This is a genomic window from Acinetobacter sp. 22301, assembly GCF_052045285.1.
Lineage (GTDB): Bacteria > Pseudomonadota > Gammaproteobacteria > Pseudomonadales > Moraxellaceae > Acinetobacter > Acinetobacter pittii.
On record NZ_JBQEOR010000006.1, the window covers coordinates 173,015 to 228,416 of the forward strand.

Sequence of the window (55,402 nt, forward strand, 5' to 3'; positions counted from 1 at the left end):
GGTATGACCTGCGTATTGAAGCGATGTTGATGCAAGCACAAATGCAGACCAGTCCTCTACGTGGGATGGTCGGTGCACGTGTTGGCCTGATTCCTCATCAGCTTTATATCGCACATGAAGTTGGTAAACGTTTTGCTCCTCGTGTTTTACTTGCCGATGAAGTTGGTTTAGGTAAAACAATTGAAGCTGGTTTAATTATCCACCAACAGCTTAAAACTGGTCGTTCAGAACGTATTCTGATTTTAGTCCCTGATTCTCTTCAGTATCAGTGGATGATTGAAATGCGTCGCCGTTTTAACTTGCAATTCTCTCTGTTTGATTTAACGCGTACCGCATCTATTAAAGAACATGATCCAGAGCTTAACCCGTTCTTGACTGAGCAATGCATTATTGCCAGCGTTGACTTAATGGTTGACCATGATGATTTGCGTGAGCAAGCCATAGAAGCTGGTTTTGATTTGCTCGTAGTCGATGAAGCACATCATTTGATGTGGAGCGAAGAAGAAGGCGGTAATGATCGTTACGATTTAATTGAAGAGCTCGCTGAAAATACAGCAGGGGTACTATTACTCACTGCAACACCTGAACAATTAGGTGTAGAAAGTCATTTCGCACGTTTACGTTTACTTGATCCACAGCGTTTTAGTAGTTTAGAGCGCTTCTTAGATGAAGAGACTCAATATCAGCAGACTGCAAAAATTGCTGAAGTGCTCATGTCGGATCAAGCTCTAACACCAGAGCATTTATCTGCTTTAGAAGGTTTGTTAGGTCACAGCATTGAAGATCAGCCTGACCAACGCTTTAGAGCAATTCACGAATTATTAGACCGTCACGGTACTGGACGTATTTTATTCCGTAATACACGTGAAGCCATTCAGGGCTTCCCAGGTCGTGATTGTCAACCAGCACCATTACCAGCACCAGAAGATTGGTCAAAAGATGGCAAACTGCGTGAGCAGATGTGGCCTGAAGAAGCACAAATTGATGGTTCATGGATGCAAAATGATCCGCGTGTGCCATGGTTAATGGAAATTTTACGCAAAGATCTTAAGCATAAAAAAGTGCTTTTAATTGCGCGTAGTGGACCAGTAGTTGAATCTTTAGAAAATGTGTTGCGTTTGCATGCAGGCATTCGTACGGCAATGTTCCATGAAGGCATGAGCTTACTTGAGCGTGACCAAGCTGCTGCTTATTTTGCTGAAGAAAGCTATGGCGCTCAGATTCTATTGTGTTCGGAAATTGGTTCGGAAGGCCGTAATTTCCAATTCGCCAGTGATCTAATTTTATTTGATCTACCAGCTAACCCAGATGTTTTAGAGCAACGTATTGGACGTCTAGACCGTATTGGTCAAGAAAACCGTATCCAAATTCATGTGCCATACCTTGTGGGAACAGCTCAAGAGCGTATGTTCCGTTGGTATAACGAAGCACTAAATATTTTCAGCAATATTTCTCCGACAGCGCAAACGCTGCAAGAGAATTTTATTGTTGAATTAAAAGATTGTTTACTTGCAGACCAAGGTCAAACATTTGAAGATTTGCTTGAAGAGGTGAATGTTCAACGTCAAGCCTTAGAAGCTGAACTTCAAGCTGGCCGAGATCGTTTACTTGAATATAATTCATGTCGTCCTATTGTGGCACAAGAAATTGTTCAAGCTCTTGAAGACTATGACGACAATACTACGCTACCAATGTTTGTGAAGCGTTTCATGTCATCAACCAATATCGATTTTGATGAGCAAAGTAATGGTACGGTGATTATTAAACCGACCGACCAAATGCAAGTGCAAGGTTTGGCATTAGACGAAGAAGGTATGACAGCAACTTTCTATCGCGATCAAGCTCAACTTCGTGAAGATGCTCAATATTTAACTTTAGAGCATCCATTCATTGAAAGTGTTATGGAAATGATCCGTACACAATCATTTGGTAGTACCAATGTTGCTGTACTCAAATCTAATGCTTTAAAGCAGGGTTCAGTATTAATTGAAGTCTGGTTTAAAGTGGATGTTGTTGCACCTAAATCTTTGAACTTGCCATCAAGCTTACCTAAGCAGCTTATCCGTGTATTGTTAAGTGAAAATGGACAGGATTTATCTGAAAAGATTGATCCAACAATTTTAAAACCTTATTTGCACCATTTAGATGGCAATAGCTGCCGCCAAGTAGTTAAAGCTCGCCGTGATATCATTGAGCAGCGCTATAAACAAGCGTTAGAAATTGCGAAAGTTGATTTACCGCAGCTTCAGCAGCAAGCAAAAGAACACTATGGTAATAAATGGCAATATGAAATTGACCGTTTAACTTATTTAAAACAGTTCAACCCAAGTATTCGTCAAGATGAAATTGAACGCTTACAAAAGTTGCAAAAAGAAGGCTTGAGCTTGCTTGATGGTTTAACTGTTACACCAGAAGCAATTCAGGTGTTAGTTGTGGTTAAGCCGTAACTCACTCAAAATGAAAAAAGCGCCGAGAGGGCGCTTTTTTTATATATTGATTTTGAGTTAGATGAGACCGGCATCTTTTAACTCTAGCTTTAAATAAGCATAAAAAATTGGAGCAGCGATTAAACCGCCTAAGCCAAAAATTGACTCAAATACTAGCATTGCTAATAAAATCTCCCATGCATTTGCATTGATTTTATGCCCAATAATTTTAGCATTAATAAAATATTCAAGTTTATGGACCAGAACAAGATAAAGTAATGCTGCTCCTGCTAGTCCTAGAGAAATTGTAAGAGCTGCAATAAACGTTAAAGTGTTTGAAAGTAGATTCCCTAAAATTGGAATGAGACCAAACATAAAGGTCAAAATAGTTAAAGTTTTGGCAAAAGGAAGGTGAACTCCCCAAAGTGGCAACAAAATAAAGGCGAATAAAATAAAGAGCAGGGTGTTAATGGCTGAAATTTTTATTTGGGCAAAAACAACATTTTTAAATGAAATTGATAATTTTTGAATACGCTGAATAAGCAGTGACTTAAAAACAGGCTGAGGCGTACGGCGATGAAAACCATGTATTGCTACCAAAATACCAATAATTAATCCCATGACCATGGTCACGAAGTTATGCAAAATATCGGAACTGGTGTTTTTTAAGGTGGTGACGTTATCTTTCATAAATGCAAAGATTTCGTCTTTTAGATCTGTCACGCTATCAGGAATATAACCTGGCAGATATTTTGTGATCTCTGCTTGCAAATGAAGTAAGGTTTGATCAACCTTGCTATTAATACTATGTAATCCGACACCTTTTAGATCGTATACAACGAAACTAATCAGACTGGTAATGAAAAAACCAATAAGTGAGATGGTGACGATACTGAGTAAAATACTAATAAAAATACGGGCTCTTTGGCCATCAATATAACGTTCTACAACCGAACTTAAACTAATAATAATTTCATAAATGAGAAAGCCTGCAAAAAAACTTGCTAATAGATGTAATGGGATAACCGAAAGCAAAAAGATGCCCATAAGAATGTAGCTTGCAATCAGACTTTGACGATTATTCAAATTTTGCATGTGGATCCCTGAGATCGTTGGGAATATAGGAGAAAGAGCAAACGGAAAGATTATTTATACTCTGGCAAGCTATTCGCTTCAATCAGTGAATTATATTTTTATTGGAAAATAGAGGAGTTAGATTTAAAAATGGCCTGTTCATCAACAAGCCATTTATTAGATCATTTTAGCGAATTTTTGCTTCATCTAAATGACGTGCACCTTCTAAAATCATCCGAATCATAATCATGGTTTGTTCAGCAACTTCTGCACGTTGATTGATCGGTAAATCAATCACTTTGGCACCCATGTGAAACACAAGTTGAGTAATAGCTTTTGCAACAAGGTCTGGGTGATACAGGTGATTGTTATTTAAGCGTTCAAGACGAATTAAATCTTCTTGTAGCTCTTGCTGAAAAAAGTTGAGCTGGCGGTCTACGGCAGCCTTATAAGAAGCAGAACCTGTAAAACTTTCACGTAGTAATAAACTTAAATTACCTTCATCGGCATCGAGTTGTTGAAGGAAAATATCGACAGAACTACGAATAATACTTTCTTGTAAAGAAGCACGTAGGCGAGCCTGACGGATAATTTTACGTAAAACGATACCTGCGCGGTCAATTAGAGAAATTGCTAATTCATCGATATCTTTAAAATGTCGATAGAAACTATTTGGGGCAATTCCTGCTTCACGAGCTACTTCACGTAAACTCAATGAAGCAATACTTTTTTGCGGACCAATGAGGTTTAAAGCGGCCTGAAAAAGTTCTTCTTTAGTAATTGTCGCTTTTCTTCCAACAGAACGCGTAGCTGTTTTAATTTCAATGACATCTTGTTGTTGAGGTGTGTCATTCAGGTTCTGAGAAAGTGAAGATTGGGTCATGCTGTTCAATATATTTGTAAACTCTCAGGATTATAGCCTTAGAAGCTGAACTTGTGAAATTGTAATTAAAAGTACGGGTGTATATACAAATATATATACATGTGTATAATAATTAAAAAAGAGCGACAGAGCCTTCAGTTATGCAAGCAATCGAAAAGAGAAATTCTCTATTCAATTCATTGACACAAGCCATCTTTGATAAAGAAATGGCTAATTTCTGGCTACAAAAAGTTAATCCTTTATGGTCTGTAAAACATGGCCTTGTTCAAATTGTAAAAAAAGAATTTGTCGCTCACGACATGGTGAGCCTGACGCTAAAATGTAACCGCTTAGTGAAAATGGGCGTTGCAGGCCAGCATCATCCTGTAATTGTAGAAATTGCTGGTCGTCGCTATGAACGTACTTATAGTTTGACGCAAATAGATGCGCAGCACTTACGTTTAACCGTAAAAAAAGTTGCAGATGGTATTGTTAGTAACTGGTTTATTTCTGAAAGCCAAATCGGTGATGTTTTTGAGCTTGGTCAACCTTATGGTGACATGCAACAAAACATCAAAACACCGAATTTAATTATGTTGGCTGCGGGTAGTGGTATTACCCCAATCTTGAGCCTAATTACTGCGATTAAACAAAGCCAGCAGTTAGATAAAGTTCAGGTACAACTTTTATATTGGGTAAAACAACGTTCAGATGCGGCTTTTGTTGAATACTTTGAAAAAGTTGCACAGGAATATCCGAACTTTAATTATCAGGTTTTCTATACACAAGAAACCCCAAATGATGAGCGTTTAAATGCAGAGCATTTAGCATTAGTTGATGATGTAGAAAACAGCACAATTTATGCGTGTGGACCTTCTGGTTTTGTGGCGACTGTTGAGCAACTTTTTGAAAAAGCTCCAGCCGTTTTAACAGAAGCATTTAGCTTAACAAATGAAAGCTCTGCTGATGATATTGGTTATGTGAATGTCACATTAACCCAGTCTAATAAGGTTATTGCAATTCCTAAAGGCCAGTCAATTCTGGTTAGCCTTGAACATGAAGGTCTTAAACCAACTCATGGTTGCCGTATGGGAATTTGTAATAAATGTGTTTGTAATAAATCACAAGGTTCAACACGTAATTTACTTAACGGTAGCGAAAACACTGAACCAAGCCAATTACTCAAAATTTGTGTGAACTCAGCACAATCCGATCTAGTTATTGATCTTTAAGAGAGAACTCTTATGAATATGCCAGTGAAAGTCGAATATTTTAAAAATCCTAAAAATCGAGATTTGACTCCAGCAGAACTTGATGCATTTGCAAAAGAGCTCGATCAGATCAAGCAAGAGGTATTGGATGATTTGGGTGAGAAAGATGCTAAATATATCCGCCGTGTTTATGCTGCGATTCGTTATAGTAGCTTTTTAGGTCGTGCATGTTTGTTTGCAGGTTGGTTCCCACCAGCGTGGATTTTAGGAACAGGCCTATTAGGCTTCTCTAAAATTATGGAAAACATGGAACTCGGTCATAACGTGATGCACGGTCAATATGACTGGATGAACGATCCTAAATTTAATGGTCAAACTTACGAGTGGGATACTGTCGGTACTTCTGATAACTGGCGCCAAACTCATAACTATAAACATCACACCTATACCAACATTAAAGGTATTGATGATGACATCGGTTACGGTTTACTTCGTTTATTCCCAGAGCAACGCTGGAAGCCGGGTTTCTTACTTCAACCTGTTTATAGCATCCCATTTTGTTTACTGTTCCAATGGGGCGTAGCTATTCAGAATCTTGAAATTGGACGTGTCCTTTATAAACGTAAGAGCATGGCAAAATTCTTGGAAGAGTTAAAACCTGTTAATAAAAAGATTGGAAAACAACTTTTTAAAGACTATGTTTTCTTCCCTTTAATTGCAGGGCCAGCAGCTTTACCTGTATTGACAGGAAACTTGGTTGCGAATGGTCTTCGTAATATCTGGACGTTTACGATTATTTTCTGTGGTCACTTCACAAAAGATGCGGAAGTATTTCCAAAGTCTGTTTTACAAGAAGAAAGCCGTGGTCACTGGTATATGCGCCAGATTCGTGGTTCTTCTAACTTGAAAGGTTCAGAAGCATTACATATTTTAAGCGGACATTTGAGCCATCAGATTGAGCACCATTTATTCCCTGATATCCCAGCGCGTCGTTATCGCCAAATGGCTCCAAAAGTTGAAGCTGTATGTAAAAAATATGGTCTAAATTATAACAACGCAAGTCTGGCTAAACAGTTTGGACAGGTGGTAGGCCGTATCTTTAAATATGCTTTACCTTTTAAAAAATAAGTCAAAAAAAAGCCCTGATGAGTTCAGGGCTTTTTTTAGAGAAACAAATTATTTAAACTGAATTGAACCGTTTGCATTTACAGTAATTTTAGACTCACCAGCTGCCATGTCTTGAGCTGGTGCAGCTTCGGCCATAGCAAATTTAGCCATGCTGGCACGCATTACAGGTTGTGGGAAATAGTTATTTGTGTTCAGGTTTAGAGTGACCAAAGTATATTGGTTTTTATTCCAAGCTTGGGTCAACATTTGAGCACGTTGTTGGAAGTTTTTAGATGCTTCTACCATTAACTCATTTTCAACTTTTTTACGTTGCTCATCAGAAACCGTAAAGTTAATTGATTGAGTTTGGAAGTTTTGCTGTAATTCGTTTACTAACTGGCTAGCAGCTTTAAAGTCTTTACTTTCAAGACGGATTTCAGCGCGGCCACGCCATTCTTTTAACTTATTACTATCGTTATCGTAAATTGGATAAGTGCTTTGAGCACCAGTTTCCACTTTTACTTGTGGATATTTACGAGAAACATTAAGTGCCTGATTCATCAATTGATTAATTTGATTTGAAAGCTCGGCTGGTTGTTTGTTACTTTTTTCAATATATAAAGTTGCATGCATTTCATCATTAGAAACTTGGCGAGAAGCTTCCGCTTGTACATTTACAATATTGTAGTTCAAAGCATTATCATCCTGAGCAAAAACTAAAGGGCTAAGGAGAGAACCTAAAAGAAGGGTAGAGACGGCTAAAGTACGCATAAATTTTTCCTTTAAAAATTAATATAAATTTAATTTTTTTCATTAGGAAATGTTAAACATAACTTATGCATAACTTTTGCAGATTTTGTGGCGTATTTGTAATATTCAGATCAGTTTTTTTTAAATTTTGGTAAATATAAAGTCTTTAAAAATTAAAAGCTTAAAATTAAAGTGTTTCAATGTAACTTAAAAAATCAAAGTAATATAAAAAAAGAATATTTTCTTTAGGTTGTCACATAGTATGATGATAATTCATCATAACTATTGGGATGATACATTTTTTCAATAAGATTAGATGAGTAAAGTACATAAAAGACGTTTTTTTTCTTGTAAAATTAGGTATCATCGCGCTCCTAGTTACAAGATATAAAATAAGTGTCTTTACTAGTTCTATAAAGCACCGAGTCAAAGGACCAATCGTCACCAGACTTATTTCTTTCTACCCCTATCAGAGATGGTAATCCGATATGAGCGTTACTTCCGTTAACCCTGCCACTAATGCTACTAACGAATATTATTTGACTCGCCAAAGTCAAATGGAATCAAATGTTCGTAGCTATCCACGTAAATTACCGTTAGCGATAGCGAAAGCACAAGGATGCTGGGTTACTGATGTTGAAGGTACACAGTACCTTGATTGTTTAGCTGGGGCAGGTACATTGGCTTTAGGTCATAATCATCCTGCGGTGATTCAAAGTATTCAAGATACATTGGCAAGTGGTTTGCCATTGCATACTTTAGACTTAACCACACCTTTAAAAGATGCATTCACTGAAGCATTGTTAGCATATTTACCTGGTGGTAAAGAAGAATATTGCTTGCAGTTCTGTGGTCCTGCTGGTGCAGACGCAACTGAAGCAGCAATCAAACTTGCTAAGACTTACACTGGCCGTAGCTCAGTGATCAGTTTCTCAGGCGGTTATCATGGTATGACCCATGGTGCGCTTGCTATGACTGGTAACTTAAGTGCAAAAAATGCAGTTAACGGTTTAATGCCAGGCGTACAATTCATGCCATATCCGCATGAATACCGCTGCCCACTTGGTTTAGGTGGTGAAGCTGGTGTTGACGCTTTAACTTACTACTTTGAAAACTTTATTGAAGATGTAGAAAGCGGTGTAACAAAACCGGCTGCTGTTATTCTTGAAGCGATTCAAGGTGAAGGCGGCGTAGTTACAGCTCCAGTAAAATGGTTGCAAAAAATCCGTGAAGTGACTGAAAAGCACAACATCGTTTTAATTTTAGACGAAGTTCAAGCTGGCTTTGCACGTTCAGGCAAAATGTTTGCATTTGAACATGCAGGTATTGAACCTGATGTTGTTGTAATGTCTAAAGCAGTAGGTGGTGGTTTACCACTTGCAGTATTAGGTATTAAACGTAAATTTGATGCTTGGCAGCCTGCTGGTCACACGGGTACTTTCCGTGGTAACCAACTTGCTATGGGTACTGGTCTTGTCGTATTAAAAACGATTAGCGAACAAAATCTTGCTCAAAATGCGCAAGAGCGTGGTGACTTCTTACAAGCTGAATTTAAAAAATTAGCTCAAGAATTCCCATGTATCGGTAACGTACGTGGTCGCGGTTTAATGATCGGTGTTGAGATCGTTGACGAGCGTAAACCAGCTGATCGTATTGGTTCGCATCCTGCTGACTCACAATTAGCTGCTGCAATTCAAACTGCTTGTTTCAACAATAAATTATTGCTTGAAAAAGGTGGTCGTAACGGTACGGTAATTCGTTTACTTTGCCCGCTTATCATCACTCAAGACGAGTGTGTTGAAGTAGTTGCTCGCTTTAGGAAAGCAATTGCAGAAGCATTGGTTGCAGTACGAGGCGCATAAGTATGGTGGATTTTGCAGAACATCGTAAAGCGTTACTCTGCAATGATGCACAATCCATTGCTGACTATGAGTCAGCAATGGGCGAAGCGGTAAAAGCCGTTTCAGCATGGTTGCAAAATGAAAAGATGTACACTGGTGGTAGCATTAAAGAATTGCGTTCAGCAATTTCTTTCCAACCTTCAAAAGAAGGTATGGGTGTACAAGAATCTCTTCAACGTATGATTGAGCTTTTCTTGAATAAAAGCTTGAAAGTACACCATCCACATTCATTAGCACATTTACACTGCCCAACCATGGTGATGAGCCAGATCGCGGAAGTGTTAATCAATGCAACTAACCAGTCTATGGACTCATGGGATCAAAGCCCGGCGGGTTCATTAATGGAAGTTCAGCTCATTGATTGGTTGCGTCAAAAAGTAGGTTATGGTTCTGGTCAGGCAGGTGTTTTCACTTCTGGCGGTACTCAATCTAACTTGATGGGTGTGTTACTTGCTCGTGACTGGTGCATCTCGAAAAACTGGAAAGACGAAAATGGTAACCCATGGTCTGTACAGCGTGATGGTATTCCTGCCGATGCAATGAAAAACGTCAAAGTCATCTGTTCTGAAAATGCGCATTTCTCTGTGCAAAAGAACATGGCAATGATGGGTATGGGCTTCCAGTCAGTTGTGACTGTTCCTGTGAATGAAAATGCACAGATGGATGTAGATGCTCTCGAAAAAACGATGGCGCATCTTCAGTCTGAAGGTAAAGTTGTTGCTTGTGTCGTTGCGACAGCAGGTACAACCGATGCTGGTGCAATTGACCCATTGAAGAAAATCCGTGAAATTACCAATAAATATGGTTCATGGATGCATATCGATGCGGCATGGGGCGGTGCATTAATTCTGTCAAATGACTATCGTGCAATGCTTGATGGTATTGAGTTGTCTGACTCGATTACCCTCGATTTCCATAAGCATTATTTCCAAAGCATTAGCTGTGGCGCGTTCTTGTTGAAAGATGAAGCGAACTATCGTTTCATGCACTACGAAGCTGAATACTTGAACTCTGCTTATGACGAAGAGCATGGTGTACCAAACCTTGTGTCTAAGTCATTACAAACGACTCGTCGTTTTGATGCATTGAAATTGTGGATGACAATTGAATCACTAGGTGAAGACCTTTATGGTTCAATGATTGACCATGGTGTAAAACTTACTCGTGAAGTTGCAGATTACATCAAGGCAACTGATAGTTTAGAACTTTTAGTTGAGCCTCAGTTTGCTTCGGTATTATTCCGTGTTGTTCCACAAGGCTACCCAGCTGAGTTTATCGATAGCTTGAACCAAAACGTAGCGGACGAATTGTTTGCACGTGGTGAAGCAAATATCGGTGTAACAAAAGTTGGTAATGTACAGTCATTGAAAATGACAACATTAAGCCCTGTTGTGACATTCGAAAACGTTAAAAACCTTTTAGGTCAAGTATTGGCTGAAGCTGACCGCATTAAAGATGCAATTGCTTCTGGTAACTATGTACCACCAATTGACTAATTGAGTTGATAACAAAAAAGCTCGGTTTATTACCGGGCTTTTTTATGGCAGATTGTTTTTATTTGGATTGTGTATGAAGAAAAGAATACATGCACAAATCATGCATATTTTCAAAAAACAAAAATAATTATGCATGATTTATGGGGAGCAAATTTCTTATTGTATTGATATGTCCCCAATATTTTTGGTCACATTGATATATCAATATCGTACTTACTTTAAATAATCCCGGTTTAACTGAAAAAAGTAAGTGGCTGTAATTACAATTAAGACAAGGAAGAAGAAATGCAACAAGCGAATATGCTCAATGAATTTAAACTCATTATTGGCGGTCAACTTTGTTCAGGTGAACAAGGTGAACTAGAAATTCTTAACCCTGCTACTGGCTTAACTGCTGCACGTTGTGCAAAAGCTTCGGTTGCGCAGGTAAATCAAGCAGTGAGTGCAGCTAAACAAGCATCTAAAGCTTGGCAACAAGTTTCCCATGATGAGCGTAAGTCGATCTTAAATAAGATTGCAGATGGTATTGAAAAGCACGCTGAAATGCTCGCAGAGTTGGTTGTGCTTGAACAAGGTAAGCCACTCGCACTTGCTCAAATGGAAGTGCAGGGCGCAATTGGCTGGACGCGTTATGCGGCTGCGATGGATTTACCTGTAGAAATAATTGAAGACAGTGAAACCAAGCGTATTGAGCGCCATCGCCAACCGTTAGGTGTAGTGGCTTCAATTACACCATGGAACTGGCCTCTCATGATTGCGGTTTGGCATATCATGCCTGCATTGCGTGCGGGTAACGTTGTGATTAGCAAACCTTCTGAATACACGCCACTCTCAACTTTACGTTTATGTGAAATCATTCAGCAAGAAGTTCCTGCTGGCGTAATTTCAATTGTAGTTGGTGCTGGTGAGATTGGTGAAGCATTATCTTCTCATCCAGATGTACAAAAAGTTGTATTCACGGGATCAACTCGAACAGGTCAGCACATTATGGCTGGGGCAGCTCAGCAGCTAAAACACTTAACTTTAGAGTTGGGTGGTAATGATGCGGGTATTGTATTGCCAGATGCAAATATTGATGAAATTGCAGCTAAGATTTTTAACATGGCGTTCTTGAATGCAGGCCAAACATGCGCGGCGTTAAAACGTCTATACGTGCATGAAAGCCAATATGGGGCTTTATCTCAAAAGTTAGCTGATATTGCCAACGCCCAAGTGGTGGGTGACGGAATGGCATCTTCTACAACATTTGGTCCAGTACAAAACCAAATGCAATATAACAAAGTGAAAGCTCTTATTGATGAAGCGATTGCACAAGGTGCAAAAGCACTTTCAGGACAGCAACAATTACCAGAGCAGGGCTACTTTATTGCACCAACTATTTTGACTGAAGTTTCTGATTCTTGTCGTGTGGTGCAAGAAGAGCAGTTTGGTCCAGTGTTGCCTATTTTAAAATATACCGATATCAACGATGCAATTGCTCGTGCCAATGATAGTGAGTTTGGTTTAGGTGGCTCAATTTGGTCTTCTGATATTAAAGCAGCACAGACTTATGCTAGGCAGCTTCAATGCGGAACGGTTTGGATTAATACCCATGCTGAGGTTCTGCCTCATGCACCTTTTGGTGGCTGGAAAATGTCTGGCCTAGGTGCTGAATTTGGCTTGGAAGGTTTACTTGAAAATACGATTGGGCAAACGGTTCATATCAGTAAAGTCTAAATATTCATTTTAAGGCGGATCTAGTATCCGCCTTTTTATTTTCACTTTTATGTTTGAAAAGCTGAGTTAGTTTATTGAGAGTGATGATAGCTCATGCTTTTAGGTTTGATTAAAAAATGATTCTGTTCTTTAATTTTTTTAAGAACGATGTAAGACTTTATGTGTCCAATAAAATTATAAGAAAGCAACCTTTCGGTCACAAATTGGGAAAGCTGTTCTAAGTTTTCTGCAACCACTTTTAAAATAAAATCCGCATCGCCACTAATTGAAAATGCATCCTGAATGTTGTCTTCAGCTTCAATGAGCTCTTGAAAAGCCTGCTGTGATTTTGCCTCGTGTGTTCTTAGATTAATATGTATCATCGCTGTAACTTCGAGTCCTAGCGCCTGCTGCTGGATGCGTGCCGTGTAGCCTAGAATTATGCCTTTTTGCTCAAGTAGCTGCCTTCTTCTTGAACATTGCGAAGCAGATAAACCAATTAAATCTCCTATTTCCTGATTGGTGAGTCGTCCATTCTTTTGTAGTGCCTGAATGATTTGCCAGTCGAACTTATCCATTGCATAAAATCCTTTTATGATACACAAATCATGTATTTTTATTAAAATGCGTTTTCATTATGCACGAAATCTAAAAGATAGATGAAATATTATTTTTCTATGGAATAAAAATTGGTCTCAAAGGATATAGAGCAATGTTCATAGAAATCGGTGACTTTTTAAATCTTCGTTTAAAACAAATGGGTATCCAACATCTTTTTGGAGTACCTGGTGATTTTAACCTCTCATATCTAGAACAAGTTGAAGCAGACCCACAACTCGAATTTATTGGAAATTGTAATGAATTAAATGCTGCCTATGCAGCAGACGGTTATGCACGAATTAACGGTTTTTCTGCCTTGGCAACCACTTATGGTGTAGGTGACTTAAGTGCGATTAATGGTATTGCAGGTGCCTATGCAGAAAATGTACCTCTTATTCATATCTCAGGTATTCCGCCTTTACATGCGGTTCAAAAGGGCACACTAATACACCACACGCTTGTCGATGGTAACTACGACAATATTATGAACTGTATGAAAGAGTTCACAGTTGCCCAAACACGTTTAACTCCAGCAAATGCAGCTTTTGAAATTGACCGTGTATTACGCCAGTGTTTCCTTGAACGCCGTCCTGTACACATTCAACTACCCGGCGATATTACTCACGTTAAAATTGAAGTATCTGAGCGTCCGCTTGACTTAAGCTACCCAGCTATTGAACCTGAATTATTGCAGAGTGTGGTAAGCAAACTTTGTGACATTATTGCAAATGCTCAAAGCCCAGCACTTCTTATTGATAATGAAGCTTCAGTTTTTGGTGTAACTTCACTTTTAAATGATTTGTCTCAAAAATGCTCAATTCCATTTGCAGGGATGAATACTGCAAAAAATATTATGGATGAAGGCTCACCTCGTTACATTGGAACTTATGTGGGTGGGGCAAGCCAACCGCATGTGAAAAATATCATTGAACAATCCGACTGTTTAATTGGTGTTGGTGCACGCTTTACCGATGTAGGCTCAGCTGTATTTACTCATCAAATTGAGACCAAAAACTACATCGAAATTAAATCTTATGGCCTAAATATTTTTGGACAGGATTTTCCGGGTATTGAAATTGGACAGTTACTTGTTGAGCTAAATAAAAAAGTTGCGCCACGTAAATCGACAATACCTCTTCTCGAAAAACAACCGCCGAAAGTAATAGAAGCTCCAGCTCAACAAAAGCTTAGCCAAGATGTGCTTTGGAACTACATTTCAGGGTTCTTAAAAGAAGATGATGTGATTATTGGTGAAGTAGGGACATCAAACTCAGCTTTGTCAGGAATAAAGCTTCCTGCCACAGCTAAATATATTGCTCAGCCGCTTTGGGGTTCTATTGGTTACACCTTACCGGCTTTACTTGGTAGTTTGTTGGCTGCTCCTGAGCGTCGTCAAATTTTATTTATTGGTGATGGTTCATTCCAGCTTACGGTACAAGAGCTCTCTACGATTATCCGTCACGGTTTAAAACCAATCATTTTCTTGCTAAACAATGGTGGCTATACCATTGAGCGTCTAATTATGGGTGAAAACGCTGCCTATAACGACGTGCAAAACTGGAAATACACTGAAATTCCTGCGGTATTTAACGGTAAAAAAGGCCATACCACTTATGTGGTTGAGACAGCTGGCCAGCTCAAGAGCGTTTTAGACAACGTTCAGCAAAATGATCAGTTAACTTTCATTGAATTAAAACTACCAGCAATGGATGCGCCGGTAAGTTTGAAAAAATTTGCTTCTGTGATTGCTCGTTTTGACTACGGTGATCGCGGCTACGAAATTTTAAAGGAGCGTTCCCAACCGATTAAATGTAAGGATGCAATCTCTTTTTAAATAGAAGTCAGGACAAGTCTTCTCAAAAATTAAATGGACTCACATTACAGCAAACTTATATCCGAAGATCGGTTCCTGATCTTCGGATGTGGTGCTGGATAAAGGTGTACAGGAAGTGACACCAACATTGGAGATAATGTTATGGATGTAAACAATAAGCACGAGTTAAAACAAGGCTTATCCAATCGGCATATTCAACTCATCGCCCTTGGAGGGGCGATTGGTACAGGATTATTCTTAGGTCTTTCACAAACAATTAAATTGGCTGGCCCTTCAATTTTATTAGGATATGCAATTGCAGGAATTATTGCCTTTTTAATTATGCGCCATTTAGGTGAAATGGTTGTTGAAGAGCCGGTCAGTGGTTCTTTTAGTTATTTTGCGAACAAATATTGGGGCAAAATGGCGGGTTTTATGTCTGGCTGGAACTATTGGGTATTATATGTACTCGTCAGTATGGCTGAATTGAGTGCTATTGGGACATTTATACAGTTTTGGTGGCCTGAAATTCCGACATGGCTAACTGCTTTATTTTTCTTTATTTTAATTAACGGCATTAACTTGGTAAATGTTCGCTTTTTTGGGGAATCCGAGTTCTTATTTTCCTGCATTAAAATTGTTGCCATTTTAAGCATGATTGGTTTCGGTGCTTATCTTTTACTTTCAGGCTCAGCAGGTCCGCAAGCGGGTGTTGCAAATTTATGGCAACACGGTGGTTTCTTCCCGCATGGGATTCACGGTTTTGTCATGGCTTTAGCTGTCATTATGTTTGCATTTGGCGGCTTGGAATTAATTGGTATTGCAGCAGCTGAAACGAAGAAACCTGAAACGACTATTCCTAAAGCAGTAAATCAGATTGTTTACCGTATTTTAATTTTTTATATCGGTGCAATCGGTATTCTTTTATGTCTTTATCCATGGAACATGGTGGCAGAAGGCGGCAGTCCATTTGTCATGATTTTCCAGTCACTCAATAGTAACGGTGTTGCGAACGTCTTAAACTTTGTGGTCTTGATTGCTGCTATTTCAGTTTATAACAGCTGTATCTATTGTAATAGTCGTATGTTGCATGGTTTGGCAGAGCAGGGTAATGCTCCTGCAATTTTGAAAAAAGTAAACAGTCGCGGTATTCCAGTTCCAGCAGCAGTTGTTTCTGCATCTATTACAGCAATATGTGTGGTCGTGAATTATCTGATTCCTGGTCAAGCTTTTCAGCTCTTCATGATGCTTGTGGTGGCTGCACTTGTCATTAACTGGCTCATGATTTCAGTGACGCATTTAAAGTTTACTAAAGCAATGAAATTGCAAAGACGCCAAACTAAGTTCCAAAGCATTATGAGTCCTTGGAGTAATTATTTAACCATTAGCTTTGTATGCTTTATTCTTATTATTATGGCGATGACTCCAGATATGAGATTGGCAGTTATTTTAGGGCCAATCTGGCTTGTTGTTTTAGCTGTGATGTACTTCTTAAAATATCGTAAAAAAATGGTTGTTCTGCCAGAAGTACAATCGAATTGATCCTTTAAATTGACAATGATATTGCGGTTATCAGCCTTAGGGTCGGTAACCCTTTATCTTTTGTCATATTATTTTCATGTTACAAAGAAATTGTTTTTTTCTAGAAATTTTTAATAATAATTTTAATGACAGAAAATATTTAAATAATAAAATTAATAAATCACTAAATTACCGTTTTTTAATATATTTATAATACCTTTTGTTTTTATATTTTATAAAAAATAAAAATTTAATATTTTTAGTTAATGTCATAATATAGATTGATAGAGAGGGTTAAATAATCTCTGCATTTAAAATAACTAATTGATAGTACATAAAAAATATTAATGTGACAGTTAACAATATCGAAATCATTAAAGCGTCATCATACTGTAACTTAATTGTCATATTTTCTATTCACAATGCAGCTATCGAAGAGCGTACAAGCACTCAACAAAAAGTGACGTACAACCTATTGCATTAATGAGAGAGAACAGAATGCGCTTAAATCCACGTCAAATCGCAATTGCGTTAGCAGTAACTGGGGCAGCTGTAACAACGACTGCAAATGCAGCTCGTGATACGATTCAAATTGCTGGTTCTTCAACTGTATTACCGTTTGCCAGTGTTGTAGCTGAAGAGTTTGGTAATACTTTCCCTCAATTTAAAACTCCTGTAGTTGGTTCTGGCGGTTCTTCTGCTGGTTTGAAACAATTCTGTCAAGGTGTTGGCGATAACACGATCGACGTTGCTAACTCTTCTCGTAAAATTAAAAGCACTGAAATCGAAGCTTGTAACAAAGCTGGTGTAAAACAAATTCAAGAAATCAAAATCGGTTATGACGGTATTGTATTCGCGTCTAACTCACACAAAGCAGCTTATAAATTAAAACCTTACCATGTGTTTGCTGCTTTAGCTGCACAGTTGCCTTCAAAAGGTAAATTGGTTCCAAACCCATATACAAACTGGAATCAAATTGATAAAACACTTCCAAATGAACCGATTACGCTTGTAATCCCTGCATCTAACCACGGTACTCGTGAAGTTTTCCAAGAGAAAATGGTTGAAGCTGGTTGTGAAGCATATGAATACTTCAAGAGCTTAGATAAAGATGCTCAGAAGAAAGCATGTTCTACTTTCCGTAAAGATGGCCGTGTAATTGAAATCGCTGGCGACTATACAGAAACATTAGCGCGCTTAAAAACTTCTCCAAGTGCTGTAGGCGTGTTTGGTTTAAGTTTCTATGACATGAACCGTGACAAGTTACGTGTAGCAACAGTAAACAACGTTGTTCCATCTGAGAAGACAGTGTTGAATGGTACATACCCTGTATCTCGCCCATTGTACTTCTACGTGAAAGGTGAACACTTAAAATCAGTTAAAGGCTTACCGCAATATGTAGAATATTTCGTAAGCAAGAAAGCAACTGGTAAAGGTTCTAAAGCTGAACGTGATGGTTTAATCGCGATGTCTGATGCTGAACGTGCAAAAGTTTTGGCTGACTTTAAAGCAGGTAAAACTGTTAAATAAGTTAGTTTGAATGAAGGCTGGTGATCTTAAGAGTTCATCAGCCTTTTTGTCTAACTTGTTTTTCCAAATTATGACAATTGAGAAAACAGTGGAGAGTACATGAATCTGCTACTTATCGGTGTGTTGTTAGCCCTCGTGGCCATCGCATATCAAATTGGGCTGAGAAAGAGCCGTAACATAGCAGGTAAGGGAAGCAACTCGGCGACGTTACATTCTCGTCCTGGTTATTATGGCGCACTGGTTGGTCTTTGGTGCGGTATCCCTGCTTTTTTAATTTTGATCATTTGGAACTTGGTTGAACCAAGTATTTTAAATCATATTATTTTTAATAATATTCCGGCGTCTGTAAGTGCTTCTCTTGATGAAGCGGGTAGAAGTGTATTGGTTGATCGTGTTCAATCAATTGCTTCAGGTTTTGGGGTAAGTGATAAACCGGCAGCCTACGAATTAGCTGCTGCTCAACAGTTTGCAAAATTTCAAACCATTGGCTCTTTTGCCAAATTTGCTGTTGTAATTTGTGCTGCTTTATTGGGGTTGGTTTGGGCAAAGAAAAAAATCAGCCAACAATATCGTGCTCGTAACCAAGTTGAACGTGCCATTAATGTTGGTTTGATTTTATGTTCTGGTGTTGCGATTTTGACAACCATCGGTATCGTAATGTCGATGTTTGGCGAAGCAATGCACTTCTTCCGTTTTGTTAGTCCAATGGACTTTTTCTTTGGTACAGAATGGAATCCGGGCTTTAGTACTTCTGGTAATGCTGAAGGCAGTTATGGTTTATTACCATTGCTATGGGGTACGCTCATGGTCAGTGGTATCGCTCTACTCGTTGCTGTACCAGTTGGATTAATGATCGCAATTTATTTAGCTGAATATGCTTCACCATGGTTCCGCTCATGGGCAAAACCAACAATTGAAGTCTTAGCTGGTATTCCAACAATTGTTTATGGTGTATTTGCCATGATGATTATTGGACCATTCTTTAAAGCAGCGGGTGCATATGTTGGTTTAGAGATTAATGCGACGAGTGCTTTAACTGCTGGCTTTGTAATGGGGATTATGATTATCCCGTTTGTTTCATCTTTGTCTGATGACATTATTACTCAAGTCCCGCGTGCACTACGTGACGGTTCTTTAGGACTTGGTGCGACTAAGTCTGAAACAATCCGTCAAGTTGTATTACCGGCAGCTTTACCTGGTATTACAGGTGCTTTCTTATTGGCAGTCTCTCGCGCCGTTGGGGAAACCATGATTGTGGTTTTAGCAGCAGGGAACAGTCCACTTTTACACGCAAATCCATTTGAAGCTGTTTCGACAGTGACAGTAACTATTGTAAAACAGTTGACTGGAGATACAGACTTCTCAAGTCCACAAGCATTGGTTGCATTCGCGCTAGGTTTAACACTATTTGTTATTACCTTGGGATTAAATATTGTAGCACTGTACATTGTGCGTAAATACCGTGAGCAATACGAATGAGTACATCAAATACATCGTCTCCTATGGATCAGAACGTATTTGATCCGAAAACTGCTGCCGAAACACGTGAACGACGTAAACAGGTTATTGAAAAATCTTTGGCTAAACGTCATCGCAAAGAAAAAGCTTTCCGTTTTGCGGGTTTCTCGGCAGTCATTATTGGTCTTGCATTCGTTGCTCTCTTGTTCGGTAGTATTTTGGCAAAAGGTTTACCTGCTTTTTGGCAAACCAGTATGAACGTTCCAATTTACTTTGACCCTAAAGTGATTGATGCAGGGCCAGTACCTGTACGTACTCAAGGTGAAACACCTGCGCATTACCAAGAACGTTATGTCGATTGGCAAACTAAAATGGGTATGGTCGATTGGGATGGCATCATTGTAAATGGAATGATTGCTAAAGATCCTGCACTTGCATCACAACGTGACTACCTAAGCAGCTTGTATGCAAGCTCGGAAGCTTATCGTCTTCGTGATATGGTTTTTGCAGATCCATCACTCATTGGTAAAAAAGAAAACATTACCTTCTTAGGTGATGCGAACGTCGATGTTTGGTTAAAAGGTAATATTGATCGTTCATTACCAGATGATCAGCAACAACTCGATCCAGAAGTGCGTAAGCTTGCAGATGACTTAAAAGCAAAAGGCGTTCTTGAAAGTACATTTAACTTGAACTTATTTAAGAACCCTGACTCACGTAGTTCTCCAGCAATTAGTGGTCTTGCAGGTGCATTCATGGGTTCATTATTCATGATGCTCATCGTGATCATCATTGCGATCCCAATTGGTGTTGCCAGCGCAATCTATCTCGAAGAGTTTGCTCCAAAAAATGTTCTTACCGATATTATTGAAGTTAACATCAATAACCTTGCTGCTGTTCCTTCAATTGTATTTGGTCTACTTGGTGCTGCGATTTTCATTGGCTGGATGCATTTGCCTTTATCAGCTCCGTTGGTGGGTGGTTTGGTTTTAAGCTTAATGACACTGCCAACAGTGATTATTACCACGCGTGCTTCATTAAAAGCAGTGCCACCTTCTATTCGACAAGCGGCACTTGGTTTGGGAGCTTCTAAGTTCCAAACGATTTTCCATCACGTTTTACCGTTGGCATTACCAGGCATTATGACAGGTGCAATTATTGGTGTTGCACATGCGCTTGGTGAAACCGCACCTTTACTTTTAATTGGAATGAGTGCATTCGTTGCAAGTATTCCAGCAACTCCATTTGATCAAGCAACTGCTTTACCTGTACAGGTTTATTTATGGCAGGGTAATGAGTTGCGTAACTTCTTCGAAGGCCGTACTGCTGCTGCGATTATCGTACTACTTGCATTAATGATTGGTTTAAACAGTCTTGCAATTTGGTTACGTAAAAAGTTCGAAGTGCGTTGGTAATAGAGGATAAATCATGAATACTATTGATATTACGAATTCCTTAGAAAAGGATAAGTTAGTGAATACTGAACAATCTCAATTTACAGATAAATCGCTGAATCATGGCACTTCGTATGTTTCGCATTTTGAACCACATACTTCAAAAAAGCAGAACTCAAACGAAATCAAAATTAGTGCACAAGATGCCCATGTTTATTATGGTGATTTTGAAGCTATCAAGGGTATTGACCTAGATATTTACCAAAATGAAGTGATTGCATTTATTGGTCCTTCAGGTTGTGGTAAATCAACCTTTCTTCGTACGTTAAACCGTATGAACGATACGATTGATGGTTGCCGCGTAACAGGTAAAATTACCCTCGATAACCACAATATTTATGATCCAAATCTAGACGTTGTATTATTGCGTGCTCAGGTTGGTATGGTGTTCCAAAAGCCAAACCCATTCCCTAAATCTATTTTTGACAACGTGGCTTATGGGCCTAAACTTCACGGTTTAGCGCGTGATAAATATGACCTTGAAGAAATTGTTGAAAATAGCTTACGTAAAGCTGGTTTGTGGGATGAGGTTAAAGACCGTTTGAACCAGCCAGGTACAGGTTTATCAGGTGGTCAGCAACAACGTTTATGTATTGCACGTACCATTGCTGTTAGTCCTGAAGTGATTTTAATGGATGAGCCGTGTTCTGCACTCGATCCAATTGCAACAGCAAAAGTAGAAGAACTTATTTCTGAATTGTCGAATCAATACACAATTGTGATTGTGACTCACTCAATGCAACAAGCGGCACGTGTTTCTGATCGTACTGCTTATTTCCATTTAGGTGATTTAATTGAAGTCAATTCAACTGAAAAAGTCTTTACTCAACCTGACCATCAGTTGACGGAAGCGTATATTACTGGTCGCTTCGGTTAATTAATAAACAATAAAAGAAAAAGAGCCACGTGCTCTTTTTTTTATTTTATAAATGAAAATGACTCTATTTTGCAAAATCGCTATTGAATTTTAGTCAAAAGGACCACATCTTAAGGCTATAAAGATAAACTTATGAGCTTAGAATTTTATGTTATTCCATTTGCCTAAACTCCCTGCGGAAATACGTGTCAGCCATTTAAATGCACGTGTCAATGAACAGAGAAAAAAAATTGCGCAAACTACGGCAAGCCGTTTAGAACTTTTACAATTAGCTCAACAACTTGCTAAAGAAGCTAAAATTCGCCGTAAAAATAATCAGAAAATTTTTGTTTTAGATTTCAAAGGTGATATTCAAGCTTCGGCAGTTGAAAACTTGCGTGAAGAAATTACCCTGATTTTAGCAACTGCTAAAGCAGGACGTGATCGTATTGTAGTTCGTCTTGAAAGCCCAGGTGGTATGGTGCATGGTTATGGTCTAGCAGCAGCTCAGTTGGTGCGTTTACGCGATGCAGGTTTTCATTTAACAATTTGTGTTGATAAAGTCGCTGCAAGTGGTGGCTATATGATGGCATGTATTGCAAATGAAATTATTGCAGCACCGTTTGCTATTGTGGGTTCAATTGGCGTGGTTGCTCAAGTTCCAAACTTTAATCGTCTTTTAAAAGAACACAATGTGGATTTTGAGCTTTACACAGCAGGGCAGTATAAGCGTACAGTCACCATGTTTGGTGAAAATACGCCTGAAGGTAAAGCGAAGTTCGAAGAAGAACTGCAACAAACTCATGTGTTATTTAAGCACTTTGTAGAAAAGTATCGCCCACAGCTTAATGTTGATAAGGTGGCGACAGGTGAGCATTGGTATGGTGAAGATGCCCTAGATCTGAACCTTGTTGATAAATTACAAACATCTGATGAGTATTTATTAGCTTTATTACCACAACATGATGTTTATGTCATTAATACACGTAAGAAAGCGACCTTAGGTGAAAAGCTGGGTTTACAAGCAGCGCAAATGGCCGATAGTTTGATTCCTACTGTAATGAGTAAAGTCATGGAAAGCCTAGCAAAGGCGAATACGACGCTTGTGCAGGTACGTGATCCAAAACTATAAGTTTATCTAATTCAAATGTTATAAAAGACCAGCTTAAATGCTGGTTTTTTTATAAAGTTAATATTCAAAATTGTCTTATTAAATGTGCTTAGATTTTTAATGGAAAGTAAAAAATAAATGTTGATAAATATAATTTTTGAATTGTGATAAACACATGGTTTTGATATTTTAAACAGCAATAAAATAGCTTTTAAATGAAATATTTAAAAAGTTAGACATTTAAAAATATAACTGAAATTTAGGACAGGAAATAATGACAAGAATAATTGTAGCATCCAAAGAGGGTTTGGACGTTCTGCAAGATGGTCAGCTCAATAAGGTCGTGTTAAGTAAACCTTCTATTATTCAAATTGGTGTAAGTCAAAAAGATATAGCATCGGTGGAAAAACAAGGTGGAAGTCTAGTCGTCCATTTAAAAAATGGAGAGACTATTGTCTTAGAAAATTTCTTTAATGAAGTAACGAATACGACAGAACATTCACTTGTTCTTCCGACTGAGCATGGAAAATTTGTTGAGGCACAATTTGATGCTCAAGGTAAGGTGATCGACTATACAGGTTTAAACCATGTCACAGATTTAGCCTATACCAGCACGAGCCAACCAGCCTCAACAATGGCGGTTGATGATTCCCCAACTTTTTCGATGGGTAACGTGCTAAAAGCAGGTTTAGCGGTTTTAGCCGCTGAAGGTTTATATCTTTGGGCTTTTGATAATGATGACAAAGATGACTCGCCTGTTAATGTTCCAACCACTGCGAAACCAACAGAAGTAAAACTTGCAGATGATGCGGTTACGGTCACTGGTAAAGCCGAAGCTAATGCAAAAATTTATATTAAAGATTTAAGTGGAAATGTAATTGCTTCAGGTAACGCAGATGCAAGTGGTAATTTTACGATTAAGCTCGATAAACCTTTGACAGATGGAAATAAATTAAATGTTTCAGCTCAAAGTGAAGGTGGTAAAGAGTCTAGTGCTTATTCTATTACAGGTCCAAAAGACACAATTGCTCCAGATGCACCAGAAGCTCAATTAAATGAAGATGGTTCGATCTTGGATGGTAAGACTGAACCTAGGGCTACTGTAAAAATCTATGATGCCAGTGGCAATTTAATAGATACTATAAAAACAAATTCGGAAGGAAAGTTTTCTTACAAATTTACTCCACCTTTGACGAGTGACGCAGGTGGAAAAGTTGTTGCTGTGGATGAGGCTGGAAATGAATCTGAAGCAACGCTTATTTTTGCTGGCAAAGATACCATTCCTCCAAAAGCTCCTTTACTGGAAGTAAATAAAGAAGGTACCACAGTCGAAGGACAAACTGAGCCTAATGCAAAAGTTCAGATAAAAGATGCTGATGGTAAAGTGATTGGAACTGGTACCGCAAACGCACAAGGTGAGTTTCAAATCACGCTTTCGCCTGCATTAAAAGAGTCCCAAAAGGCAACAGTTGTTGTTGAAGATGCAGCAGGTAATACCTCTAAGCCTTTAGAAATTAAAGCTGGCTATGACACTATTGCACCGGATAAACCTACAGCCCAAATTAATGCTGATGGCACAACCGTAACAGGAACTGCCGAAGCTAATGCAAAAATACAAATAACAATAGGTACTAAGGTTATTGGTAGTGGAGTAGCTGATGCGGATGGGAAATTTACAATTACGATTTCACCCGCTTTAACTGTTAAAGATAAGGCCTCTGTATCTGCTATAGATGCCTCTGGCAATAGTTCTGTAGCTCTGGAAATCAATGGTACAAAGGATACACCTCCTGATAAACCGAGTTTTAAGGTATATGATGATAATGGGACCGCTATAAAACAAATCCTTGCTAACTCTGAAACAGATGATGCGACCCCAAAATTTACGGTTAAAGCTGAATCCAATGCGACCTTGACCATTTACGATAACGGAGTAGCAATTTCGATTATTAAAATAGGTCAAGTAAATGCTAGTGGTGAGTGGTCATTTACACTTGATAAAACTTTAGCCATTGGTAAACATACTATTACCTTAATGCAAACCGATGCGGCAGGGTTTACCAGTGAAGTGAGTTTACCTTTTACGTTTGATGTAGTCGCTCCAAAGGCTGCCAGTTTAAGTGAGTTAGCTGTTGATACTGCTCATACAGAAACTGTATCTGTTGCTGATAGCGTTGGGTTAAATACATTAAAGTTAGTACAAAGCACAACAAATGAAACGGATAGCCAGGAGCAGAAATCTGTGCCATTAGATGATTTGTTAAAAAGCTCTACATCTAGTGAACCAGACCCAATTGAAACTCTTTTGTCTTCAGCGGCATTAAAGCCTACTCAGGTAAATGATCAGAGTGATATAACTACGAACGCTAGTAATATCACTGCCAATCTTGAGCATGTTTTACCTGATACAACTTCTTCAGTTTTACAAAGCCTTTTAGAACAAACCTATCCTGTTGTCTAAAGTGATCTTAAAAAAGCGCTCATTGAGCGCTTTTTTATTTATGAGTTATTTGTTTTAGATGGAAGCATCAGTGCAAGAAGTCCATAGAAAATTGCACCAATGGTCGCTAACAGCATATCTTTATGGGCATCCCACATATCGCCTTGTTGCCCATTATAATTTTCGGCTTCTTCCGGAGATAGTCCAATAGCAATTGCCCATTCAATAAGTTCATATAAAACACTTGATGCCATTACAAATTGAACTACTAATAAAAAAAGACTGAATGGCTTTACTGATGGTAACCACACTTGAAACACGCGATAAGTAAGAGGGTAGAGAAAAATACCATAGGCAAGATGAACCAAACGATCATACATATTACGGGACCAACCCATGTATTGATCTAAATTAAAATTGAATACCTGTTGTATCCAATCATTGTATGGAACGTATGAATACAGGTAATGTGCGCCAACAATATGGATGAGCAAAAACAGCAGATAGAAAGTAAAACTTAAAAAATCGAGTCCAATCTTCTTAAAAATAACAAAGAGCAAAATCAACATAAACACTGTGCCCGCTTGATGAAGTAAATAGGCTTCAAATTCAAGAGGCTGAATAGCTGAAATGACAATCGCAATCAAAAGCAAGCCAAGAGCAATATAGTGTTTAAGTTTGAATTGTTTTTCGATCATTTTATGAAGTCTTTATTGTGATTTATATGAGTGTAATAAAAAAGCGAAGCCTAAGCTCCGCTTTTTGTAAACTTTTTAATTAAATTTTGCTAATTAGATCGTTAATTTGTTTCGCTTGTTCAGCTGCATTACCTGTGTAAGTTGCAGGAGTAAGTTCAGCTAAGCGTGCACGTTCTTCGCTTGGTACTTGAGAAAGTTCATCACCATTTACGAAATTAACCATCATGTCACGCGTCATTGCTTGACCACGAGTTAATGCTTTTAATTTTTCGTATGGTTTTTCAATGTTGTAGCGACGCATTACAGTTTGAATCGGTTCAGCTAAAACTTCTTGAGCTTGGTCTAAATCTTCATTTAAACGGTTTGCATTTAACTCAAGTTTACCAACACCTTTTAAGCACGCATCGAAAGCAATTAAGCTTTGTGCAAAACCAACACCCATATTACGTAATACAGTAGAGTCAGTTAAGTCACGCTGCCAGCGAGAAATTGGTAATTTTTCGCCTAAGTGAGCTAATACTGCATTTGCAATACCTAGGTTACCTTCAGAGTTTTCAAAGTCAATTGGGTTAACTTTGTGTGGCATTGTTGATGAACCAACTTCGCCTTCTTTCAATTTTTGTTTGAAGTAACCTAAAGAGATGTAACCCCATACGTCACGGTTAAAGTCGATTAAAATCGTATTGAAACGACGTAACGCATCAAACAACTCTGCCATGTAGTCATGTGGTTCGATTTGAGTTGTATAAGGGTTGAATGTTAAACCTAAAGATTCAACAAAAGCTTGTGCGTGAGCAGCCCAATCAACATCTGGATAAGCAGAAAGGTGAGCATTGTAGTTACCTACAGCACCATTGATTTTGCCAAGTAACTCAACGTTTTCAAATTGTTTGATTTGACGAGCTAAACGGTATGCCACGTTCGCCATTTCTTTACCCAAAGTTGTTGGGCTAGCAGTTTGACCGTGTGTACGAGACAACATTGGTTGTTCTGCGTGAGTCGTTGCCAAAGCAGAGATTGCATTAAGGATTTGCTTCATGCTTGATACTAAAACTTCACGACCGTTTTTAAGCATAAGCGCGTGAGACAAATTGTTGATGTCTTCAGAGGTACATGCAAAGTGAATGAATTCACCCGCATTTTGTAATTCAGCGATACCGGCAATTTTCTCTTTTAAGAAATACTCAACTGCTTTAACGTCATGGTTAGTCGTACGTTCAATCTCTTTAATACGATTTGCATCTTCTTCAGAGAAGTTGCTAACAATTGCATCTAAAGCTGCATTTGTTTCGTTTGAAAAAGGTGCAACTTCAACAATTTCCGGACGGTTAGAAAGTGCTTGTAACCAACGCACTTCTACAGTGACACGAGCATGGATTAAACCAAACTCAGAAAGAAAAGGGCGTAGCGCATCACATTTGCTGGCATAACGTCCATCTAATGGTGATAGTGCGGTTAAAGCGTTCATAACGATTCCTTAATGTTGGAATAAACATAAAACTAAAAAAATCTCGTTTATAGTCTTAAACGACTTGGTACTGTAAACGAGCAAGTGCTTGAATATCCTGTAGCAATTTACGTTTGCTAAAAATCATGTTCCATGAACTACCGCCGAGTTGTCGCCATAAATGGGCCATTTGCAAGCCAGTAAACAGACAAGCACGGATGCGGTTAGTATGGTTGGTATCTTTAAATGCTTCTGCATTACCACGAACTAAAATGCGTGGATTAATCTGGCCAGCCGTATCAACATAAGTTTGCGCCAAATTAGCTAAAATGCTCGGGTGTAAGTAGTTATTATCAAAAAAAGACAGCTGTTTTAAAATTTTCTGCTGAGCTTTTTCAATGATTGCGACATATTCAGGGTTGCTATAAACCTTTTTTTCTAGCTGCAAGAGCGACATCGCGTAGGACATTGGCAATTTGGCCGTTCCCATTTTTGGAAGGCGAGACTTAGGCATGTTCGAAAAAGGTTGAGTAATACAATTTTCGAGTGTTTTAAGCCCTAAAGAGATATCTGCTAATTGATTAAAAAAATCTAAGGTTTGAACACCATTGTTAGCTGTAGGGCGAATATTTAAACTTGCTTTGATTAATAGTTCAAAATAGAAGTTACCACTTTCACCAATACTTTGCTGACCCGTCATGGCTGTCATATGGGTGAGCTGAGTGGCCTGAAATACCCCAGCCAAGGCAAGGGCACGGTTTTGGCGAACATTCAAGGCTTGTGATTGTTGAAATGGTAACTCCACCATGCCATTCATTCCCTTAAATAAAATTTGGTATAGGGGCATTTGTATGGTGAATGACACCCCCGCCTAAGCAAACTTCATCTGAATAAAATACAACGCTTTGACCCGGTGTAACAGCACGCTGAGGTTCATCAAACTCAACGCGAACACCGTGTTCAGTGCTTTCATCAATAAAAATTGTACATCCCTGATCAGGTTGGCGATAACGCGTTTTAGCTGTACAGCGTAATCCTTCAACTGGAATATTTTGTTCACCAGCTACCCAGTCAATTGACTCACTCCACAGTTGAGTACTTTGCATGAGTGGGTGTTCATGTCCCTGACCAACAACGAGGCGATTATTGGCCAGATCTTTATGTAGTACGAACCATGCACCTTCAGCTGCACCTTTCAAACCACCTAGACCAATTCCGCCACGTTGACCGAGCGTATAGTACATCAGACCGTGATGTTCACCAACTTCTTTACCTGTATCAAGTACAATTTTCCCGGGCTGAGCGGGTAAATATTGTTTAAGGAAGTCATTAAAACGACGTTCCCCAATAAAACAGATTCCTGTTGAGTCCTTTTTCTTGGCTGTAGCAAGATCAAGTTCTTCAGCAATTCTGCGAACTTCAGGTTTTTCGATTTCACCTACTGGGAATAAGGTTTTATTAATTTCTCTACCATGAACGGCATGTAAGAAATAGGTTTGGTCTTTATTGTTATCTACACCACGTAATAATGGTGCGTATGCTTCGCCTTTAGAGTTATATGCAGTTTCACCACGGCGTGCGTAATGGCCAGTCGCAATAAAGTCTGCACCTAAAGTCATAGCATGATCTAAAAATGCGCGGAATTTAATTTCTTTATTACATAAAATATCTGGGTTTGGTGTGCGACCAGCAGCATATTCAGCTAGGAAAAGTTCAAACACTCGATCCCAATATTCCATCGCAAAGTTTGCTGTGTGCAGCTTAATACCGATTTTATCAGCTACAGCTTGGGCATCAGCTAAGTCTTCCATTGCCGTACAGTATTCCGTGCCGTCGTCTTCCTCCCAGTTCTTCATGAAAAGACCTTCAACTTGATAACCCTGTTGAAGTAAAAGTGCTGCAGAAACAGAAGAGTCTACACCACCAGACATACCGACGATGACACGTTGTTGCATAGGACTAGGCATCCAAATGAGAAGTTAATGAGGGAGAGAAGGGGTGCTCATAAATAAGCGATAAAGGATAATGGTGGCCTTTCATAGCATCTTCAACTGCTTTTAGCACAAGAGGACTGCGAGCACGGGCAGATTCTTTGAGTTCATCCGGTGTCATCCACACAGCAGCGATAATACCTGTGTCGAGTTGAGGATCACTTTCAACCTGAGTTACATGCGCTAGAAAACAGAAACGGTAATAAGTGCGATCGGGAAACATTGGCGGGGTATAAGTATAAATACCAAGTAAGGCATCAATTTCAACATGATGGCCTGTTTCTTCAAGTGTTTCTCGAATGGCAGCTTCTGTTAATGACTCACCACATTCCACATGACCAGCAGGTTGGTTAAATACTGTGTGTACAAAACCTTCGCTATGCTCTTCTACAAACAGATAGCGTCCGTCTTTTTCTACGACTGTAGCAACAGTGACATGAGGAGTCCACGCGGCCATAAAAAAGCACCATGATTTAAAAGACGTATAATACGAAATTTAGGGGTTTTTGGCTACGATAAGATTTTTATAGATTACAGTATTGTAAATCTTTTTACTCATCAAGATTTGTTATTTGCCATGAATTATTAATGGAGTCTCTCTCAGCAGTTTGGCCGTAGTCAAGATCAAAAACTTCATTTAAGCTCGAATCTCTTAATATCATTTGTTCTAAGGCGACAAGACGAATATCTTCAGGTTCCTGATTACCTGTCAAAAATTGCCAATCTCCATCATTATCATGTACAACTCTTAAAATAGGTTGATTGAACTCCAGACACTGTCGAGTGGTGAAAACCCCTAAATTTTTGGCCTCTCTAAATTTAAAATCAGCATTTCGATCTAGTAAAGGCTGATCATAAATAAACTCTTCTTGATATCCATCTTCCCAAGGAAATTTGTCATTGCGATCAGTCCAGACTAATTGTAAAGCTGAGAATTTATTATGTTGGTAATAATTTAACGCCCCACCAAAATAATCATCAATATTCCTGAAGTCTACAGGTAAAAACTGAGCACGACTTTCTTTAAAAAACTGATCATCATAATCTTGATAGGAGGTAATTTTTTCGCCATTTTTAATTAGGTTTGCTACATCATTAATAATGAGATGAGCTAGATCCGTAGGTAATCCAAAACAAATAATTTCAGGATGCTGATAACTCTCATATAAACCCACACTGTAACTGAAAGAAGGTAAATAGTTCGTTGCACTAATTCCCATAACTTGTAATCCATATTTTTCAATATTGATTTTGATTTGGTTTATTAGCTCATGTTCAGTAGGGCAATTATGGGTATTATCTAAGCTCATTATTTATTTCTCAAAGGTTTCTTATTTTTGTAAGTGGAATATATGTATCAATTAAACTAAAAATAGCAAAGTTAGACTTTACTATTTTTATGATTATTTTGCACTTTTACATAATGTCTTGCTGAATAAGGAAGAAACGCCAGTTCTTTTTCAGTCAATGGTCGCACTTGTTGTACAGGGCTTCCTACATAAAGATAACCACTCTTTAAGACTTTGCGAGGCGGAACTAAACTTCCTGCACCAATCATCACATCATCTTCAATAATTACGTCATCTAGAATAACGGTGTTGATTCCGACTAAAACACGGTTACCGATGGTACAGCCATGCAAAGTCACATGGTGTCCAACCGTTACATCTTCACCAATAATCAGAGGTGAACCATTCGGTTTGGCATCATTTTTATGGCTTACATGCAACATACAATGGTCTTGTACGTTACTGTTTTTGCCAATTTGAATACTATTTACGTCACCACGGATGACTGCAAAAGGCCAGACAGAAACATTTTCAGCTAAGCTAACGTCACCAACTACAACAGCCATTTCATCGATATAACATGTTTTATCTACTTGAGGGTGATGTTCAAGATAAGGACGAATGTTCTTTGCCATAAGTAGTATCAAAATAAAATTTAGTCGAATTATAAAATAAAAAAGCACTCAAGCTAAATAGCATGAGTGCTAAATTCAACTATTCTAAAATTAGAATAAGTTGCTGAAGAATTGCTTGATATGGTCGATTAAACGAGCAAAGAAACCTGCTTCTTCAACTGGCTTTAATGCAACTAACGGCTTTTCAGCAATTACTTTGCCATCTAAGCTAGCAACAAGTTTACCCACAACTTGACCTTTTTGAAGTGGTGCATTTAAGTTAGGTTGAACGACTAACTGAGTTTTAATGCCATCAGCTTTACCTTTAGGCATAGTTACACTAAAGTTTTCCGCTAAACCGACTTGAACTTCATCTTCTTTACCAAACCAAACTTTTGCTTTTGCAAGAACTTGATTGGCTGGTTGAACATTTGCAGTTTCAAAGTTTGCAAAGCCCCAAGCCAGTAACGTACGAGTTTGGTCTGCACGTTCAGACATGCTTGGAGTACCAAAAATCACTGAAATTAAACGCATTGGACCGCGTTTACTAGAAGTAGTTAAGCAGTAGCCCGCTTCATCTGTATGACCTGTTTTTAAACCATCTACACTTGGGTCAGTGTAAAGCAAGGCATTACGGTTACCTTGTTTAATACCATTAAAAGTAAATTCTTTTTCAGAGTAAATTGGATAGTATTTTGAACTGTCTTTAATAATATGTTGTGCTAACACAGCCATATCTTTTGCAGTTGAATAGTGACCTTCAGCAGGCATGCCGGTCGAGTTAATAAACTGGGTGTTCACCATGCCGATACGTTTTGCTTCCTGATTCATCATATGAGCAAACGTGCCTTCATTTCCTGCAATATGTTCAGCCATTGCTTTTGATGCATCATTACCTGACTGGATAATAATACCGCGGAGCATTTCTAGAACAGTCGCTGTACCGTTTAAAGGAACATACATACATGATTCAGAACTACTTCCTTTACACCATGCAGACTCGTTCATACGAACCTGCTCATTTTCAGTCAGTTCACCTTTTAATAATTTTTGTTCAATGATGTAACTGGTCATCATTTTTGTCATAGACGCAGGTGCAAGCTTTTCGTTTTCATTTTTAGAAGCGAGAATCTGTCCTGTCTCATAATCCATTAATACATAAGACTTATTATTTAATTCTGGCGGAGCTGATAAGACAGTTGCTGCATAAGAAAAACTTGGTAAGAGGAGTAGTGCAGCAATAGCGCTTTTTCGAGTCATTCTAGGTAATTCCAATATCTTGTATGAAGCAGAAGAGCCTAGCATTTTAGGATAAAGCAAAGCCGACTTCTACGGGAGAAGTCGGCTTTTTCAAACAGTATTGTAACTCAAGAGTTTTTTACTAATTTAGTTTTGCGATTGATATGCTTTCACGTCTTGGCAAACTAATGTGTTTTGTTCATCACCAGCAGCTTTCGCATCGCTACGTGCTTCTTTTAAGTATTTCTTGAAAGCTTTGTCTTTACTACGTTTTTCTAATGCAGAAACAGCATCAGTTTCATTTGGTAGGTAGTCTTTAACTAAACGTTCATAGCCTTGAGCAAAATCAGCGTCTTTTTTACCAATCAAACTTGGACAAATTTCAGAAAGCACTTGAATTGCAGCTAATTCTTCAGGAGTCGTGCCTTGTTGTGGAGTAACTTCAACAACATTTTCATTTTCGGTTTTCTTTTCAGTTGTTTTCTTCTTATCAGCAGCAAAACCAGCTGTTGCCATGCTCATAAGTAAAACCAAAGAGAGCGATTGAACTAAGCTTTTCTTCATAAACATCGATAACCCAAAATAAAATTTCTAAATATGCCGTTAGCTTAACCAATTTAGAATTTAAAAAAATGGAAAAAATGTATTGTTATGTTGGTTTTCTGCTTAATGGCAAACAGAAAACCCAAAATGAATAAGTTTCTATATCATAAAAGAGTAAGATCTATTCTTTATAATTAACGATCTCTTCACAGAGCTCATGTTGCTCATGATGGTCCATTTGTTTTGCCGCAAGACGTGCTTCATTTAATAAAGTTTTAAATTCAGCATCGTTTTGTAGAGTTGCTAAGGTCATTGATTTATTTGAATAACCACTTAAATACATCGCAATAATCTTTTGAGCGTTTGACTCAAATTTTTTATTTGTTCCGACAAAAGTAGGGCAGATTTCCTGCAAAACTTGCGTTGCGGCAATGTCATCTTTAATTAAGCTATCAGCCTCTTGTGTTGAGATATCCTCATCTGCAAAAACCGCTTGCGTACACAATGTGATACTGATCCCCAATACCTGAAAAAAAGGAGCGAAAGTTTTCATTTTTTCACAATTTTATAATGCTATGGAGGCATAAATATATATAATTCAACAAATAATTCAATTGTGAAAACCTTTAGGTTTATTTGTAGAGAAAGATTTTAGTGAATATTTTAATTGCGAATGATGACGGTGTTTTTGCGCCAGGTATACAGGCTTTAGCTGAAGCATTAAGACCACTTGGACGCGTGGTTGTGGTTGCGCCAGAAAGTGAAAGAAGTGGTTTCTCAAGTGCATTAACATTGGATCGACCATTACGCCCCATTCAAATTGCCGAAGATGTTTGGGCAGTGAATGGTACACCAGCAGATTGTGTTTATTTATCCATGAATGGATTGTTTGATTTTGAGTTTGACTTGGTCGTGAGCGGAATCAATAGTGGCGCGAACTTAGGTGATGATGTTTTATATTCGGGAACGGTAGGGGCCGCATTTGAAGGTCGTTTAATGAAACAACCTGCAATCGCTGTGTCTTTAGCGGGTCCTGATGTGCGTGCCTATAACAATAAAGAAGATTATGCTCAGGCTGCTAAATGGGTACATGATTTTATTGCAAGCGGATTACCAGCTTTACCTCCGCGACATATCTTTAATATTAATATTCCTGACGTGCCGCAGTTAAAAGGAGCACAGATTACTTATCAAGGGCGCCGTGCTCAATCTAAGCCTATTACCAGTCATGTCGATCCACGCGGACGTCAAGTTTACTGGATTGGATTAGCAGGTGAGGCGGTTACAGATCCGCAACGTGTTTCTAGCCAGATTCAATCTGATTTCTTTGCCGTTGCAAACGGTTATGTAAGTGTTACCCCTATTCAAATGGATGCAACAAATTACGCTGTTTTAGAAGATTTACAGATCAGTTTGAGTCAATAATTTGCCTCGAATGTTATAACTTTGTGAATAAAGAAAAAGAGGAACGTGTTTCCTCTTACTTTTTTGGTACTCTTAGCCGAAATGATTTGTAGCATTTAGTGAGGGAGATCAATGCATTTAATTGGGCAACAAAGCAGAGTGCATATCCAAAAAGACAAAATAATGAAAATTATGTTGTTGTCTGTGGCTGTAGGTTTTACCGTTGCTATGGCAGGGTGTGCTTCTAAACCACAAATTAATAATAGTTCTCGCTATGCAATGGCTCCTAACTATTACACAGTTCGTTCAGGTGATACTTTAAGTGGTATCGCAATGCGTTATGGCCTCGACTATATTAGTATTGCCGAAATGAATGATATTGCTCCGCCATATCGTATTTATGTTAATCAGTCTTTGCGTTTGAAGAAAGGTTCTTCACCAAGAACAGTATCTACGCAAGTCATGGCACAACCTGAGCAAATCAAACGTCAAACCATTGCTCTACCAACCACACAACCTGTTACACCAGTAACTCAGCCTACAACGACCGCACCGTCAACGAATACGACAGTGACTTCGGTTGCACCAAATTCTAGTTTACGCTGGATAAAACCGAATAACGGGCCAGTGATTCAAGGGTTTAATTTGGCAAATAATGTCAAAGGAATCCGTTATGGTGGAAATCAGGGTGACCCTATTTATGCCGCAGCAGATGGTCAAGTTGTCTACGCAGCTGATGGCTTAAAAGAATACGGCAATCTGGTTTTAATTAAGCATATTGACGGCTATATCAGTGCCTATGCCCACAATAGCAAGATGTTGGTGAAAAGCGGTGACAATGTAACTGCTGGACAAAAAATTGCAGAGATGGGCTCTACTGGGGCTTCTCAGGTCATGCTTGAGTTCCAGATCCGTTTGGATGGAAAACCAATTAATCCTATAAATCTTTTACCAAAATAGCTAATGCATAAAACTTAGGTTTCCTCGTATAATATAATTGGTTGCTTTCATTACAACAATAAGCATTTTTTTATAAATTTAGAATTAGATTTGAGGAAACCTATGTTAGATCAGCTTCGTGCGATGGGTGTTTTTGCTTGTGTGGTTGAAAAAAGTTCATTTAGTGGTGCGGCACGTGAATTAGGAATTACAACAAGTGCGGTGAGCCAGCAGATTCGATCCCTTGAGCATGAAATGGATGTAATTCTATTACATCGCTCCACGCGTAAACTCAGTTTGACAGAAGCCGGACAGGCTTTTTTTTCAAGCTGTCAAGAAATGTTGGCGGCTGCTGAAAGGGGGAAAATCAGAATTAATGAGTTGAGGGATGACTTAATTGGGGATTTGCGTATCGCAACTACTCCTGATTTAGCAGTTCAGCACCTCATTCCTGCGTTATCTCACTGGATGTCAGCTCATCGCGGTTTATCTGTGCATTTTGAAGTTGGGCATCGTTATATCGACTTAATTGAAGAGCGAATTGATATTGCAGTGCGCATGAGTTCTACGCCAGTAGAAGAAAGTAGCTCTGTCATTCCGATGGCTTTTGTCGATCAGATTTTAGTAGCTTCTCCAAGTTATCTGAATCAGTCTAGTCCAATTGTGCATCCTAATGATTTAAGAGATCATGAATTATTATCGATCAATGTCATGAATGACGCACACCATTTCCATTTTCAACATGTAAAAACGGGCGAAACACTTAATGTTGAAATGCAAAGCCGTTTGCAGAGCAATAATTTACAAGTTGCAAAAGCGTTATGTCAGCAAGGACATGGTATTGCAAGAATTTTATATTTAGATGCTCAAAAAGAGTTAAAAAATGGTTCTTTAATTGAACTCATGCCAGATTGGAAATTACCAACTTTTACTTTGTATGCAGAAGTTGCCAAGCATGACCAACAGCCAATGAAAATTCAGCGCTGTGTTGAAGCACTTAAACAATATTTTAGTCAGTTAGCAGGAGGACGAGCGATCCAAATCGTTCGTTAATTTTGCCACTCTAAAAGTAAAAAGGGCCTGTATTTGACAGGCCCTTTTTTATTACTTCTGTTTTAAGGTTGCGACTTCTTCTGCGCTTTCTTGTGGTAGGCCTTCCGCCGTAAGCTCTTCATGCTTCTTAATTTTTTTCTTATTTTTCTTTTTCTTCTTTGGCTCCTCTTCAATTTCTGCGCCATCTTCAATGGCTTGCCAATATTCGAGTTGCTCCATTACAGCAGCATAAATAGAGTGTTTACTGTACTTACCTTTTTTGTCGAGTGTACCGACAGGACGGGCCATTAAAATCTCAAGCGCTTGATCAATCGTATCAATTGCATGGATATGGAATTGACCACTTTGTACCGCATCAATCACATCTTGGCGTAACATCAAATGCTGCATGTTTTGACGTGGAATAATGACACCTTGTTTGCCAGTTAAACCTTGTAATTTACAAGCATCATAGAAGCCTTCAATTTTTGCATTTACACCACCAATTGGTTGAACTTGGCCTAACTGGTTCATAGAGCCGGTAATTGCCCATGATTGATCAATTGGTATTTGGCTAATTGCAGAAATTAATGCAGAAAGCTCGGCAACTGTTGCACTGTCGCCGTCCACTTGTCCATAACTTTGTTCAAATGCAAGCGCAGCAGAGAAATGTAAAATCTGTTCACGACCAAAGTGAGCTTTCAAGAAGCTAGACATGAGCAACACGCCTTTGGCATGTAGTGAACCGCCAAGCTCTACACTACGCTCAATATCAAGAATATCACCGCCACCTTGATAGACTGACGCAGTCAAACGTGAAGGTAAACCAAACTCAACATCTGCATAGTGAATAACAGAGAGGGCATTGATTTGACCTAAACGATGACCAGAAGTTTCGATTAACTGAGTTCCACGTGACAGATCTTGCCAGTAAAGCTCTCTTAAATAGCCTAAGCGATACTGTCTGTGTTGTAGTGCCAAGTTAATGTGCTGGTCAGTTACAAGCTTTTCATTGGCTTTAAAAGCATGGTGATGTGCTTCGCGAATGAGGTCGCCCAAAGTTGAAGCATGTAACGACAGTGAGCTTTGGTCTTCTGCCTGACGACTTGAGTCGGTAAGTAAAGCTGCTAAAGCACTGCGATCAAACGGAAGTAATTTATCCGCTTGTACATAATCAGCAATTAGCTGCATGTAGGCTTGCTCATTTTCGTCATTACGTTGCAGAGTATCGGTAAAATCTGCACGAATTTTAAATACGCTGCCAAGCTCTGGTTCTACTTCTAAAATTTCATAATAAATTTCAGGTTCTGCCATAAGAACCACTTTAATATCAAGTGGAACAGCAGCAGGTTCTATCGAGATAGAGCCTGTTAACGTCAGCATATGTTCAAGAGAGGAAAGCTTGAGCTGACCTGATTTTAAGGCACGTTTTAAACCTTGCCATGCATAAGGCTGTTCGAGTAATTGCTCAGCCTCAAGCATTAAAAAGCCACCATTCGCTTGATGTAGAGCACCTGGACGAATGAGAGTGAAATCTGTGGTAATTGTGCCGTTGTGAGTAAGTTGTTCAACATGACCAAGCAAGTTGTAGTGCGTTGGGAAATCTTCAAAAATAACCGGTGCACCACTGTTTGGTTTGTTTGAGACAATTACATTGGCCTGATAACGTGCAGGCACACGATTGAACATTGCTGGAGCAAAGTCATCTTCTTCTTGCTCTAAAATGAGTTCAACATTATCAATTACATCTTGAGCATATTGTTTTAAATAATCTTCAAGGCCTTTGACTTGACCATATTTATTTAAAATCAAATCCATGCGTGGCTTAACCACTTGGGTCGCGATGTCTCGATTCAACACAGAGACTTTGTCACGTGCGTCATCTTCTAAATCACCTAAATGCAAACCAAGACGCTCGAGCTTTTTATCCATGTAGCGAACATTCGCTGCAATTTCAGCACGTTGCTTAGTATTTAAAGCATCAATTTCTGTTTGAGTCAGTTCTTGCACCTGATCATCTTTTACTTGTACAGGTACAAAGCCATGCTTTTCATTGCGGGAGATGAGTTTTAAGTCGAGCTCTTCGCCTTCTTTGGTTAACTCGACAAGCGCTTGTTGCTGCTCATCTCCAGTTTCCTCACGGATACGTTCAATACGGTTATGATAGGTCTCGGCACTAAAACGGCGTTCAAGCTGTTTTAAAATAATTTGCCAAGTTTGATGAAGGGCATGCTGAAACTTGGTTCCTTGTCCAGCAGGGAAGCGTAAAGCAAGTGGTTGGCGTGCTTGCTTAAAATTATAGACATATACCCAGTCATCTGGAGTAGGCATTGTTTTCGCATGTTGTTGGAGTAAACGCTTAATCATGGTGCGTTTACCCAAGCCTGCTGTTCCTACTGCAAAAATGTTATAGCCAGAGTAGGGTAAAGAAATACCTGCTTCTACCGATGCTTTGGCACGGTCTTGCCCTAAAAAGTTGTTAAGCGGTTTTATACGTTTTGTAGAAGCTGGAATTTTTTCAAAATCTGGAATATGTGTAAGTTGTTCGGGTTTTAAGGCTGTTTTATCCAAAGTCATTTTTATATCAGGTTGCTCAAAAGCTGAAGGAAATGCATTTATTGTGACGTTTGTGGTGTTTGTTTTAGCGAGTGATAAAGTTGAGATGGTCACTTGATCAAGTTTTTGTGTCACTGTTGATATCCAGCAAAAGAAAACGAAGGTTGAAGCTTAAAGGTATACAGGTTTAGCATAAAATATCAAGCAAACTTGCCGTTTTTATCGCCAAAACAAAATTGATTGCATAAAGAATCTTGAAAGGAATTGTAAGAAGGGTTTGAATAGGCACATTTATAATTTATGGAAAATAAAAAACGAATGAGTGCTGAATCAAAAGGGTGGAAAAGTTCCTTTATGGCCTTCTTGGATCGCCGAGCAATTATTATGTTGTTTTTAGGCTTTTCATCAGGAATTCCCATATTTCTAATTTTTTCAACTTTATCATTTTGGTTGACTGAAGCTGGAATTAACAGAAGTACTATCACCATGTTCTCTTGGGCAGCTTTGGCTTATTCGTTCAAGTTTATTTGGGCACCTTTGATAGATAAATTACCACTTCCTTATTTAACAAGAAAAATGGGGTTAAGACGTAGTTGGCTATTAGTTGCACAAATTTTGGTTATCTGTGCAATTTGTTTAATGGCATTTACAAATCCCTTACCGAATACTTCTGATTTTGGCTCATTTTCAAATCTGACCATTATGGCAGCAGCTGCTATTTTCCTTGGCTTCTCTTCAGCTACTCAAGATATTATTGTTGATGCTTATCGTATTGAATTAACTGAAGATCCTAATGTGCAAACTGTTTTAGCTTCAACGTATAATGCTGGATATCGTACTGCTACAATCATTACACAATTAGGTGCGTTATTATTTGCAGCTTCACTGGGTACAGCTGTTGGTAATTATATATATGAAGCTTGGCGAACTACATATTTATTAATGGCAGGCCTCATGGGTATAGGAATAATTACAACATTATTTATTCATGAGCCTGAAGTTAAACGTATTCAACATCACTATCAAGCTAAAGATTATTTTCAGTTATTCTCGGTTTTTGTTATTTCAACCATCGTTTTTGGGATTAGCTTTTACCAAATTGGTTTAATTTTTGATTCGTTTTCTATCGAAGATGCTTTTTTAAACTTTCTACTTTTAGTCATTAAATTTTTAATTAGTATATCAATTGCGGTTATTGTAATTTTTGGGTTAATTAAGTTTGGTCTAATTAATAAGAAAATTGTTGTAGAAACATGGTTGTCACCTTTACTAGATTTTTTTAAGCGATATGGATTAAAAGTTGCTTTAGCAATTTTATTGCTAATAGGTTTTTATCGTATTTCAGATGTCGTTGCTGGTGTAATGGCTAATTTATTCTATTTAGACTTAAATTTTGATAAAGAGGAAATTGCTTGGTTTAATAAGTTTTTTGCAATCTTCTTTGTCATATTGGGTGGTTTTCTCGGAGGAATGTTAGCGCAACGCTATAATGTAATGAAAATGATGTTGTTAGGAGCAATTTTAGCAAGCACTACCAACTTGATTTTTGTTGGATTAGTTAAATCTGGCGCTACTATGCAAAATGTTCAAGTTCATATAGGGGATCACACTTATACTACAAGCCCTGATGAAGTGGGAAATTGGTCACTAAAATTCCCGAGTAATACATTGACGTCAGCTCAGAATGAAGTCTCAATTAATTCTCAGCCTGTAGGCTATGCTGAACCTTTAAATATAAACCTTCCATTAAAAGTATTTAACTCAGAATCACAACCAGATATTTATGTTCAAGCAATTGGTGGAGATAATCTTTTATATAAAGATGAGCTGAAAAAAGATGTAATTCTTCATGGTAGTTTATTGAATCTACCTAAAAATGGTGAGCTAAAATCCGTTAGTATTTTGTTGAATTCACAAAATAAAATAGAAGGTAAGATTAAAGGTAGTGATTGGAATGTTATTATTCCTGGAAATGATCTTGCTAAACTTAATTCAATACAAGTAGAAGCAAACTATGAAGCCAATAAGCAAATACATACTTTAACTTTAAACCATTCTTATCAAAAGCAGCTAGAAGAGAATCAACCTCGTTATCGTATGAATTTATCCGATATTCCAGCGATTCCGATTGATAAAAATATGGATATCGAATTGAAAGGAAAAGTAGTTGTTCCTTATAGCAAAGTTTGGTTAGTAATGGGCATCATATTTGATAACTTAGCCTCCGGATTAGCTGGGGCAGTTTTTATTGCATTTCTTTCTAGTTTAACTAGTGTGTCATTTACTGCCATGCAATATGCTATTTTTAGCTCGCTAATGCTGTTGTTACCAAAAACGATTGGTGGTTACTCAGGTACAATAGTGAATCATATCGGTTATTCAGGCTTTTTTACGGCTACATTTTTGATGGGATTACCAATTTTATTACTCGTGATTTGGGTGGGTAAATTGTTGGCTAATCAATCATCAAAATGAAAGTTTCCTAGGAGATAAATATATGCGAATGCTTCATACAATGTTGCGAGTAGGCAATTTAGAACAATCTTTAAAGTTCTATACCGAAGTATTAGGGATGAAGTTACTTCGTAAGCGTGATTATGAAGAAGGGCGCTTTACACTAGCATTTGTTGGTTACGGCGATGAAGAAACCAATACCGTGCTTGAGCTTACCCATAACTGGGATACATCAAGTTATGATTTAGGCAATGCCTATGGCCACATTGCCATTGGTGTTGACGATGCCTACAAAGCGTGTGAAGAAATTAAAGCACGTGGTGGCAAAGTTGTGCGTGAAGCGGGGCCAATGAAAGGTGGTGTTACTGTTATCGCATTTGTTGAAGATCCAGACGGCTATAAAGTCGAATTGATTCAACAAGATGCTAATGCGACAAATAACTAAAAATTGACTGTGATGCTTTAAGAATTAGTTCTTAAAAGCCTAGCTTTATTTTTTTAGCCCAGTATGATGAACGCTTGACCAAATGGTCAATTTATCAACTGGGTTTTTTATTTATCTAGAATAATCATAGGATATGGCTATGCTGAAGTTATTGGCTCTTGATCGATTTACAGTTTTGTTAGTTGGAATGGTACTACTAGCAACATTTTTTCCAGTCAGTGGTCAAGCAGCTCAATATTTCAATACACTGACCACAGTCGCGATTGCAATCTTATTCTTTTTGCATGGCGCGAAACTATCACGTGAGGCTGTAATTGAAGGTATTTTGCATTGGAAAATGCATTTACTGGTCTTCGCATTTACTTTCTTTATTTTCCCTGTAATTGGTCTGTTGGCTAAGCCAATTTTATTACCTCTGTTAGGTCAACAGCTGTACTGGGGTTTTTTATTTATGTGCTTTTTACCCTCTACAGTTCAATCTTCTATTGCATTTACATCAGTGGCAAAAGGGAACGTGGCGGGAGCGGTGTGCAGTGCATCTTTTTCAAACTTGATTGGTATGTTTATTACACCAGTCTTGGTGAGCTTTTTTATTTTAGGCCAAAGCCAACATGGATTTGATCCGACGACTTCAATTATACAAATTACATTATTACTATTAGTACCATTTATTTTAGGTCAATTATTACGTCCTTATATTTTCCCTTATATGGCAAAAGTTCCGAGTATTGTTAAAGCATTTGATCAAGGCTCGATTTTGATGGTGGTGTATGGCGCATTTAGTGGAGCAGTAGTTGCAGGGCTTTGGCATCAAGTAAGTTGGAAAACTTTACTCATTCTAACAATTGCGTGTTCAGTACTTTTAACAATTATTATGCTATTAGCACTTTACCTACCGCGTGCTTTAGGTTTTAACCGAGCAGATCAAATTACAGTTTTCTTTTGTGGCTCCAAAAAGACCTTGGCGAGTGGTGTTCCGATGGCGCAAATCTTATTTATTGGCCAACCATTAGGCATGATCGTGTTACCTATTATGATTTTTCACCAAATCCAGTTAATGGTGTGTGGGGTGATCGCAAATTACTTGGCTAAATCCCAAGATTAATTCGCAAAAAAAAATTATTTGACGTATAATGTTGCCCACTTGTTGTGCTTAGCTCTAACCCTAGAGGTTTCGGTGGGCCAAAAGAATGGTCTGTTGTGGTGTTGATCTGCTCATTTTGAGCCTGTCCTCAACTTAAGTTGAGAGTGATCAATTGCGATGACAGCTTAAGCCTTTCTTCCAATTAGGAGTAATCGACGATGCGCGCCGATATTCACCCAAAATATGAAAAATTAGTTGCAACTTGTTCTTGCGGTAACGTAATCGAAACTCGTTCTGCTTTAGGTAAAGAAACTATCTACCTTGACGTATGTTCAGCTTGCCACCCATTCTACACTGGTAAGCAAAAGAATGTAGACACTGGTGGTCGTATCGACAAATTCAAACAACGTTTTGCTGGTATGTCTCGCTCTATCAAGCGTTAATACTGCAATACGAAACAAAAAACGGGCTTTATGCCCGTTTTTTGTTTTTCAGCACAAGACCATTATTGGTCTTGTACGTCTGTTAATCGATCAAGTTTTTTCTGGAAATAGCGACCTTGCAAGAAACGCGTTTCCACATTCCATGCGTTAGCAAATAAGTTCATATCATCTAGATCACTCAGTAAAATCCCGACTGGTTTTACAGTCAAATAGTTCAAAACCTTTTCTTGTAAGCGTGTTAGGCCATCATCTGAGTTTAATAGCTCAGTTTTCTTCGATTGCAGTTTTAAATATTGAACGTCTAGTTGTTGCAATATTGATTCGCTATACATAGAAGAGCTGAAATCCCGAATCGAAATTTCTGCGCCGTGTTGACGCAGGCAAGCTATGTGTTGCTGAGCAATTGCAAGATGAGGCTGAATTGCTTGTTCTGAAAATTGTAAAACCAGTGGGCTTTCAAGCTTACTACCAATAATGGTGAGTAGTTTTGAAATTAGCTCGGGGAAGGATTTATCTTTGAGCAAGATATCAATATTCAGGTTAATAATCAGTTTGGCTTTCGGGTACTGAGTAATAAAGTTATGTAGTTGCTTACATGCCTCAACCAAAATCCAGCGATCTAATTGAATAGAAAGTTCACTGTCTTCTCTTAATTCAGCCAAGTCATTTATGTCATACCATTGTTCATCGCTAATAAAACCGCTAGTCACCTCATAGTTATGGGTTTCTTGATCGTGTTTATCGTAGATTTGCTGATATTTTAAATGAATTTCACTTCGAGCTAGCTGCTGCTTTAATTGCTGCAATAACGAAGATTGCAAAGGAGCATCGACTTGCTCAAGGCTTAGATCAAGCGATATAGAAGATTTGACAGGCTCAGGAGCGATAATATCGATGGTTGGTGCCAACTCAATTTCTGCCTGCGCCTTAGGTAACTCTTGCTGACTTGTTTGAGCAAGTAAGCTTGTAAAGCTATCTTCATTTAAAGGTTCAGTAATTGAGGCATAGCTCAGCTTAAATTGGATCGAGTAATTAAGCTCATTAATCTTTAATAAATGCTCTTTTTGCAAACTTTGCAGACTATTCAGTTGGGAGTTAAGGACTGTGCTGTTTTCAGCTTGTAAAACGCCAACATATGCACCAAGTTCGATATTAAAAATCGGCATTTGCGCGTGTTCTTTTAAGAAACTGTGCAGCTGATTGAAATATTGTGCAGGAGTTTGCCAATCTTGTTGAAATACTCGCTCTGGGCATTGATTTAATTTAAATAAAATTAATGCGTTGGCTTGAGCAGGGTAGGTCGATAGTTGTCGATTAATTTGTTGCCAAGGCGTTTGTACACCATAACTCTTTTCTGAAAAAAGTGTATTTGCAGGTGTTTTTAAATCCAGTTGGTAGTCAATGGTTAACTGTACGGCATCTTCTTCCTGACTAGGAATAAACTCTAGTTTTAGAGCATTGTTACCTGCGATTGCTGCATGTTGACTCTGAATTTCAAAACGTGCCTGATCAAATTGGCCTAATGAAATTTTCTTAAATCTTTGTTTAAAAACATTTAAATCATTAGGTTGTAAAACATCTAAGATTGGCAGGCCAATAATCTCGTCTTCTTGCTTAAATCCAAAAAGGTTGAGGTATTCTGTATTTGCCTTAACATGCATCCCTTCTTGAAAAAGGGCAACTGCTTTATGGCTATTGTTGACCAATGTTTGTGTATGGGAGTGAATTGTTTCTAACTCATTTGTCAGGCGTTGTTCAGTCTGCAATAACTGGCTATACGACAAGGTCCGAATAAGAGTGATATAAAAATAATCTAATGGTTCTAATGGAACTACATCATAGATACCTTTTTGAATATAAGCCTGATATTGTTGAGGCTGATAATCTTCAGGTTGTAATAATAAAACAGGTAAATTTGGCTGCTCAGATGCTTGAATGAGGGAGAGAGTTTGTTCAATTTTTAGGTCATAAGCACGACCAAAAATAATAGCATCCCACGGCGTATTTAACTGTTTTTCAAAACTTTTTAAATCATCAAGTAATAATGCCTGAACTTGATAATCATTCCCCAATAATAAATTTAAAATCTGGTTATAACGTAGCTGGTTGTCATCAATAATGAGTAAACGTGTTTCAGTACGTTTTAACTTTTTAGATAATAAAGAGTTTCTCACTTTAGTGCTTCCCATAAATCTTGAGTGCTAGAGTTATTACCCTTTTTCATCATGAACTGATCAAGCAGACCTTGTTGCTGCTCATTCAAAAGTTCAAAATGAAATTGAATAAAACTTTGCGTAATGAGCTGTGCTTTGAGTAGATACACTTTGATTTCTTCTGTCCCCAATCGTAAATGAATTGTTTGTTGCTCTCTAAAAATTTGAGAGCCCGGTAAAATAAGCGTATTTTGTATTTCTTCTAGATTTTGTGTTTGTAGTAATAGTGCGGGATGATAATTGCGAGTATGACGCTCAGCTTGAATATGCACTGAACAAGGGAACATAGCTTGCGACAAAATCTCTAAACCTAACTCTAGGGATTTTTCTGTCGATTGTTTAATCCAGCGAATCACACCGCCACGCCATTGTCCATGCAAAGTTTCTTTAACTAAAATGTATTCACCAGTTCTTAAGTTCTTTGGTGCTTCGCCAGACCATTTAATACGATATCCATTGACACTAATATCGAGAACGGTGGTTTGATAAATGGTTTTACTCTCACGACTCAAGCGTTGATAAGAGCTTGTTTGTTGTTCTTTTTTCTCTAAGTTGGATAAAACCTTAGATTCGCTTTGTAAATTATAGTTATGGTTAAGCTGTAGCGTTTCTTCAAAGTTTTTTGCTTTTGATAGATAGAAATGGGCAGTGCTTAAACCAAAACAAATTTGAAGCTCTGCATTGTACTCATAACGTTCATGGCGACGTTGAGCCGTGGTTCCTAAAATCGTTTGAACATGAAACTTTAAAGCAGGGCTTAAATAAAACTTTTCATTCTTAGAAATATATTGAGCATTTTTATGCATGGTTGCAGTGACATGCTCAAGTAAAGCTTGCGTACCGATGAAGATGCTAGGGTTAAAGTTAGAGCTACGCTTTGTATTATAAACAGGTGGGTGGTCTTTATTTGGATCGACCACATATTTCGTTAATGCGGTATCTTTTGGCAAAATATGAATCATTCTTGCCCAGTCAAAACTACATTGAAACAATGCCTGAATTTCTGACTGACGAATCTGATTCGTATTTAAAATATCTAGCAAAATCAACTGAGCATAAGCTTGTGTAATATTCGCTAACGGGTGGTGGATACCCTGAATATGATTGATATTGATGAGATGATATTTGTGCTGAACTGCGGTTTCATAGAGCTGATGCGCTATTAACCATTGCCCTTTAAGAGGCTCGCTATAAAGCATGTGCTGCTGATAAAGGAGACTCGTTAATTGTTGTAGCGCATGAAACGTCGATAAAGTACGCGCCGTTTGCAAATTCTTTTTTTGCTTGTAGGCAAAGATTGAAAACTTTTGATGCTGTAGCTGCTCATGACTATTTTGTGCAATATTTAGATAAATACTGGCGAAATAACAACGGAGCAACATCGCTAATTCAATAATGTGCTCATTACGATCTGTACTAATCACGCCTTGGTTAAAGAAGTTTTTCTCTAGGCTGGCGAGTACATTGTTAATGGTTGGATGAAGCGTTTGTATGAGATCGAAACGTAGGGTTTCACTACATTTTAATTCATTGAGTTCTAAAATGGCTGTGAATAATGCTTTTGACGTATCACCGAGTTGCATAATAGAAAGGGTAGTGACCCATTCATTAAGATCTTTAATATTGGCTTCACAAAAGCTTAACCGTTCACGAGTGAGTTCGGTTTGATTGTGAAAAATGTCCGACAGCGCATTATTCATCATCACTTATTATATAACTCAAAAAGTTGTTGCCCCAAAAAGCGGTGTTTTATTCTTTTCGCCCGCAATTTCCCTGACGAGTTTAGGAACCAAATACCCCGGTAGGTTCGCTAACACGTCACGATAGATATCATCTATCTCGGATGATTCTAAATCAAAATGTTGTGCACCTTTTACTTTATCTAAAACATGTAAGTAATAAGGCATAACGCGAGCTTCAAATAAACGATAACTTAAATCAATTAACGTCTGTGCAGAGTCATTGACACCTTTCAGCAATACTGCCTGATTTAGTACAGTAATGTGATGGTCAGATAACTGCAACAATTTTGAACAAGTAAAGTCATCGAGTTCAGAAGCATGGTTTGAGTGTACCACCAGAACTATACGCAGCCTACTGTTTTTTAATAAAGAAATTAGCTGTTCGTCGATCCGGTTAGGAATAACAATTGGGACTCGTGAGTGAATTCTCAGAATCTGGATTTGTTTGAGAGATGATAGGCGTTCTAACCAAAGTGCTAATTTACGGTTAGAAAGAGTAAGCGGGTCACCACCACTCAAAATGATCTCGTTAATGTTCGGGTTTGCTTCAATATAGTTTTTAATATTTAGCCAATCTTCATTTTTTGGCAAATTTTCTTGATAGGGGAAATGACGACGGAAGCAATAACGGCAATGAACGGCACAAGCACCCGTCAAGGTTAATAAAAAACGTGACTTATATTTATGTAATACACCCGGTAACTGATTGGCTGCTTCTTCGCCCAATGGGTCAGTAACAAACTCAGGATGTTCTTCGAGTTCTAAATGATGAGGTAATACTTGTAGCAAAAGCGGGTCAAACGGGTTTTTAGCGTTCATTTTTCCGACGAACGCACGAGGAACACGCAATTTAAACTTTTCAGAAGCCAGAATCGCACCCGATAATAGCTGTTCTGAGGATAACTCGAGTAGGCTTAGCAATTCCGAAGGATCAGTAATAAGGTCACTCAGTTGAGATTGCCAGTTTTGCTCTTGGTATAAATAGTTTATCATTTGACACGATTAAGATAATGCAACAACGCATTATATCGCATAGTTGACTTGTTAAGTTTGGAGTGTGCCTTTCATGGCCTATTATTCTACAAATGATTTCAAAGCAGGCCTTAAGGTTATGCTTGATGGTAACCCATGTTCAATCATGGAAAACGAATATGTAAAACCAGGTAAAGGTCAAGCGTTCAACCGTGTAAAATTACGTAACCTTAAAACCGGTAAAGTATTAGAAAAAACTTTCAAATCAGGTGACTCTTTAGAAGCAGCTGACATCGTTGAAGTTGAAATGGAATACCTATACAACGATGGTGAAATGTGGAACTTCATGGATCCTGTATCTTTTGAGCAAATCGCGGCAGACAAAATTGCAATGGGCGATGCTGCTAAATGGTTAAAAGACGATTCAAATGAAAAATGTACAATTATGTTGTTCAACGGCGTACCTTTAACAGTAAGCCCACCGAACTTCGTTGTATTGAAAATTGTTGAAACTGATCCGGGCGTACGTGGTGATACATCTGGCGGTGGCGGTAAACCAGCTAAGCTTGAAACAGGTGCGGTTGTTCGTGTTCCGTTATTTGTTCAGCAAGAAGAAAGCGTTCGTGTAGATACTCGTACTGGCGATTATTTAGAGCGTGCATAATAGTTAAAAAATACACTATTATCGAAGGGATGATGTAAATCATCCCTTTTTTTATGCGAAAGTATAAGAGGAAAAAAGAAAAAGGAGGAGTAGAGTCACAGGGATTAAGAGAAACAGTACATAACAATATAAAAATGCTGTAGTTATTTATTGAGAGGTTAAGAATGGACACAATGCAAGCGAAATCTACGCTTCCCTCCAAGCTGGTCTGGAGCCTAGTGGCAATAATAGGTGCAATTTCTTTTGGGATGCTGGCACTCAGTCGTGGTGAACATGTCAATGCGGTTTGGCTTGTACTTGCTGCAGCATGTGTATATAGCATCGCATATCGATTTTATAGTCTATTTATTGCAACTAAAGTATTTGAATTAAACCCAAGACGTTTAACCCCAGCGCATCGCTTGGCCGATGGTCTGGATTATGTTCCCACCAATAAATACGTGCTTTTCGGTCACCACTTTGCTGCAATTGCAGGAGCGGGGCCATTAGTCGGACCAATTTTGGCTGCACAAATGGGCTTTTTACCAGGAACGATCTGGTTATTGGTCGGTGTGGTTCTGGCGGGTGCGGTACAAGACTTTTTAGTTTTATTTATTTCAACACGTCGAGACGGTCGCTCACTTGGTGAAATGGCAAAACAAGAACTCGGTTCTTTTGCCGGTATTGTGGTCATGCTTGGTGCGCTTGGGGTAATGATTATTATCCTTGCGGTACTGGCATTAGTTGTGGTGAAAGCACTTGCCCATAGTCCATGGGGTGTTTTCAGTATTGCAGCGACGATTCCAATTGCATTGTTTATGGGCGTTTACATGCGTTTTATTCGCCCGGGACGTATTGCCGAAGTTTCTATTATCGGCTTCGTTTTAATGATGCTTGCCATCGTTTATGGTGGACAGGTTGCAGCAGATCCATACTGGGGTGAATTTTTCACCTTAACAGGAACACAGCTTACATGGTGCTTAATCATTTATGGATTTATCGCATCAGTTTTACCAGTTTGGTTATTGTTAGCGCCACGTGATTATCTATCAACATTCCTTAAAATTGGTGTCATTCTTGGCTTGGCCGTTGGTATTGTGATTGCATTACCTGAATTGAAAATGCCGGCCGTGACACATTTTATTGACGGTACTGGCCCTGTATTCTCAGGTAGTTTATTTCCATTCCTATTTATTACTATTGCCTGTGGTGCCATTTCTGGTTTCCATGCGCTTGTCTCAAGTGGTACAACACCAAAACTCGTTGATAACGAAGCTGACATTCGTGTGATTGGCTACGGCGGCATGCTCATGGAATCTTTCGTCGGTATTATGGCGATGATCTGTGCAACTGTCTTAGACCCGGGTGTGTATTTTGCAATTAATGCGCCTGCGGCTGTACTCGGTACAACTGTAGAATCAGCGGCAGAAGCTGTGCGTAATTTAGGCTTTGTCGTTACGCCTGAAATGCTAACGGTGTTGGCTCAAGAAGTAGGTGAAAGCTCGATTCTTTCACGTACAGGTGGTGCACCTACCTTTGCGATTGGTATGGCACATATCATTTCTGAAATTTTTAACAGCCGCCAAATGATGGCATTCTGGTACCACTTTGCGATTTTATTCGAAGCATTATTCATTTTAACTGCTGTCGATGCGGGTACTCGTGCTTGTCGTTTCATGGTGCAAGACACTGTGGGTATTGTTATTCCTGCGGTTAAATCTTCAAGCTCATTCTTTGGTAATTTGCTAGGTACTGCTGTTGCGGTAGGTGGATGGGGCTTCTTCGTCTATCAAGGTGTGATTGATCCGTTAGGTGGTGTCAATTCACTCTGGCCTTTATTTGGTGTGGGTAACCAAATGTTGGCTTCAATGGCACTCATTTTGGGTACAGTTATTCTGTTTAAAATGAAAAAAGAAAAATATGTATGGGTCACGATTTTCCCAACAATTTTCTTGTTCATTACCTGTATGACTGCGGGATGGCAAAAGATTTTCCACGAAAATCCAAAGATTGGTTTCTTGGCGCAAGCGAATAGATTTTCAGATGCGATTGCGCGTGGGGAAATATTAAAACCAGCAAAAACACTTGAAGAAATGCAGACGATTGTGATGTCGAATCAAATCAACGCTGCACTTTGTGGCTTCTTCATGATCGTTGCGATTGTGATGGTGATTGCTGCAATTGGTATTGTGCGCCGTGCATTAGCAAGCCCGACACCAACTGCTCATGAAGCACCAGCTGTATATGCTGATCCGAAAGTGGTCACCCCACGAGGAGAGTAATGATGAATTTTAAATTTGCAAAAAATGGAACTGTCATTATTGCGAAAATCATCAAAATGACAGTGCTCTCGCAAAAAGAGCTATTACTTTCTCCAAAGAACTGGTCGCGCATTGCAACCTTGTGGCAGCGTTTGCAGCAAAGCTTTCGACTCATGGTTGGGGTTCCAGACTATCAAACTTATCTGGAGCATATGAAGGCTCATCATCCTGATTTAACTCCAATGGATGCGACGACTTTCTACCGTCATTGTGTTGATTCGAGATATCCATCGGCAGGTGGTAATTTAAAGAAATGCCCTTGTTAAGTTGAGATTAATAGTCAGCTAAAGAAACGGTATGTGGTTAAACCATGTACCGTTTTTCTTTTTTGGAAAACGAAAAAGAGTTTGCTTAAAGTCTGCTCATTTGTATTTTTTTCGATGGCAAATCACTTGTTTTGCTTTTGAAAAATGAATATTATGCTTTCCATTCTAGGTGTATAGCTCAGTTGGTTAGAGCGCTACGTTGACATCGTAGAGGTCTCCAGTTCGAGTCTGGATATACCTACCAAGATTTAAAGTCATATAAACTCGAATAGCTTTATATGACTTAAAAAGCCCTAAACTATAATGGTTTAGGGCTTTTTTTATTGGTTTAATAAATTTCTTAACCGAGATCGCTTCTAAAAAAATAATAATTAAAAAGTAAATCCTTCTTTTTGTAAGACCAAGCTAAGGGAGTTAAAAATAATGATATCTAAGCTTTTGAATATAATTTCTTATTTGAATACATTGAAATAAAGCTTAATAAAATAGTTGAAATAAAATGTTTTAGTAAAATTTTTGACTAGTAATTACGTGAATAGTATTTTAAATTTTTTATTGGTCATAATTTAAAAAATACCAATTGGTAAATGTAAGCTATCAATTATAATCAATAAATTTACTTATTTTTTAATTATGTTATTATTCGCCCTCATTTTGGTAAGCCAAAATGGCTTATTAGAATGATTTTTTAAATTTATAAAATTGGAAATTTCATGTTAAATATAACTAAATATATAATAGCTTTAGCTTCAATATTCATGGTAACAACTAGTTATGCTGCTAGTGCTTTGGATGTATCGCCAATTTGTAAAAAAGTTGGTAAAGATCTAGATAGCTATATAAATAGAGGGGCACATTGTTTAGAGTCAGAACCATTTGAAATTCCATTGACTGATGCAAAAGGATTAAATGTAGGTACTGCGAAAGTAGTTGCATATGTTTATTCTGATAATCCAAAAAATGCATTAACTTGGACATTCAAGTATAAACTGCGCACAAAAATTATAGGGCAAACTGGTGATTCTCTAAAAGTACGACCTGAGTTGTACTGTTATAACTGTACAACAAAGACTGTCTACGGCAATCCAATTAATTTAGTAAATGGTTTATCTTTAGAATCTACCACTACTTTCACCCCATCTAGCACTGAATTGGCTTCTTCAAATCCCTTATTTTTATCTCCAAGTGTATCTTTTCAAGTTGTCAAAGCGAACGCTTCATTTAATGATGCGGCAAGTTATGAACCAGGGATTTATAGTCCAGGTGTTCGCTGTGACATAGGTAAAGCTAAGGCAAATACGAAAGGATGTGTATATCCAGATGTACCTCCTGTTCTTACTACAATTAAAATTACTGATCCAGATGTAGATGAGTCTGCAAAGCATATTAAAGAAGCATTTGCGGCTGGACAGCCAGGTAAATTTATTGCAGGTTCAACCAATTCAGTTTTTCCTAGTTCAAGTGCATCTGCCTTAACTCGATTACGAGATGCTCAAACTCGTAAAGATAATCGTGCCGAATCTGTAAAAATGTGCAAAGTCAAATATGGACCAACGGTCGGTTCAAAATGTTTCTTTACAGGTGATTCTGATGAAGTCGCAACTGATTGCGATTGTGATGAGTTCCCGTTTGCAGCTACTCATCAAGGCGGCACAGGTGCCTCAGTGAAAAAAATTGATGCATCTGATAACCGTAGAGCAGGTAGCCGCTTAGGGTCTTTCTTTAATACCGAACGCGTTTTAGATGGCGATAAGTTCTTTATTAATGTTGATTAATAATTAAAATTAGCGAAGTACCTCCTATTTGAGGTACTTCTAGGATCTATATTTATGCAAAAAAAACTTCCAATACCAGATAACTTACCAAATCATTTAACGGACATTTTTTATCATATCAATATAAATTTGCCTAAAGGTGATTTAAAAGAAACTGTAGAGCTGGATAAAGCAATAAATCAAGTTAACGCAAGTGATGTATATGCTTCACAGGATTATCCTCTGAATAATTTATCTGAATATGCGGGTTGGGCTCTTAACTCAGAAACAACTCAATCTGCAAGTAAAGATAGCCCTTTATTAATTACTCATTGGTATTATTGGGGACAACAGCTTTATAGATCTATTAATCCGTATAAATTAGATCTAAAAGCTCCAAGTTTGTTAGAAATTCCTGCCTATACAAAATTACCAGAGTCTTTAGACTCAGTGATTGCTGAACAAGATGAAAGATTAGATCTTTCTGATACCGATGCTAAAAAGATTACTGGTTCTATTCCTGCCATGCATGGTGTTATCCCAAAGGGCAGTATATTTAAACAAGGCGATGTAATTCTAAAAAAAGATGAGAAACTGACTCCTGAAAAATTAATTGTTTTAAGACGAGCAGGAATCAAAGAATTATCTATATATAAAAATCCCAGAATCCTCATTGTAAGTATGCATTCCTTTGATAAAGAAGAAATGAGTGAGGAAAGTCTGTATGTTAAAGATGTCTTGAAAACATGGGGCTACGAACAGGTAGAAATCAAATCACTCAAACCTGAACGTTTTGATGCTGCATTTAATAATCTTAAAAAAGATAATGACCCAGCTTTAGATGACTCATTAACGACGAGCAGGGACGATTATATAAAATTCTTTGAAGAACAAACTTCAAACTTTGATGTCATTATTTGCTGCACATATCAAAATAATCGTTCTTCTTTATTCCAGCTTGAAAAACTTCCAATCTTTGATCAAAGCAGCATGTCATCAGCCTTGAATACACGTTGTATGCCAGCTAATGAAATTAAAATTCTTAAAGGACAAGATAGGACTCCACCTAGTCGTGAGACTGTGCAGATATATGATGAAAGCGGTAATCATAAAGGTATGCGTGTAGTCGTTACAGAAGACAAAGCGACTATTATTAATTTACCGGGTGACATCCAAGATATTGCGATTCTAATGCATGCTTTTGTGAAATATATTTTGAATAAGCACATCTCAGACTTTTTTGATCATGCTTACTTTAAAGGTAAAACTGACATAGAGATTGTTCCTGATGTGACAAATAGAAAGTTGTTATGGGGGCACTATAAGCCTCAAGAAAATGGGGAATATGTATTAGAAATTATTGAGCAACAACAGTCATATCAGATAGAGCCATTTGTTAAAGCGAATTGTATTGTGATAGTACCTTTTCAAGAGCAGACAATTGCAAAAGGCACTGATTTATATTTTATGAAAATAGGTTAAGTCTAATTTCTATTTATAATTTAATTGAGCGGTGTAACCTTTAAACTTGTTAAAAGGTTACAACCTATAAAGTTATAGCTGCCAAAACCCCCACCTTTATAAACCCCACTTTAACAATCACTTATCCATTATTTATCCTTACTTTTTAATGATCTAATTTAAAGCAAATGTCATTTTGTGTGCTTGACTGCTAAAGGGCAGAGCACTATCCTTTGCCTGCTGGCCACATTGCCAGCCGGCTTTGACAGGCTGAATATTATCTCCCGCATCAGAGTTATTTCTTCTGAGGAATAGTCTTGTGTGGTAGCTACTCGTCCCTTTCCCGTAGCGGTAGGATGATCTGACCCCATAAAGTTGGACAGTTAGTTAAGCAGTTTTTAAAAACTGGTTTCTATATTGTACAGGGAATAAACCTTGTAGCTTCACCTTGATTCTCTCATGATTATAATAATGAATGTACTCTCGTATAGTTTTCTCTAACTCATCAGTTGATTGAAATTTTTCACCATGAAAGCACTCCGATTTT

Annotated in this window: 45 protein-coding genes and 1 tRNA gene (1 of these 46 only partly in view); 27 read left to right on the forward strand and 19 right to left on the reverse strand. The window is 38.2% G+C overall.

Going from position 1 to position 55,402, the window contains the following annotated elements:
• Positions 1–2,447, forward strand: partial view of an RNA polymerase-associated protein RapA gene (gene rapA / locus ACTJJH_RS11485; protein WP_005073250.1) — the 3' portion only. 391 nt of this gene lie to the left of the window's left edge; only the last 2,447 of its 2,838 coding nucleotides appear in the window; its start codon lies beyond the left edge, outside the window; its stop codon occupies positions 2,445–2,447.
• A 57-nt stretch (positions 2,448–2,504) separates the two neighbouring features.
• Here rapA and ACTJJH_RS11490 read toward each other — a convergent pair whose 3' ends face one another.
• Positions 2,505–3,521, reverse strand: coding sequence for an AI-2E family transporter (locus ACTJJH_RS11490; RefSeq protein WP_005067939.1), 1,017 nt, complete (start codon positions 3,519–3,521; stop codon positions 2,505–2,507).
• A 166-nt stretch (positions 3,522–3,687) separates the two neighbouring features.
• Positions 3,688–4,383, reverse strand: coding sequence for an HTH-type transcriptional repressor FabR (gene fabR / locus ACTJJH_RS11495; protein WP_002118668.1), 696 nt, complete (start codon positions 4,381–4,383; stop codon positions 3,688–3,690).
• 140 nt (positions 4,384–4,523) lie between these two features.
• Between fabR and ACTJJH_RS11500 the strand changes: the two genes are divergently transcribed.
• Together ACTJJH_RS11500 and ACTJJH_RS11505 are read left to right on the forward strand one after the other, a co-directional pair.
• Positions 4,524–5,594: a ferredoxin reductase gene (locus ACTJJH_RS11500; RefSeq protein ID WP_320124329.1), complete on the forward strand. Its 1,071-nt coding sequence runs from the start codon at positions 4,524–4,526 to the stop codon at positions 5,592–5,594.
• A gap of 12 nt (positions 5,595–5,606) precedes the next feature.
• Positions 5,607–6,701 (forward strand): fatty acid desaturase family protein, encoded by a 1,095-nt coding sequence (locus ACTJJH_RS11505; RefSeq protein ID WP_039759477.1) that lies wholly within the window; start codon positions 5,607–5,609, stop codon positions 6,699–6,701.
• Positions 6,702–6,749: 48 nt separating this feature from the next.
• Here ACTJJH_RS11505 and ACTJJH_RS11510 read toward each other — a convergent pair whose 3' ends face one another.
• Positions 6,750–7,451 carry an SIMPL domain-containing protein gene (locus tag ACTJJH_RS11510; protein ID WP_005803821.1) on the reverse strand — a complete coding sequence of 234 codons (702 nt, stop codon included), beginning with the start codon at positions 7,449–7,451 and terminating at the stop codon, positions 6,750–6,752.
• Between the two features lie 467 nt (positions 7,452–7,918).
• On the opposite strand from ACTJJH_RS11510, the gene ACTJJH_RS11515 reads away from it, so the two are divergent.
• The 3 genes from ACTJJH_RS11515 (at position 7,919) to ACTJJH_RS11525 (ending at position 12,543) form a co-directional block, all read left to right on the forward strand.
• On the forward strand, positions 7,919–9,292 hold the full coding sequence (locus ACTJJH_RS11515) for a diaminobutyrate--2-oxoglutarate transaminase (protein WP_440601149.1): 1,374 nt from the start codon (positions 7,919–7,921) through the stop codon (positions 9,290–9,292).
• Between the two features lie 2 nt (positions 9,293–9,294).
• On the forward strand, positions 9,295–10,827 hold the full coding sequence (locus tag ACTJJH_RS11520) for a pyridoxal phosphate-dependent decarboxylase family protein (protein WP_068614907.1): 1,533 nt from the start codon (positions 9,295–9,297) through the stop codon (positions 10,825–10,827).
• 285 nt (positions 10,828–11,112) lie between these two features.
• On the forward strand, positions 11,113–12,543 hold the full coding sequence (locus tag ACTJJH_RS11525) for an aldehyde dehydrogenase family protein (protein ID WP_274858662.1): 1,431 nt from the start codon (positions 11,113–11,115) through the stop codon (positions 12,541–12,543).
• 71 nt (positions 12,544–12,614) lie between these two features.
• Here the strand turns inward: ACTJJH_RS11525 and ACTJJH_RS11530 are convergent, their stop codons facing one another.
• Positions 12,615–13,100 (reverse strand): Lrp/AsnC family transcriptional regulator, encoded by a 486-nt coding sequence (locus ACTJJH_RS11530; RefSeq protein WP_004700117.1) that lies wholly within the window; start codon positions 13,098–13,100, stop codon positions 12,615–12,617.
• A gap of 134 nt (positions 13,101–13,234) precedes the next feature.
• Here ACTJJH_RS11530 and ACTJJH_RS11535 point away from each other — a divergent pair, with 134 nt between their 5' ends.
• The 8 genes from ACTJJH_RS11535 (at position 13,235) to blp2 (ending at position 25,326) form a co-directional block, all read left to right on the forward strand.
• Positions 13,235–14,956 carry an alpha-keto acid decarboxylase family protein gene (locus tag ACTJJH_RS11535; protein ID WP_372549859.1) on the forward strand — a complete coding sequence of 574 codons (1,722 nt, stop codon included), beginning with the start codon at positions 13,235–13,237 and terminating at the stop codon, positions 14,954–14,956.
• Positions 14,957–15,097: 141 nt separating this feature from the next.
• A complete protein-coding gene (locus tag ACTJJH_RS11540; protein WP_440601150.1) occupies positions 15,098–16,477 on the forward strand; it encodes an amino acid permease in 1,380 nt (459 codons plus the stop codon).
• Positions 16,478–16,954: 477 nt separating this feature from the next.
• On the forward strand, positions 16,955–17,986 hold the full coding sequence (locus ACTJJH_RS11545) for a substrate-binding domain-containing protein (protein ID WP_039759461.1): 1,032 nt from the start codon (positions 16,955–16,957) through the stop codon (positions 17,984–17,986).
• Between the two features lie 99 nt (positions 17,987–18,085).
• Entirely contained in the window at positions 18,086–19,465 is a 1,380-nt protein-coding gene (pstC, locus tag ACTJJH_RS11550) for a phosphate ABC transporter permease subunit PstC (protein ID WP_320124333.1), read from the forward strand.
• Positions 19,462–20,859 carry a phosphate ABC transporter permease PstA gene (gene pstA / locus ACTJJH_RS11555; protein WP_039759455.1) on the forward strand — a complete coding sequence of 466 codons (1,398 nt, stop codon included), beginning with the start codon at positions 19,462–19,464 and terminating at the stop codon, positions 20,857–20,859. Before pstC ends, pstA begins: the two co-directional genes overlap by 4 nt.
• A 13-nt stretch (positions 20,860–20,872) precedes the next feature.
• Positions 20,873–21,775, forward strand: coding sequence for a phosphate ABC transporter ATP-binding protein PstB (gene pstB / locus ACTJJH_RS11560; protein ID WP_005067963.1), 903 nt, complete (start codon positions 20,873–20,875; stop codon positions 21,773–21,775).
• A 148-nt stretch (positions 21,776–21,923) separates the two neighbouring features.
• The gene (gene sohB, locus ACTJJH_RS11565) at positions 21,924–22,886 is read left to right on the forward strand and encodes a protease SohB (protein ID WP_002118820.1); all 963 of its coding nucleotides are present in this window, start codon (positions 21,924–21,926) and stop codon (positions 22,884–22,886) included.
• A 253-nt stretch (positions 22,887–23,139) separates the two neighbouring features.
• Positions 23,140–25,326, forward strand: coding sequence for an Ig-like repeat protein Blp2 (blp2, locus tag ACTJJH_RS11570; RefSeq protein WP_440601151.1), 2,187 nt, complete (start codon positions 23,140–23,142; stop codon positions 25,324–25,326).
• Positions 25,327–25,364: 38 nt separating this feature from the next.
• On the opposite strand, the gene ACTJJH_RS11575 is transcribed toward blp2, so the two are convergent.
• The 10 genes from ACTJJH_RS11575 to ACTJJH_RS11620 all read right to left on the reverse strand — a co-directional run bounded on the left by ACTJJH_RS11575 (position 25,365) and on the right by ACTJJH_RS11620 (position 33,679).
• The gene (locus ACTJJH_RS11575; RefSeq protein ID WP_017387269.1) at positions 25,365–26,003 is read right to left on the reverse strand and encodes a DUF2238 domain-containing protein; all 639 of its coding nucleotides are present in this window, start codon (positions 26,001–26,003) and stop codon (positions 25,365–25,367) included.
• A 79-nt stretch (positions 26,004–26,082) separates the two neighbouring features.
• Positions 26,083–27,471: an adenylosuccinate lyase gene (gene purB / locus ACTJJH_RS11580; RefSeq protein ID WP_002118712.1), complete on the reverse strand. Its 1,389-nt coding sequence runs from the start codon at positions 27,469–27,471 to the stop codon at positions 26,083–26,085.
• 55 nt (positions 27,472–27,526) lie between these two features.
• Positions 27,527–28,258, reverse strand: a complete 732-nt coding sequence (gene hflD / locus ACTJJH_RS11585; protein WP_002118587.1) for a high frequency lysogenization protein HflD — start codon at positions 28,256–28,258, stop codon at positions 27,527–27,529.
• Between the two features lie 13 nt (positions 28,259–28,271).
• Positions 28,272–29,405, reverse strand: coding sequence for a tRNA 2-thiouridine(34) synthase MnmA (gene mnmA / locus ACTJJH_RS11590; RefSeq protein ID WP_440601152.1), 1,134 nt, complete (start codon positions 29,403–29,405; stop codon positions 28,272–28,274).
• Between the two features lie 4 nt (positions 29,406–29,409).
• Positions 29,410–29,898, reverse strand: coding sequence for an NUDIX hydrolase (locus ACTJJH_RS11595; RefSeq protein ID WP_032063058.1), 489 nt, complete (start codon positions 29,896–29,898; stop codon positions 29,410–29,412).
• A gap of 94 nt (positions 29,899–29,992) precedes the next feature.
• Positions 29,993–30,751, reverse strand: a complete 759-nt coding sequence (locus ACTJJH_RS11600; protein WP_262519486.1) for a DUF4262 domain-containing protein — start codon at positions 30,749–30,751, stop codon at positions 29,993–29,995.
• Positions 30,752–30,822: 71 nt separating this feature from the next.
• Positions 30,823–31,365 carry a gamma carbonic anhydrase family protein gene (locus ACTJJH_RS11605; RefSeq protein WP_320124339.1) on the reverse strand — a complete coding sequence of 181 codons (543 nt, stop codon included), beginning with the start codon at positions 31,363–31,365 and terminating at the stop codon, positions 30,823–30,825.
• Between the two features lie 90 nt (positions 31,366–31,455).
• Entirely contained in the window at positions 31,456–32,604 is a 1,149-nt protein-coding gene (gene dacC, locus ACTJJH_RS11610) for a D-alanyl-D-alanine carboxypeptidase PBP5/6 (RefSeq protein ID WP_002118558.1), read from the reverse strand.
• A 126-nt stretch (positions 32,605–32,730) separates the two neighbouring features.
• Positions 32,731–33,153: an MCR_0457 family protein gene (locus ACTJJH_RS11615; protein WP_002118406.1), complete on the reverse strand. Its 423-nt coding sequence runs from the start codon at positions 33,151–33,153 to the stop codon at positions 32,731–32,733.
• Positions 33,154–33,307: 154 nt separating this feature from the next.
• On the reverse strand, positions 33,308–33,679 hold the full coding sequence (locus ACTJJH_RS11620) for an MCR_0457 family protein (protein ID WP_440601153.1): 372 nt from the start codon (positions 33,677–33,679) through the stop codon (positions 33,308–33,310).
• A gap of 101 nt (positions 33,680–33,780) precedes the next feature.
• On the opposite strand from ACTJJH_RS11620, the gene surE reads away from it, so the two are divergent.
• The 3 genes from surE (at position 33,781) to ACTJJH_RS11635 (ending at position 36,522) form a co-directional block, all read left to right on the forward strand.
• Positions 33,781–34,551: a 5'/3'-nucleotidase SurE gene (gene surE, locus ACTJJH_RS11625; protein ID WP_002118784.1), complete on the forward strand. Its 771-nt coding sequence runs from the start codon at positions 33,781–33,783 to the stop codon at positions 34,549–34,551.
• Positions 34,552–34,662: 111 nt separating this feature from the next.
• Entirely contained in the window at positions 34,663–35,490 is an 828-nt protein-coding gene (locus ACTJJH_RS11630) for a peptidoglycan DD-metalloendopeptidase family protein (RefSeq protein ID WP_002119027.1), read from the forward strand.
• A 102-nt stretch (positions 35,491–35,592) separates the two neighbouring features.
• Positions 35,593–36,522, forward strand: coding sequence for a LysR family transcriptional regulator (locus tag ACTJJH_RS11635; protein ID WP_002118686.1), 930 nt, complete (start codon positions 35,593–35,595; stop codon positions 36,520–36,522).
• A gap of 51 nt (positions 36,523–36,573) precedes the next feature.
• Here ACTJJH_RS11635 and ACTJJH_RS11640 read toward each other — a convergent pair whose 3' ends face one another.
• Positions 36,574–39,192, reverse strand: coding sequence for a Lon protease family protein (locus ACTJJH_RS11640; protein WP_320124341.1), 2,619 nt, complete (start codon positions 39,190–39,192; stop codon positions 36,574–36,576).
• A 165-nt stretch (positions 39,193–39,357) separates the two neighbouring features.
• Between ACTJJH_RS11640 and ACTJJH_RS11645 the strand changes: the two genes are divergently transcribed.
• The 4 genes from ACTJJH_RS11645 to rpmE all read left to right on the forward strand — a co-directional run bounded on the left by ACTJJH_RS11645 (position 39,358) and on the right by rpmE (position 43,483).
• A complete protein-coding gene (locus ACTJJH_RS11645) occupies positions 39,358–41,532 on the forward strand; it encodes an AmpG family muropeptide MFS transporter (RefSeq protein ID WP_440601154.1) in 2,175 nt (724 codons plus the stop codon).
• Positions 41,533–41,554: 22 nt separating this feature from the next.
• Positions 41,555–41,956 (forward strand): lactoylglutathione lyase, encoded by a 402-nt coding sequence (gene gloA / locus ACTJJH_RS11650; protein WP_005067992.1) that lies wholly within the window; start codon positions 41,555–41,557, stop codon positions 41,954–41,956.
• Between the two features lie 133 nt (positions 41,957–42,089).
• A complete protein-coding gene (locus ACTJJH_RS11655) occupies positions 42,090–43,061 on the forward strand; it encodes a bile acid:sodium symporter family protein (RefSeq protein ID WP_014207306.1) in 972 nt (323 codons plus the stop codon).
• Between the two features lie 197 nt (positions 43,062–43,258).
• Positions 43,259–43,483 (forward strand): 50S ribosomal protein L31, encoded by a 225-nt coding sequence (gene rpmE, locus ACTJJH_RS11660; protein ID WP_001200845.1) that lies wholly within the window; start codon positions 43,259–43,261, stop codon positions 43,481–43,483.
• A 62-nt stretch (positions 43,484–43,545) separates the two neighbouring features.
• Here the strand turns inward: rpmE and ACTJJH_RS11665 are convergent, their stop codons facing one another.
• The 3 genes from ACTJJH_RS11665 to epmB are packed head-to-tail and all read right to left on the reverse strand — an operon-like array spanning position 43,546 to position 48,431.
• Entirely contained in the window at positions 43,546–45,657 is a 2,112-nt protein-coding gene (locus ACTJJH_RS11665) for an EAL domain-containing protein (protein WP_161282500.1), read from the reverse strand.
• A complete protein-coding gene (locus tag ACTJJH_RS11670) occupies positions 45,654–47,399 on the reverse strand; it encodes a hypothetical protein (RefSeq protein WP_025466675.1) in 1,746 nt (581 codons plus the stop codon). The genes ACTJJH_RS11665 and ACTJJH_RS11670 overlap by 4 nt, the downstream gene beginning before the upstream one ends.
• 15 nt (positions 47,400–47,414) lie before the next feature.
• Positions 47,415–48,431, reverse strand: a complete 1,017-nt coding sequence (epmB, locus tag ACTJJH_RS11675) for an EF-P beta-lysylation protein EpmB (RefSeq protein WP_440601155.1) — start codon at positions 48,429–48,431, stop codon at positions 47,415–47,417.
• Between the two features lie 73 nt (positions 48,432–48,504).
• Between epmB and efp the strand changes: the two genes are divergently transcribed.
• The 6 genes from efp to ACTJJH_RS11705 all read left to right on the forward strand — a co-directional run bounded on the left by efp (position 48,505) and on the right by ACTJJH_RS11705 (position 54,876).
• Positions 48,505–49,074, forward strand: coding sequence for an elongation factor P (efp, locus tag ACTJJH_RS11680; RefSeq protein ID WP_002118666.1), 570 nt, complete (start codon positions 48,505–48,507; stop codon positions 49,072–49,074).
• Between the two features lie 164 nt (positions 49,075–49,238).
• Positions 49,239–51,335: a carbon starvation CstA family protein gene (locus tag ACTJJH_RS11685; protein WP_005068001.1), complete on the forward strand. Its 2,097-nt coding sequence runs from the start codon at positions 49,239–49,241 to the stop codon at positions 51,333–51,335.
• Entirely contained in the window at positions 51,335–51,640 is a 306-nt protein-coding gene (locus ACTJJH_RS11690; protein ID WP_000980869.1) for a YbdD/YjiX family protein, read from the forward strand. The genes ACTJJH_RS11685 and ACTJJH_RS11690 overlap by 1 nt, the downstream gene beginning before the upstream one ends.
• A gap of 167 nt (positions 51,641–51,807) precedes the next feature.
• Positions 51,808–51,884, forward strand: a tRNA-Val gene (locus tag ACTJJH_RS11695).
• A 469-nt stretch (positions 51,885–52,353) separates the two neighbouring features.
• Positions 52,354–53,415, forward strand: coding sequence for a NucA/NucB deoxyribonuclease domain-containing protein (locus ACTJJH_RS11700; protein WP_005068002.1), 1,062 nt, complete (start codon positions 52,354–52,356; stop codon positions 53,413–53,415).
• A 54-nt stretch (positions 53,416–53,469) separates the two neighbouring features.
• Positions 53,470–54,876: a molybdenum cofactor biosysnthesis protein MoeA gene (locus tag ACTJJH_RS11705; RefSeq protein WP_440601156.1), complete on the forward strand. Its 1,407-nt coding sequence runs from the start codon at positions 53,470–53,472 to the stop codon at positions 54,874–54,876.
• Positions 54,877–55,242: 366 nt separating this feature from the next.
• Here ACTJJH_RS11705 and ACTJJH_RS11710 read toward each other — a convergent pair.
• The coding region (locus ACTJJH_RS11710) for an IS3 family transposase (RefSeq protein ID WP_440601157.1) at positions 55,243–55,402 on the reverse strand (160 nt) is incomplete at its 5' end.

Bases quoted from the DNA above. Each gene is read 5' to 3' on its own strand.
- rpmE (WP_001200845.1), top strand. From the start codon at position 43,259: ATGCGCGCCGATATTCACCCAAAATATGAAAAATTAGTTGCAACTTGT.
- ACTJJH_RS11685 (WP_005068001.1), top strand. From the start codon at position 49,239: ATGGACACAATGCAAGCGAAATCTACGCTTCCCTCCAAGCTGGTCTGG.
- ACTJJH_RS11525 (WP_274858662.1), top strand. From the start codon at position 11,113: ATGCAACAAGCGAATATGCTCAATGAATTTAAACTCATTATTGGCGGT.
- ACTJJH_RS11540 (WP_440601150.1), top strand. From the start codon at position 15,098: ATGGATGTAAACAATAAGCACGAGTTAAAACAAGGCTTATCCAATCGG.
- ACTJJH_RS11505 (WP_039759477.1), top strand. From the start codon at position 5,607: ATGAATATGCCAGTGAAAGTCGAATATTTTAAAAATCCTAAAAATCGA.
- pstA (WP_039759455.1), top strand. From the start codon at position 19,462: ATGAGTACATCAAATACATCGTCTCCTATGGATCAGAACGTATTTGAT.
- ACTJJH_RS11670 (WP_025466675.1), bottom strand. From the start codon at position 47,399: ATGATGAATAATGCGCTGTCGGACATTTTTCACAATCAAACCGAACTC.
- ACTJJH_RS11520 (WP_068614907.1), top strand. From the start codon at position 9,295: ATGGTGGATTTTGCAGAACATCGTAAAGCGTTACTCTGCAATGATGCA.
- ACTJJH_RS11545 (WP_039759461.1), top strand. From the start codon at position 16,955: ATGCGCTTAAATCCACGTCAAATCGCAATTGCGTTAGCAGTAACTGGG.
- dacC (WP_002118558.1), bottom strand. From the start codon at position 32,604: ATGACTCGAAAAAGCGCTATTGCTGCACTACTCCTCTTACCAAGTTTT.
- gloA (WP_005067992.1), top strand. From the start codon at position 41,555: ATGCGAATGCTTCATACAATGTTGCGAGTAGGCAATTTAGAACAATCT.
- ACTJJH_RS11690 (WP_000980869.1), top strand. From the start codon at position 51,335: ATGATGAATTTTAAATTTGCAAAAAATGGAACTGTCATTATTGCGAAA.
- ACTJJH_RS11615 (WP_002118406.1), bottom strand. From the start codon at position 33,153: ATGTTTATGAAGAAAAGCTTAGTTCAATCGCTCTCTTTGGTTTTACTT.
- ACTJJH_RS11490 (WP_005067939.1), bottom strand. From the start codon at position 3,521: ATGCAAAATTTGAATAATCGTCAAAGTCTGATTGCAAGCTACATTCTT.
- ACTJJH_RS11645 (WP_440601154.1), top strand. From the start codon at position 39,358: ATGGAAAATAAAAAACGAATGAGTGCTGAATCAAAAGGGTGGAAAAGT.
- ACTJJH_RS11500 (WP_320124329.1), top strand. From the start codon at position 4,524: ATGCAAGCAATCGAAAAGAGAAATTCTCTATTCAATTCATTGACACAA.
- ACTJJH_RS11600 (WP_262519486.1), bottom strand. From the start codon at position 30,751: ATGAGCTTAGATAATACCCATAATTGCCCTACTGAACATGAGCTAATA.
- fabR (WP_002118668.1), bottom strand. From the start codon at position 4,383: ATGACCCAATCTTCACTTTCTCAGAACCTGAATGACACACCTCAACAA.
- ACTJJH_RS11595 (WP_032063058.1), bottom strand. From the start codon at position 29,898: ATGGCCGCGTGGACTCCTCATGTCACTGTTGCTACAGTCGTAGAAAAA.
- hflD (WP_002118587.1), bottom strand. From the start codon at position 28,258: ATGGTGGAGTTACCATTTCAACAATCACAAGCCTTGAATGTTCGCCAA.
- ACTJJH_RS11510 (WP_005803821.1), bottom strand. From the start codon at position 7,451: ATGCGTACTTTAGCCGTCTCTACCCTTCTTTTAGGTTCTCTCCTTAGC.
- ACTJJH_RS11605 (WP_320124339.1), bottom strand. From the start codon at position 31,365: ATGGCAAAGAACATTCGTCCTTATCTTGAACATCACCCTCAAGTAGAT.
- efp (WP_002118666.1), top strand. From the start codon at position 48,505: ATGGCCTATTATTCTACAAATGATTTCAAAGCAGGCCTTAAGGTTATG.
- ACTJJH_RS11515 (WP_440601149.1), top strand. From the start codon at position 7,919: ATGAGCGTTACTTCCGTTAACCCTGCCACTAATGCTACTAACGAATAT.
- ACTJJH_RS11630 (WP_002119027.1), top strand. From the start codon at position 34,663: ATGCATTTAATTGGGCAACAAAGCAGAGTGCATATCCAAAAAGACAAA.
- epmB (WP_440601155.1), bottom strand. From the start codon at position 48,431: ATGATAAACTATTTATACCAAGAGCAAAACTGGCAATCTCAACTGAGT.
- pstC (WP_320124333.1), top strand. From the start codon at position 18,086: ATGAATCTGCTACTTATCGGTGTGTTGTTAGCCCTCGTGGCCATCGCA.
- purB (WP_002118712.1), bottom strand. From the start codon at position 27,471: ATGAACGCTTTAACCGCACTATCACCATTAGATGGACGTTATGCCAGC.
- pstB (WP_005067963.1), top strand. From the start codon at position 20,873: ATGAATACTATTGATATTACGAATTCCTTAGAAAAGGATAAGTTAGTG.
- blp2 (WP_440601151.1), top strand. From the start codon at position 23,140: ATGACAAGAATAATTGTAGCATCCAAAGAGGGTTTGGACGTTCTGCAA.
- ACTJJH_RS11575 (WP_017387269.1), bottom strand. From the start codon at position 26,003: ATGATCGAAAAACAATTCAAACTTAAACACTATATTGCTCTTGGCTTG.
- mnmA (WP_440601152.1), bottom strand. From the start codon at position 29,405: ATGCAACAACGTGTCATCGTCGGTATGTCTGGTGGTGTAGACTCTTCT.
- sohB (WP_002118820.1), top strand. From the start codon at position 21,924: ATGTTATTCCATTTGCCTAAACTCCCTGCGGAAATACGTGTCAGCCAT.
- ACTJJH_RS11700 (WP_005068002.1), top strand. From the start codon at position 52,354: ATGTTAAATATAACTAAATATATAATAGCTTTAGCTTCAATATTCATG.
- ACTJJH_RS11620 (WP_440601153.1), bottom strand. From the start codon at position 33,679: ATGAAAACTTTCGCTCCTTTTTTTCAGGTATTGGGGATCAGTATCACA.
- ACTJJH_RS11530 (WP_004700117.1), bottom strand. From the start codon at position 13,100: ATGGATAAGTTCGACTGGCAAATCATTCAGGCACTACAAAAGAATGGA.
- ACTJJH_RS11535 (WP_372549859.1), top strand. From the start codon at position 13,235: ATGTTCATAGAAATCGGTGACTTTTTAAATCTTCGTTTAAAACAAATG.
- ACTJJH_RS11635 (WP_002118686.1), top strand. From the start codon at position 35,593: ATGTTAGATCAGCTTCGTGCGATGGGTGTTTTTGCTTGTGTGGTTGAA.
- ACTJJH_RS11705 (WP_440601156.1), top strand. From the start codon at position 53,470: ATGCAAAAAAAACTTCCAATACCAGATAACTTACCAAATCATTTAACG.
- ACTJJH_RS11655 (WP_014207306.1), top strand. From the start codon at position 42,090: ATGGCTATGCTGAAGTTATTGGCTCTTGATCGATTTACAGTTTTGTTA.